This window comes from Cryobacterium sp. TMT4-10, from assembly GCF_004403275.1.
Lineage (GTDB): Bacteria > Actinomycetota > Actinomycetes > Actinomycetales > Microbacteriaceae > Cryobacterium > Cryobacterium shii.
The window spans coordinates 56,064-97,912 of sequence record NZ_SOGU01000096.1 but is presented as its reverse complement, the minus strand read 5'-3'; the positions used below and the strand labels follow the sequence as shown (position 1 = coordinate 97,912).

Here is a 41,849-nt window from a genome sequence, read left to right as displayed (position 1 = left end):
ACTGGGCGGGGTCGCGATCGGTACCCTGGTCGAACGCACCACGAGGTTCACGATGCTGTTGCACCGGTCTCCGATGGACGAGCACAAGATGATCGGCGCACAGGTCAAGAACGGGCCCGCGACGGCCGGACACGGCGCCGACGCCGTCTGTGATGCGATCGCCCGAACCATCACCGGTCTGCCCGAGACCCTGCGCAAGTCATTGACCTGGGACCAGGGCGCCGAGATGGCCCAACACGCCAGACTCCGCATCCAGACCGGGCTGCCGATCTACTTTGCCGATCCCCACTCGCCCTGGCAGCGGCCCAGCAACGAGAACACCAACGGGCTACTGCGCCAGTACTTCCCCAAAGGCACCGACTTCACCCGCTACGCCCTGGACGATCTCGACGGCGTCGCCAAGACCCTGAACGAACGCCCTCGTAAGACACTCGGATTCAAGACGCCAGCCGAAGCGATGAACGAGCTACTGTTGACCGCAAGCACCGGTGTTGCGACGACCGGTTGAATCCGCCCAGTACGCGTCGGAACAGATCACTCTCTTCGCCGCCAAGAACGGCATCACCCGGTCGATGCGATATACCGGGATCTGCTGGGACAACGCGATGGCCGAGAGCTTCTTCGCTACCCTGAAAACCGAGTTCTATTACCGCAGGGTTTGGCCCACCCGGGCCCGCGCGATCCAAGGCGTCGCGGAGTGGATCGAGGACCGCTACAACCGCCGCCGGCGGCACTCCTCGATCGGGCATGTCACGCCAGTGGACTTCGAGATGCAATACTCGTCACAAGCCGCAGAGATCCAACTCGCCGCTTAACCCGTGTCCACCCTCCGGGGTCAAGGCCAGGTTGCTTGAGGCCGCGGCGGCGGGCACGACGCGGATGAACGTGAAGATGGCCGACGCGGTTGCGTTGGCCAAGATCAGCGGCCTGACCGCAGTCGACGAGGCCCTGGGCGAGGCGGCAACCTATGGCCGCTTCGCGACCGGCGACCTCGCCTCGATCCTCGGCTCGAACAGCTCCCGAACCCTGACCCATCGCGCTGACGAGGGGCAGTCGCTCGCGCAGGGCACCGCGGGCTGGGCGGCCATCGGCCGACCCATCGCCCCGATGCTCGACGTCTCCGCCGACGATCTGGAGGAGAGCGCGTGAGCGTCACGGCCACGGCGCCGCCAGCCCTGCCAGCGGAGCTGGAAGCGTTGATGCGGCAGCTGAAAATGCCCTACGCCCGCGCCCTGGCGCCCGAGCTGATCGCGACGGCGCGCGCTCAACGTTGGGAACCGGTCGAGGTCATCAAGGCCCTGTTCGTCGAGGAAGTCACCGGTCGATCCCGGTCCATGCTTGCTACCCGACGGAAGGCCGCGGGCTTCCCGACCGGGAAGACCTTCGACACTTGGGACGAGTCCGCATCCTCGATCCCAGTCCCAACGCAGCACGCCCTCCGGACGCTGGAATGGATCGGCCGGAAGGAGAACGTCGTCGTTTGCGGGCCCTCCGGGACCGGGAAAACCTTCTTCCTCGAGGCCCTCGGCCAGCAGGTCGTGGAAGCCGGGATGCGAGTCGCGTGGTTCCGCCTCGAGGACCTCGGCGCCCTGGTCCGCGCCCACCGTTCCGACGACTCCGTCAACCGTGTCGTCGCCCGGATCCTTCGCGCCGATTTGATCGTGGTCGACGATATCGGGCTGCTCGAAGTCGGAGCCGACGCGGCCGAAGGCCTTTACCGGCTCGTCGATGCCGCCTACGAGAAACGCTCCATCGCGGTCTCCTCGAACCTGCACCCGGCCGGCTTCGACGCCCTCATGCCCAAGACCCTCGCGACCGCGACCGTCGACCGGCTACTGCACCACGCGCACGTTTGCCAGACCTCGGGCGACTCGATCCGCCTCACCCAGGCCCTCGCCGGGAAGGGCGTCACCGCGATGAGTTAGAACGAGCACAACCACGCATGGCCAACGCCACCAAACCCCAGGTGGGCAGATCTGTTGGCCATGAGTGGGCAGTTTTCATGGCCACCAGCGGGCATTCCTACTGGCCGCCAGTGGGCAGTTCGGATTGGCCATTGACACCGGGCGGGGGCGCCGTCGCGGCGCAGGTTCGGTGCGCCGGCGCACGGTGGAACCTGCGCCCGCGCGCACAACCTGCGCCACGACAACGACAACGGGGGAGGGACGGTGCCCGGCCGGCCTCGGCGCGCAAGACCACGACCACCGGGACCAGAATGTCCTCGTGGGGGAGCCTGATAGTGAGTCGCGCCTCCGCCTCCGCCTCCGCCTCCGCCTCCACATCCGTCTGCCAGGTGCACGCAGAGGGCTACCGGCATGCGAACCATCGGGCGAGAGTGCCCATTCCGGTCGAGAGTTGTCAACGACTGGTGAATACTGACCCCGTGGCACCGGCCACTCTCGACCGGAACAGGCACAGTCGAGGCACGAGGCACGAGGCACGAGGCGGGGCCCAGAGGTCTGGGAAGTTAGAGGGCTGGGTGCCTGGGGATCCGGGTGGCTGGCGGTGCCGTGCCCTGGCGGGCGGGCGGGCGGCTACGGGGCCGGGGCCAGGGCGGTGGAGGAGGGGGCGCCGTTGAGCACGTCGAGAGTCCAGCCGGCCTGGTCGTGGGCCACGACCGTGAGGGCCGCGTTGGAGATGGTGCCGATCGGGCGGTCGAGGATGCGCATGAGGCTCAGCCGGATCAGCGTGCCGTGGCTGACGACGATGATGCGGGCACCGGGGTGCTCCTCGGCCAGCGCTAGCAGGGCATCCGCGCCGCGCGCGGCGACCGTCGCTTCCGCCTCGGCGCCATGGAATCCGCCGATGCCGGTGGGGCCGCCCGGGAGACGGAGCGCGTCCAGCTCCGGGCCGGCGCCGAGGCCCTCCGCGGGGCCATAGTCGCGCTCGACGATCTGCCCGATGCGACGGGTGACGGTGAGGCCGAGACCGTCGGCGATCAGATCGGCCGTCTCGGCCGCGCGGCTGAGGGGCGAGGAGACGACGAAGTCCCACTCGTAGTCGGCCAGGTGGCCGACGGCATCCGCTGCCTGGCCCCGTCCGGTGTCGTTGAGCGGGATGTCCGAAAGACCCTGGATGCGGAGCGCGGCATTCCAGTCGGTCTGGCCATGGCGGATAAGGGCGAAGGTAGTTGTGGAACTCACCGCTCCATTGTCCCTCGGCGGCAGGCCGTTCAGGTGACCGGGGCCGACGCGAAGAGCACTCGCGCACTGGAAACGAGATCGGTGGCGGTGAAGATCCGGGTGAGATCCAGGCCGGTGGCGCGTGCTCCGCGTTCCTCGGCGTCGCTCTGCGGGGCCAGCCGTCCCAGCATGACCCCTCCCAGGGCGCGCACGGCGCACGCCGCGATCACGCCCTCCGGCGTGCCGCCGATGCCCATGACCAGGTCGATCTCACCGCCCGGGGTGGCGGCGACGATGGCCGGGGAGACGTCGCCTTCCCGGGCGCGGATCACCCGGGCGCCGGCGAACTCGAGCTCCCGGATGAGTTCGACGTGGCGGGGCTTGTCGAGCACGGCGACGGTGAGTGCGGACTCCGGTACGCCGCGAGCGGCCGCCAGGGCACGCAGGTTCTGCGTCGCGGGGGCACTCAGGTCGAGCACGCCGCGCCCGACGGCGGCGGAGATGAGTTTGTCCATGTAGAAGACCCCGGCCGGGTCGAACATCGTTCCCCGCGGGGCGAGGGCGATCACGCAGACCGCTCCCGGCAATCCGAGGGCGGCGAGGGTGGTGCCGTCGAGCGGGTCGACCGCGATGTCGCACTCCGGTCCGAGGCCCGAGCCGAGGCGCTCCCCATTGGCGAGCATGGGCGCCTGGTCCTTCTCGCCCTCGCCGATGACGACGGTTCCGGTGAACGGCGCGGTCATCAGGACGGCGCGCATGGCCGAAACGGCGGCCTGGTCCGCGGCGTTCTTGTCGCCGCGGCCCACCCACGGCCGGGCCGCGTGCGCGGCCGCCTCGACCGAGGCGCGCACAGCCTCGACCAGCTCGGACGGCCACCCGGCGGCGCCGATGACGGTGGGGTCGGTGCGGGGGCTGGAAGGGGTGTGCTGAGGAATGGGGCACCTCGTTGATCAGGCTGCAGCCAGGTGACTGTTGCTCAAAAGCCTACCGGCGCGGGGCCGTGAGGGGATCAGGCGAGGAGCTCGCGGATGTCGGCGGCGGTGAGCGCCGTGCCGCGGGCCGCCCCATCCGTCATCACGCTCTCGAACAGGCGGGCCTTCGTGGCCTTGAGGGCCATCACCTTCTCCTCGATCGTGTCGCTGGACACCAGCCGGTAGACGAAGACGTTCTTCGTCTGCCCGATGCGGTGCATGCGGTCGACCGCCTGGGCCTCCGTGGCCGGGTTCCACCACGGGTCGAGCAGGATGGCGTAGTCGGCCTCGGTGAGGTTCAGCCCGAAACCGCCGGCCTTGAGGCTGATCAGGAAGACCGAGTCGTCGCCGGTCTTGAAGTCGCTGATGACCTTCGCCCGGTTGCGGGTCTTGCCGTCCAGGTAGGAGTAGCTGATCCCGGCGGCATCCAGTCGGGTGCGCGCCTTGCCCAGGTACTGGGTGAACTGGCTGAAGATGAGGGTGCGGTGCCCGCCGGCCACGATGTCGCCCAGCAGTTCGAGGAGCACGTCGAGCTTGGTCGACGGGGTGTCGGCATACTTCTCGTCGTAGAGACTCGCGTCCAGGCTGAGCTGGCGCAGCATGGTGAGCGAGCGGAAGATCTCGAACCGGTTCGAGTTCAGGTCGTCGATCAGCCCGAGCACCTTCTGCCGTTCCCGCTGCAGGTGGGTGTCGTACACGACCCGGTGCTTCGGGTGCAGGGTCACCTCCAAAACCTGCTCCTGCTTGGCCGGCAGGTCACCGGCCACCTGCTCCTTGGTGCGGCGCAGCATGAACGGGCGGATGCGGCGGCGCAGCTGGTCGAGCTTCTCACCGTCGGCATCCTTCTCGATCGGTTTCTGGTAGTAGTCGACGAACCTCCCGGGGCTCGGGAAGAGCCCCGGCGCGGTGATCGAGAGCAGCGACCAGAACTCCATCAGGTTGTTCTCCAGCGGGGTGCCGGTGATCGCGAGCTTGAACGGGGTCGTCAGGCGGCGGGCGCACTGGTGGGCCCTGGACTTGTGGTTCTTCACGAACTGGGCCTCGTCGAGGAGGAGCCCCGACCAGGCCAGGGCGTCGTAGTCGCCGAAATCCAGGCGGAACAGCGTGTACGAGGTGACGACGACATCGGCGCCGGCGTGCAGGGAGGCCAGGGTGCGGCTGCGCTTCCCGGCGGTCTCCGTGATCGCCTCGACGCGGAGGCCGGGCGCGAACCGGGCGCACTCGGCGGCCCAGTTGGAGACGACGCTGGTGGGTGCCACGACCAGGAACGGCGCCGAGGGCCCCGGCTGCTCCCGCACCCGTTCCATCAGGGCGATCGTCTGCAGGGTCTTGCCGAGCCCCATGTCGTCGGCCAGGATTCCGCCGAGCTGGTGGTCGTAGAGGAAACCCAGCCACTCGAACCCGGACTGCTGGTAGGCGCGGAGGGTGGCCTGAACCTGCTCCGGCACGGCCAGTGGCGGGATCCGGGCGACATCGGTCAGGCCGGACACCGTCTCCCGCCACGCCGCCGCCTGTCCGGCCACGATCCCTAGGGCCTGCAGTTCCTCCCAGAGGTCGGCCTGGAACGGGCTGATTCCCAGGGGTCCGGCGCCGGCGCCGGCATCCTGCAGGCTTCGGGCCTCCTCGATCAGGCGGCGCAGCGCGTGCAGTTCGGGCCGGTCGAGGCTGAAGTAGGTGCCGCTCTCGAGGATCATCAGCTGCTGCCCGGTGGCCAGCGCCCGGAACAGGCCGTCGAACGGGATTTCCTCGCCATCGATGCTGACGCTCACCTGCAGGTCGAACCAGTCGCGGTCGTCGGCGCGGGCGGAGGTGCCGACGCTGATCACCGGCGGAGCGTCGGCCGGGCGGTACTGTGGGGCATCCGCGGAGACGCTCACCTCCACGTCCGGCGACGACTCCAGGACGGGTATCACGGTGTCGAGGAACTCGATCATCGGAGGTCCGGCGAGGGTGGCCTGCTCGATCAGGAGGGGCCGGCCGGCCTGTTCCCCGACCAGGCCGGGGAACTCGACCAGGGGGTCCCGGATGCCGCGAAGGATGCGTTCCTCGCCGGCGGTGTCGCGGTAGCGGGTGTCGTTCGGCGTGGGCCGAAGGGCCTGCCGGTAGCCGGGATAGCGCCAGTCCCAGTGCAGGGTGATCCGGGCATCCGGCTGGTGGGTGAGGGTCAGGGCCAGGACCGGCTGCGGGGACTCCGGCGGCTGGAAGGAGTCGTCCCGGCTGGTCAGGGACACCCGGTTGCGGAGGAACGGGTAGAACTCGGCCAGGAAGGCGGGCTCGTCGGCCGGGGGGATGGCGATCGAGTCGGCCATGGCGAGGTCGCGGAGTTCGCGGTCGATCGGGCCGGTCAGCGGCGCCAGTGTGAGCCGCGGTTCGGCCACGCCGGCCACGTCTTCCCAGCTGTAGACGCCGTGGGCGGGTTCGCCGATGAAGCCGAACCCGCGGCGCGGCAGCGGGCGGTCGCCGAGGACCACCGCCGGGGCCAGGGTGAGCCCGGCCGGCGACCGCCGGATGTCCAGTTGCAGGCCGGCCGCCTCGGCGGACACGAGCACAGGCTCCTGACCGGCCGTGGCGGAGATCAGGGCCAGCCGGGCGGCGCGCGCCTCCTCGAGCAGGTCCCAGAACGACCGGTCGGGGAAGGCGTCGACCCGGATCCACTGGCTGGCGGCCGCGTAGTACGGGCGGCCCGCGGAATGCAGCGCGTACAGGGCCGAGAGCACGCGCAACTGCGCCTGATCGAGTGCCCCGCGGTCGTAGGTCATGTTGTCCCAGGTGATGCTGCCGCGGATCCACTTGCCCTTCTTGCCCATGATCATCGGGCGGGCGACCAGGCGCCGAACGGGGGTCGAGTCGGCGAATGACGTGCGTTCCGGCGCGAGCAGCTGGAACTGCAGGGCCAGGCCCAGACTCGTGCCGGCGGGCTGGACATCCGGCCGGGTCAGGGGCGCCAGGGCGCTCCGCCACGTCGGCGTCGACGAACGGGGCGCCGAACGGGACGACGACGGAAACAATGGCGGAGACGAGTGGACGGCGGGGCCGGTGGGTGGCCCGGTGGGCGGCTCGGACCGGGGGCTCCCGGGTCCGGTCAGGTCCCGGGCCGCTTCGGCGATGGCGATTCCGCTGTCGACGAGCAGGGCCGCGACATGCTTGCAGTTGCGTGTCACCGGGCAGGTGCAGACCCCGGATGCCTTCAGCACGGCCCCGGAGGCGCCCACTGTGAACGACACGCTCACGCTGTACGGACTGGGGCTCGAGCCCTCGACCTCTCCGAAGAGCTGCGTGCCGGTACTGGACCAGGCCGAGGAGGCGACATGTCCAGTGCGGGCATAGCGTTCGCCCCGCGAGAAGGCCTGGCTGCCCACGAGCAGTGCGATCTCGTGAGAGGTCAGGGTGTAAGGCATAGGGGAGACGATTCCATCCGGTGGTCGGTCCTCATTCTCCCATGCGCATGATCACGGTTACTGCATGTGCAGGTGCTCCTTGGAGGACCCCTGCGTGAGCGTCTTGCCCTGGAAGAAGGCCGGGTTGACGCTGCGCTGAATCAGCATGAGCACGATCCCGCCGATGAAGAGCACCATTGCGAGGATGAACACGAGTCCGACCCCACCGATGTTCGAGCCGCTGCCGTACTCAGGGTTCATGCTGTCGTACAGCGTGGTCGCGAAAATGACGAGCAGGATGACGCCGCCGAGCAGCGGCGCCAGGAACTTGAGCAGGAACGCGCGGATGGTGCCGAGGGCCTCGGAACGGAAGTACCAGACACACGCAAACGCGGTGACCCCGTAGTAGAAGCAGATCATCATGCCCAGGGTGAGGATCGTGTCGGTGAGCACGTCGGTGCTGAGCACCCGCATCACGGCGTAGAAACCCCAGGCCACGATGCCGGCCATCAGGGTGGCGAAACCCGGCGACTTGTAGCGGGGGCTGATCGACGCGAACCGCTTGGGGAAGGCCTGGTAGTGCCCCATCGACAGCATTGTGCGCGCCGGCCCGACGAAGGTGGACTGCAGGGACGCGGCTGAACTCGACAGCACCGCCAGCGACATCAGGATGGCGAAGGGGCCCATCACCGGCCCGGCGAGGGCGGCGAACACATTGCCCTGGATCTCCTCGTTGCCGAGACCCAGTGCGCCGGTTCCGACGCCGGAGAACATCAGGGTCGCGACCGCGATCAGGATGTACAGCGCGAAGATGATGCCCACGGTGAGCGTGGCCGCGCGCCCGGGGGTGGTCTTGGGGTTCCTGGTCTCCTCGTTCATGGTGAGGGTGACGTCCCAGCCCCAGAAGATGAAGATCGAGAGCGAGACGCCCGCGGCGAACGCAGTGAACGAGGGGGCGAGGAACGGGTTGAACCAGTCCGCGCTGAAGGCGAGGGCATCGAAGGCGCTGCCTTCGGCGACCTGCACCAGGGCGGCGACGCTGAACCAGACCAGCACGATCAGCTGGAAGGCCACGAGCACGTACTGCACCGCCTTGGTGGTCTCCATGCCGCGGTAGGAGATGTAACAGGCCGCCACCATGAACACCAGACAGGTGAGCACGTTGATCAGCACGTTGCCGGTGAGGTCGGCGAGGTCGGGGTTGCCGAAGAGCTGGGCCAGCATGAGATAGAAGAAGTCGACGGCGACGCCGGCGAGGTTCGATAGGACGACCACGGTCGCCACGATGAGTCCCCAGCCGCCCATCCAGCCCAGCCATGGCCCGAAGGCGCGGGTGGCCCAGGTGAAGGAGGTGCCGGCATCCGGCATGGCGTTGTTGAGTTCACGGTAGCCGAGCGCCACGAGCAGCATCGGGATGAAGCCGACCAGGAAGATGCCCGGCATCTGGGTGCCGACGGCCGCGACGGTCGGGCCGAGGGAGGCCGTGAGGGTGTAGGCCGGCGCGATGCACGAGATCCCGATGACCGTGGCCCCGAGCAGACCGATCGAGCCGGCGCTGAGGCCCTTCGAGGAGATCCCGCCGGTGCCGGAGTCGGATGCCCCCGGCGTTGGGCCGGAGGAGGGGGAGTGGGTAGTCATGTGACTGTCCTTTCGGTCAGTGCGGCTTACGGGCGTCAGTGCCGGTGGGAACCACGATGAGGGGAACGGGGAGTGCGTGCAGCATCCGATGTGCGGTGATGCCGAGGAAGATCGTGGTGGGCTGAGCCAGCCGGCTGGAGCCGACGAAGGCGATCTCGGTCTTCTGCCAGTCGAGGGCCTCGATCGCGGCTTCGACGCTGTGGCCGGACGCGACCTCGGTGGTGATCTCGCCATGGGCGCGCGAGCGGGTCGAGAAGTACTCGAGCACGCTGGCGAGGTGGGCCTGGCTCCCGGCGTGATCGACGGGGTGGCCGCGGCCGGCGTCGACCTCGACGAGGGTGACGAAACGCAGGTCGACCGTGAGGCCTTCCGAGAAGGCCAGCAGGGAGTCGAGCAGCGGGGTCCAGCCCGGCCGGGTGCCGATCGCGCAGGTGATCCGGGTGAGCTGCTCGGGGGCTGTGTAGCCGCGCGGCGCGAGGGCGACGGGCACCGGGGATGAGTGCAGCAGCGCGTTCGCCACGCTTCCGATCGTGAACCGGTTCATCAGGCCGCGGCGCGAAGCCCCGACGACGATGCGGTCGGAGTCGAAGGTGGCGGCCGCCTGGAGCAGGCCTTCCGTGGTCGAGTCGGCATAGAGCAGGTGAGTGGTGGCGACCACGTCCGCTGGGACCCGGGCCCGACCCTGCTCGAGCCACTCGAGGGCCTGCTCCTCGAGGAGCGCCTGGTAATCGGGCGACGAGGCGGCGCCGACCCGCGCCGGCACGGTGGAGGCGTGGTGCGGGAGCACCAGGCACAGGCGGAGCTCTGACCTGGTCAGGCGCGCGAGGGCGACACCCAGCTCGACGGTGTCATTCCCCCGTTCGGTCGCTTCGTAGGCGACGACGTAGTTGGCTACTCGGGTCACGCTGGTCTCCTCAGTGTTCATGGGCGTGGTCGGCGTGCCCGGCGTGCCCGGCGTGGTCGCCCGCCGCGGGAGCGCAGTGCGCGCTGGGACTCGGTTCCACGTCGAGCGACGGGTTGCGGTCGAAGAATCCGACCGGCTTGAGCCAGAAGGAGACGGTGTCGGCCGGCATGATCGGCCACTCTTCGGGCCGGGTGATGTGGTGGATGCCGAAGACGTACCAGAGCACGAGGTCGGTGTTACGCACGGGGCGTTCGGCCTGGATCCATTCGGGCAGCCCGTGGTCCACGGCGCTCTGGTTCACGAACTCGCCGCACGGCCAGCGTTCTGACTCGTCGTTCGGGGTGACCCAGACCGTGTGCCCGATCACCTGGGCGCGCTGGAACGCGGGCGCCGCCGGGTCGAAGAACGACGGGATGGCCGCGCCGGGGACGAGTTTGTACGACACCGGCGTGCCCAGGCCGTTCATCGAGTTCTCGTTCACGACCTTCCAGGCGCGCTGGGTGTCCCAGTTGTAGTCGTCGAACCCTTCGGTCTCCACCGGCGTGTTCTGCTGGGTGAGGGCGAGGCCGAGCGGGTTGGCCTCGTTGATGGGCTCGATCCGGGTTTCGGTGCGGAACACCGTGTTCTCGGGGCCGTCGATGTCGAGATCCATCCGGGCCACGATGAAGTGCTGGTGGAACGGCGCGTAGGTGCGCTTGTCGACGAGGGTGCCGTTGGGGTGGCCCTGCCCCTCCTCGAGGTGCGTGACCACCATGATGCCGGTGGCGCGAACCTCGCACTCCATGTTGCCGTCCTGGTAGAAGCGCCAGTAGACGAGGTACTCGTAGTTCGCGACCGTGACGTGGAAGGACACGACGAGGCGGCGCATCCGTCTCACCTCGGCGCTGCCGTTGTGGTCGACGTGCTTCCAGAGGACCGCGTTGTCTTCCTCGTGGATGCAGAACGCGTTCGGGATCGTGTACGGCTCGCCCTTGCTGTTGTGCAGCACGGCGTCGAGATAGCGGATCTCGCCGAGGCAGTCGCAGCCCAGCTCGAGCGAGGTGGTCATGAAGCCCAGGCCCCATTCGCCGATGTCGAAGGCGGTGCGGCGGAAGTGGTCGATGCTGGGGTCGCGGTAGGGCACGACCATCTCGGCGAACGACAGCCGGTTGGCGATCGGGCGCAGCCGGTCGCCGTCCCGATAGCCCACATTGTGCAGGGTCATGCCCTCGCGGTAGTTGAAGCCGACCCGCAGCGACCAGTTCTGCCACTCGACGAGGTTGCCGTCGAGGGAGAAGCTCGGTCCGTCAGACTGCACGATGTCGAGCGGTTTGATCGGCGGTCGCTTGCTCTTCTCCCGGATGCGCTCCGGAATCAGGTGCGGCACGTACTCGCCCATCACCTCGGGACGCGGGATCGTGAAGGAGTCCTCGATCTCGAGCAACTCCATGGTGTTCACATCGATCACGAAGTGCAGGCCGCTCACCGGCCCGGCGTACGGGTTGCCGGTGGTGGAGGCCCTGACCCAGATGTCAGCCCAGCCCAGCCGACGCCCGCGGTACTGGTCAGGGATGACGGCGTCACCGTAGGTCCAGGTGTCGATGAAGACATTGTCCAGGTCGACGATGCCGCGCTTGGCGAGGGCGGTGATCACGTCGGGGTGCGCGCGCAGGGCGGCATCCGCTTCGTCCCACTCGTCCACGGTGAAGTTCGCCTGCACGCCGGGCACGTTGCCCCACTCGAGCAGGGTGTCGGTGGTGAGCGACACGACGGCCACCCAGGTGGTGTTCTCGGCGCGGTTGAGCACGACGAGGCGGGCCAGGCGCTCGGGCGCGACGCCGGAGGAGGCGAACTCGGCGATGACGCTCTTGGCCGGTTCGACCAGTTCGATCGAGGCGAAGCGCCAGCCCTCCGCCACTCCCCGCTCACGGGCGAGAATGCCGGCGGCGGCGGTGAACTCGGCTGCGGCCAGCGGGTCTAACGGATGAAAGGTCAACGGGAGTCCTCTGTTCTTGTCGGAGCGGGATCGTGATTGGGACGGTGTCTTCTGGTGCGGCCTGCTATTCGAGGGAGCTCATGACGTGTTTGATGCGCGTGTAGTCCTCCACACCGTACATCGACAGGTCCTTGCCATAGCCGGAGTACTTGAACCCGCCGTGGGGCATCTCCGCGGTCAGCAGGATGTGCGTATTGATCCACACCGCCCCGAAATCCAGGTCCCGGGAGACCCGCATGGCGGTGCCGTGGTCGAGGGTCCAGACGCTCGACGCGAGGGCGTAGTTCACGTCGTTGGCGAGCGTGACCGCGTCTTCCTCGGACCCGAAGGACTGCACGGTGATCACCGGACCGAACGTCTCCTCCTGCACGATGGCATCGCTCTGCCGCACGTGGGTGACGACCGTCGGCTCGAAGAAGAAACCGTCGGTGCCGATCTGGTGGCCGCCGGTGGCGATGACGGCGTGGTCGGGGAGGGCCGCGACCTTTCGTACGACGTCCCCGAAGTGGTTGACGTTGTTCAGCGGGCCGAAGTAGTTGTCCGCGTCGTCGGCTGAGCCGGTGCTGCGGGTGCGGGCCTCGGCGACGAAGGCCTCGACGAATTCGTCGTGAATGGACTCGTGCACGAGCACGCGGGTGATGGCCGTGCAGTCCTGGCCGGCGTTGTAGAAGGAGAAGTCGGCGATCTCGGCAGCGGTCTTCGCGACATCCACGTCGGCGAAGACGATGGCCGGGGCCTTGCCGCCCAACTCGAGGTGGGCCCGCTTGAGGGTCTTTGCGGCGCCGCTGGCAACCGCCATGCCGGCCCGCACGCTGCCGGTGATGGAGACGAGGCCGGGCACCGGGTGCTCGACGATGGCCGCACCCGTGCCCCCGTCGCCGAGGACGATGTTCATCACGCCGTCGGGCAGGATGCCCTGGCTGATCCGAGCGAGTTCGAGGGTGGATTCGGGGGTGGTGTCGCTGGGCTTGAGCACGAGGGTGTTGCCGGCAGCCAGTGCCGGGCCGATCTTCCAGACGGCCATCAGGAACGGGAAGTTCCAGGGCGTGACCTGGCCGACGACCCCGATCGGCTCGCGCCGCACCCAGGAGGTCATGCCCGGCAGGTACTCGCCCGCCGACTTGCCCTCCAGCAGCCGGGCCGCGCCGGCGAAGAAACGCAGCTGGTCGGCTCCGGCCGCGACCTCGTCGCTCGCGATCGTGGCGCGCGGCTGGCCGGTGTTGCGGTGCTGGGCTTCAACGATGGCGTAGCTGTTCGCGTCGATCGCGTCGGCCAGGCGCAGCAGCGCCCGCTGCCGCTCGGACGGGGTCGTGCGGCGCCAGCTGCGGAATGCGGTCTGCGCGGCCGTCATGGCGTCGTCGACATCGCCGGGAGTGGAAACGGGGGCCCGGGCGACGAGCCGGCCGGTCGTGGGATCGACGATGTCGAGCAGTGCGGTGCCGTTCGGTTCGACGAACCGGCCATTGATGAAGTTTTTGAGGGTGGGGGTTGCCACGGGTCTCATCCTCTGCGCTGAGTGAAGAAACAGATCATTTCTTCGGTAAGTATGGCAGTTGACAGACGAGACCGGATACCAGGGGCGTTTCGAGGCCCGCCTTGCTGCCCTGGAGCGTGCCGCCGGAACGCCGACGGACGTGCCGCCGGAATGAGCTGGAGGACGGGCCTCGCGCCGCTAGTGCGATGTCGGATTCTCACCTAATCTTGAGTCCAACAGGCTCAGCTTTCGCCGCGAGGCGGCGTGAGCGGCCGGCCCCGAGAGAGGATCCTCTGATGCAAGCAGGTCAGCAACCGCCCCAGGAAGAAGCCAAGACGGCGCTCGAGCAGTACGGCGTCAATCTCACCGAGATCGCCAAGAGCGGCAAGCTCGACCCGGTGATCGGGCGCGACGCGGAGATTCGCCGGGTCAGCCAGGTGCTCACCCGTCGCACCAAGAACAACCCGGTGCTGATCGGGGAACCCGGTGTCGGCAAGACCGCGGTGGTGGAGGGGCTGGCCCAGCGCATCGTCGCCGGCGACGTGGCCGACTCGCTCAAGGGCAAGCAGCTGGTCTCCCTCGACCTGGCGGCCCTCGTGGCAGGGGCGAAGTACCGCGGCGAGTTCGAGGAACGGCTCAAGGCGGTGCTCAAGGAGATCAACGACGCCGAGGGCCAGATCATCACCTTCGTCGACGAACTGCACACCCTGATGGGTGCCGGCGGCGGGGAGGGATCCGTGGCCGCCTCCAACATGCTCAAGCCCATGCTCGCCCGCGGCGAGCTGCGCCTGATCGGCGCCACGACGCTGAACGAGTACCGCGAATTCATCGAGAAGGATGCGGCGCTCGAGCGCCGCTTCCAACCGGTGCTGGTCGACGAGCCCAGCGTCGAGGACACCGTTGCCATCCTGCGCGGGCTCAAGGAGCGTTACGAGGCCCACCACAAGGTGTCGATCGCGGACGCGGCGCTGGTGGCCGCGGCATCCCTCTCGAACCGGTACATCACCGCACGCCAGCTGCCGGACAAGGCCATCGACCTCATCGACGAGGCCGCCAGCCGGCTGCGGATGGAGATCGACTCCGCCCCGGTCGAGATCGACGAGCTGCGGCGCAGCGTGGACAGGTTGAAACTCGAGGAACTCGCCCTCAAGAAGGAGAAGGACGACGCCTCGAAGGCGCGGCTCGAGAAGCTGCGGACGGACCTCGCGGAACGAGAGGTGAACCTGAAAGAGCTGCAGGCGCGCTGGGACAAGGAGCGCGCGTCGCTGAACCGGGTCGGCGAGCTCAAAGAGCGGCTCGACACCGCGCGGATCGCGGCGGATCGCGCCCAGCGCGAGGGCAACCTGGAGAAGGCGTCGAGGCTGCTGTACGGGGACATCCCGGTGATGGAGAAGGAGCTGGCCGCAGCGGAGAAGTCGGAGTCTGAGGGCCCCCGGATGGTCAACGAGCAGGTCACCGCGGAGGACATCGCCGCGGTGGTGGCCATGTGGACCGGCATCCCGGTCGGCCGTCTGCTGCAGGGCGAGACGGAGAAGCTGCTCAACCTCGAGGGTGAGCTGGGGCACCGCCTGATCGGGCAGAAGCAGGCCGTGCGGGCCGTCGCCGATGCGGTGCGCCGCAGCCGGGCCGGAATCTCCGACCCGGACCGGCCCACCGGCTCGTTCCTGTTCCTCGGACCGACCGGCGTGGGCAAGACGGAGCTCGCCAAGGCGCTCGCCGAATTCCTCTTCGACGACGAGAAGGCCATGGTGCGCATCGACATGAGCGAGTACGGGGAGAAGTTCTCCGTGTCCCGACTGGTCGGGGCGCCCCCCGGCTACGTCGGCTACGAGCAGGGCGGGCAACTGACGGAGGCCGTTCGCCGCCGCCCGTATTCGGTGATCCTGTTCGACGAGGTGGAGAAGGCGCATCCGGAGGTCTTCGACGTCTTGCTGCAGGTGCTCGACGACGGCCGGTTGACGGATGGCCAGGGCCGCACCGTGGACTTCCGCAACACGATCCTCGTGCTGACCTCGAACCTCGGGTCGGCGTTCCTGATCGACCCGGTGCTCAGCCGGGACGAGAAGGAGGCGGCCGTGCAGGCGCTCGTGCGCCAGACGTTCAAGCCCGAGTTCGTCAACCGTCTCGACGACATCGTCGTGTTCGAGTCGCTGTCGATGGAGGACCTCGGCCAGATCGTCGGGCTGCTCGTGGACCGGCTGGAGAAGCGACTGGTCGAGCGCCGGCTCGAGTTGGGGGTGACCCCGGATGCCCGCACCTGGCTGGCCGAGCGCGGCTACGACCCGATCTACGGGGCCCGCCCGTTGCGGCGCCTAATGCAGACCGAGATCGACGACCGCCTGGCGACCGCGATTCTGTCCGGCACCGTGCGCGACGGGGACACGGTTCGCGTGGACCTGGCGTCGGACGGGGACTCGCTGGTCGTCGCATCCGTGCCCCTGCTAGTGGTGGACCCGGCCGACCTCGACGACGACGCGCTGCTGTAACCAATTCGACGGAGATTTTGCCGAAAACGGCCCCGAACCCGGCGCGAACGGGCTTTTAACGCAAAATCTCCGTCGAATTGGTGAGCGTGGCCGCCGATCGGCGTGGTGCGCACCGGTTGCGCGAGCAGCGGAATTCGGCGGGAATACGGGCGGAGGGGGGGCCGGAACCGATGAGGTTCAGGGGGCTGGCCTAGGCTCGAACCATGCGTGCAACAGTGATTTACGGGGAACGGGACATCCGCCTCGAAGAAGTACCCGATCCGATTCTCTCCACCGGCGGTGACGCCATCGTGCGTGTCGTCGCAGCCTGCGTCTGCGGCTCAGACCTGTGGCCCTACCGGGGCATCCAGCCCACCGACGAGCCGAAACGAATCGGCCACGAGTTCGTCGGCATCGTCGAGGAAATCGGCGCCGACGTCACGAAGATCAAGGTCGGCGACTTCGTCATCGCGCCGTTCTATGACTGCGACAACACCTGCCTCAACTGCCAGAACGGCACCAGCACCTCCTGCCTGCACGGCGGCTGGTGGGGCGCGGACGACCAGCTCGGCGGCTTCGCCGACGGCGCCCAGGGCGAGAAGGTGCGCGTGCCGCACGCCGACGGTTCCCTCGTGGCGACGCCGACGCTGCCCACCGAGGACCAGGTCCCCGGCCTGCTGACCCTCGCCGACGTGATGGGCACCGGGCACCACGCCGCGGTCTCCGCCGGCGTGACGACCGGCAGCACCGTTGTCGTCGTCGGCGACGGTGCGGTCGGCCTCTGCGCCATCATCGCGGCCAAGCGACTCGGGGCCTCCCGGATCGTCGCCATGTCCCGCCACCCCGAACGGCGGCTCGTGGCCCGCGAATTCGGTGCGACCGACGTGGTCGAGGAGCGCGGCGAGGCCGGCGTGGCCCGGATCCGTGAGCTCTTCGACGGCATCGGCGCGGATTGCGTGCTCGAGTGCGTCGGCACCAAGGAGTCGATGGAGCAGGCCATCGCGTCGGCTCGGCCCGGCGGAATGGTCGGCTACGTGGGCGTTCCCACCGGCGGCCCGATCGAGGTTCGGCCGCTGTTCGGCCGCAATGTGGGACTGAACGGCGGCGTCGCATCCGTGCGCGGATACGTTGAGGAACTGCTGCCGGAGGTGCTCTCGGGCGCCATCAACCCGGGGCGCGTGTTCGACCTGCAGCTGCCGCTGACCGAGGTGGCCGAGGCCTACGCCGCCATGGACGAGCGCCGCGCCATCAAGGTGCTGCTGCGCCCGTAGCCGGCGCGCCTTCGGCACAGGTGAAGGGCCCCCTCACGAGTCGTGAGGGGGCCCTTCGCGCGAGCGGATGCGGCGAGAGTGCCCGTTCCGGTCGAGAGTTGCCGGCGTAGCGGGCACTCTCGACCGGAACGGGCACTTTGGTGCAGCCAGCAGGGGTCAGTCGTTGACGAGGAGCAGCTCGGCGAGGGGTTTGCGGGTGCGGGGGGCGGATTCGCGCTCCTGCAGCTCGGGGGAGAGCAGGCCGACGTCGCCGAGCATGCCCAGCGCGGTCACGGACACGACGGCCTGGTTCTCGGCCAGGCCGAAGGAGAGGGCCAGCGCCGGCCCGTCGAATCCGCCGAGCTGGTGGGTGTGCAAGCCCTCGTGCTGCGCCTGGATCGTCAGGTGCGCGACCGCCTGGCCGAGGTCGTAGCGGGCCCACGGGTTGGCGCGCTCCTCGCCGACCGGCAGGGTGGCGACGTTCACGATCAGCACGGATGCGGCATCCGCCCAGGCCTTGTTGAATCCCATCAGGGTGGCGTGGATCCTGGCGAAGCTGTCGGACCCGCGCCGGGCGACGATGAAGCGGGCCGGCTGGATGTTGCTGGCCGACGGAGCCCACCGGGCGGCCTCGAACACGGTGGTCAGGGTGTCTTCGTCGACCAGGGCGGCCGGGTCGAAGCCGCGCGGGCTCCAGCGGGCCGAGAGGACGGGCAGGATGGGCGACGCCGTGTCGGCGGCGCGGCTGATGGTGTCGGTGATGAGGGTCATGGAGCCGTCTTTCGGTGGAGAGTGGAGGGGCAACGCTGACCCATCCACTTCAACGCGGGGCGCCGGGATCTATTCCGCGGCATCGCTCAGGACCGCGTGCTCGCCGAACCTCTCCCAGGAGGGGCGCGGTGCGGGCGGGGCTACTGCTCGGTGAGTCCGTTGCGCACCTCGCGGCGGAGCACCTTGCCGATCAGGGAGCGGGGGAGCTCGTCGACCTGCACGATCCGGCGGGGCACCTTGTAGGCCGAGAGCCGGGTGCGGCAATGGGTGCGCAGGGCCTCGACATCGAGGCTGGTCCCCTCCGCCAGGACGACGACGGCGACGACATCCTCGCCCCCGTTCGCGCTGGGCAGCCCGACGGCGGCGGCGTCGGCGACGTCCGGGTGCGACAGAAGGGCCGCCTCCACCTCCGACGGCGACACGTTGAAGCCTCCGGTGATGATGAGCTCCTTGATGCGGTCGACGACCGTGATGAACCCATCGGCCGAGACGCGCACGATGTCGCCGGTGCGCAGCCAGCCGCCCTCGAGCAGCACCTTGGCCGTTTCGCTCGGCTGGTCCCAGTAGCCGGAGAAGACCTGCGGGCCGCGGATGAGCAGCTCGCCCTCCTCCTCGATGCCGCGGTCGACGGTCGGGTCCGCCGGGTCGATCACCCGGATCTCCGTGCTCGGGAACGGCACGCCCACCGTGCCGGGACGCCTTGTCGGGCCCATCGGGTTGCCGACGGCGATCGGGGAGGCCTCGGTCACGCCGTAGCCCTCGACCAGCAGTCCGCCGGTCGCCTTCTCCCAGCGCTCCACGATCGACACCGGCAGGCTCATCGCGCCCGAAATGGCGAAACGGATGCTGCGCAGGCTCACGTTCTTCTTCTCCGCGGCGCGCATCAGCCGGTCGTAGATCGGCGGGACCGCCGGCATGAACGTGGGCGGGGTGCGGCGGGCCGCATCGAGCAGCAGCTTCTCGTCGAACTTGGGGAACAGCACCAGCCGGGCGCCGGTGGCCATCGCGTAGGTGAGGCACAGAGTCAGGCCGTAGGCGTGGAACATGGGCAGCACGGCGTAGAAGACCTCTTCGCCCCGGTGCAGCCCGGGCACCCACGCCTCGCCCTGCAGCGCGTTCGCGCGCAGGTTGAAGTGGCTGAGAATGGCGCCCTTCGGGGTGCCGGTGGTGCCGCTGGTGTACTGCAGAACGGCCGTGTCGGTGATCTGCGGGCGCGGGTGGTTGTGGCGGAGCTTCCGTGAATCCACCAGCGAACGCCAGGTCAGCGCGCCCTTGCGCAGCGGGCCGGCGGTGAGCGCGTCGCGGGACTCGCGGGCCTTGGCCACGGGCAGGCGCAGGAGGAAACGCTTGGAGAGGGGCATCGCATCCGTCAGGTCGACGGCGACCACGGTGCGCAGGCCCATGTCGGCGGGGAAGTCGGACACGGTCTGGTAGACCTTGTCCCAGACGATGGCCAGGGTGGCGCCGTGGTCCTCGAACTGGTGCCGCAGCTCGCGTTCGGTGTAGAGCGGGTTGTGCTCGACGACGACCGCGCCCAGGCGCAGCGCGGCGTAGAACGCGACGACGTGCTGCGGGCAGTTCGGCAGCACGAGCGCCACCCGGTCGCCGGGCTTGACGCCGAGCCGGAGCAGCCCGTTGGCCACCCGCGAAATCTGCTCGCCGAGCTGCGCATACGTGGTCGTGGCGCCGAAGAAATCGAGGGCCACGTTCTCGCGGAAGTGGTGCGCGGACATCTCGATCATGTCGGAGAGCGTCTCGGTCGGCTCGGTGATGGTGCTCGGTACGCCCGAGGCGTAGGAGCCGAGCCAGGGCTTGTTCTCGAAAACGTTCATCAGACGGCCAGCTCTCTGATCAGGGCCACGACGAAGGCGTCGATGTCGGCTTCCTCGGTGTCGTAGCCGCACATCCAGCGCACCTCATTGGTGGCCGGGTCCCAGTCGTAGAAACGGAACGAACCGCGCAGGCGGTCGGCCACCCCCGGCGGCAGCACCGCGAAGATGGCGTTGGCCTGGGTGGCCTGGGTGAACGTCACTCCGGTGACGGACCTGTCGGCGATCCCGGCCTCGAGGGCGGTGCGCAGCCGCTTGGCCATGGCGTTGGCGTGGCCGGCGTTGCGCAGCCAGAGGTCGCCGCCGAGCAGCGCGATCAGCTGGGCCGAGATGAAACGCATCTTCGAGGCGAGCTGCATGTTCAGTTTTCGCAGGTAGATCAGGCCGGCGGATGCCTCGGGGTTCAGCACCACGACGCACTCGCCGTACATCATGCCGTTCTTCGTGCCGCCGAAGCTGAGCACGTCGACGCCGGCGTCGCGGGTGAAGGCGCGGAACGGCAGTCCCAGCGAGGCTGCGGCGTTGGAGAGGCGGGCGCCGTCCATGTGCAGTTTCATCCCGTTGGCGTGCGCGTGGTCGGCGATGGCCCGCACCTCCTCCACGGTGTAGGCGGTGCCGAGCTCGGTGGTCTGGGTGATCGACACGACCAGCGGCTGCGCCCGGTGCTCGTCGCCCCAGCCCCAGGCCTGCTGGTCGATCAGCGCGGGGGTGAGCTTGCCGTCCGGGGTGTCGACGGTGAGGAGCTTGATGCCGGCCACCTTTTCGGGGGCGCCCGCTTCATCCGTGTTGATGTGGGCGGTCGACGCGCAGATCACGGCGCCCCAGCGCGGCAGCATCGACTGCAGGCCGATCACGTTCGCGCCGGTACCGTTGAAGACCGGGAATGCTTCGACGCCCGCGCCGAAGTGTTCGGCAAACACCTGCTGCAGCCGGGCGGTATAGACGTCCTCGCCGTAGGCGATCTGGTGCGCACCGTTGGCGGACACGATCGCATCGAGAATCTCGGGGTGGACCCCGGAGTAGTTGTCGGAGGCGAACCCGCGCGAAGAAAGGTCATGGAGTTGAGTCACCCCTCCATCTTCGCGCATCGGGCTGTTCCGCTTCTGTGCGGGCGTCGTGCGAATTCGACGGAGATTTTGCGTCAAACGGCCGATTTCGGGCCGAAACCGGCTTGGGGGAGCAAAATTTCCGTCGAATTGGTTAGGGCTAGCCGCGGAGGGCCTGGCGGAAGGTGACCCGGGCGCCCATCCGGAGCAGGGAGTTCGCGTAGATGCGGGAGCCGAGCAGGATGACCATTAGCGTCGCGGCGAGCAGGATGGCCAGGGAGGCCAGCGGCTCCCACCACGCGGCCGTGCCCAGGAAGAGGCGCATCGGCATGCCGACCGGAGCCGAGAACGGGATGTACGACATGATCGCGAGCACCGTGGGGTTGTCGTTGAAGAAGATGACCAGGAAGTAGGGGATCATCACGAGCACCAGCACGGGGGAGGTGGCCGACCCGACGTCCTCCTGACGGGACACCATCGACGCGGTGGCGGCGAAGAGTGCGGCGAGCATCACGAAGCCGAACGCGAAGAACACCGCGAACAGGGCGATCGACGGACCGATCGCGCCCAGCAGCCCGCTCTGGCCGGTCGCGGCCATGCCGATCGCCACCAGGGCCCCGATCATGACGATCTGCCCGAACGCCATCACGCTATTGCCGACGATCTTGCCGCCGAGCAGCGCCCGCACCGGGATGGTCGTCATCAGGATCTCCACCACGCGGGTCTGCTTCTCCTCCACCACGCTCTGCGCGATGGTCGAGCCGAACGTGATCGCCGACATGAAGAAGACCAGCCCGAATCCGATGGCCACCAGGTAGGCCAGGCCGCCGCTCTGCGGGGACGGCTCGAGCAGGCTCACCGGCGGGCTCACGCTCAGGGCGCCCAGCAGCACCAGCGGGGCGGAGTCGAGGGCGATGACGCGGACGTCGAGCGGTGAGGTGTCCCCGGTGGCGGGGACGACGGCAGCGGAGACCGTTCCGGCGCGCACCAGCGCCTCGGCCGCGGCGACGTCGTCGGCCTTCACGGCCGTGAAGGCTTCGGTTAGCTCCACCAGCCGGCCGGCCGCCCCCACCACCGCCACCTTCGGATGGGCCTGGTTCTGGCTCGCGATGCCCCCGGCGACGACGGAGCCGATCGAGATGAGCAGCAGGATGCCGGTCGAGATCAGGAACGCCTTGCTGCGCAGCCGGGCGACGATCTCGCGGGTGGCGACCAGCCAGACGCTCCGGCCGAAGCCGGGCGCCGGATGCCGGGGGCGGGCGCGCACCCCGTCGGTGGTGCGGGCGGGTCTCACTGCGCGACCTCCTTGAAGATCGCGGCGAGGCTGGGTCGCTGTCGGCTGAAGGAGACCACCGGTCCGCGCTCGACGGCCAGCCGCAGCACGGCCTGGCTGGCGGCATCCGTGTCGGCTTCGAACACGGCGAGGCCGCCGTCGAGGTCGATCACCGTGATGCCGGGCACGTTCCGGACCCAGCCGGCATCCCCGGCGCAGCGCAGCTCGAAGCGGAGGCTGCTGTGACGCTCGCGCAGCTCATCCCGGGAGCCGTTCGCGCGGATCTCCCCGTCGGCGATGATCACGAGGTCGTCGCAGAGGCGTTCGACGATGTCGAGCTGGTGCGAGGAGAACAGCACCGGCGCGCCCTGCGCGGCGAAGCCTGCGAGCACCTCCATGACCGCCTCCACCGCGATCGGGTCGAGGCCGGAGAACGGCTCGTCGAGCACCAGGAACTCGGGGTCGTGCACGAGGGCGGCCGCGATCTGGGCGCGCTGCTGGTTGCCCAGCGACAGGGACTGCACGAGGTCGCCGGCGCGCTCGCCGAGGCCGAGGCGCTCGAGCAGTTCGGCGGTGTTGCGGCGGGCGGATGCCGGGCTCAGCCCGTGCAGGCGGGCCAGGTAGACGAGTTGCTCACCGACCTTCATCTTCGGGTAGAGGCCTCGCTCCTCGGGCATGTAGCCGAAGCGGCGGCGGTCGTCGACGCTGAGCGGGACGCCGTCCCGGAGGACGGTGCCGGAGTCGGCGGAGAGCACGCCCACGATGATGCGCATGGTGGTGGTCTTGCCGGCTCCGTTGGCGCCGACGAAGCCGGTCAGCCGGCCGCCTCCGACGCCGAAACTCAGGTCGGTCAGCACCATTCGGGTGCCGTACCGCTTGTTCACACCCCTGATCTCGAGCATGCCCGCCCCTCCGTCGCCTGTGCGCACCACGTTAGCGCGCCGCGGACTGCCGGCGACCGGTCAGGCGGCGGGCGGGGCCAGGAGAACCCGGGTGTTGTTGACGGATGCCGCCGGCACGTCCCAGAGGCCCGCGACCGCGGCCGCGAGCCGGCCTTCGAGCCCGTCGAGGGCCCGCACGACGAAGATGACCGCCGCGGCATCCGTGCCCGCCTTCGCGAAGCCCTGGCCGACCGCGCGGGTCCAGGTCTCGGCCGCGGCCTTCGCTGCGGCATAGTTCGCGCCGCCGGGGGCCGGTTTGTCGACCGACACCGACGAGACGATCGCCAGCCGGCCGGCCGGGGAGGCGAGCAGGTCGTCGTTGAAGGCGCGGGTGGTGTTGCGCAGGGTGGTGACGACGTGGGCGTGCAGGAAGTCCCAGTCCGCGTCGGTCTGGCCGACCAGGCCGCCGCCGCCGCGCCAGCCGCCGACGAGGTGGATCAGGCCGTCGATCGGGCCGGCGTCGGCCCGAACGGCGTCGGCCAGGGCGGTGACGGCCGCGAAATCGGCGAGATCACAGCGGTACGTGAGCAGGCCGGGCAGGTCACTTTGCATCGTCTGCAGGCGCTCGGCGTTGGAGCCGACCGCGATCACGCGCGCGCCGGCATCCGTCAGTGCGGACGCCACCGCGCGACCGGCCGCGCTGGTCGCACCGGCGATGAGCACGGTGCGGCCAGCAGCGGCGCGGCTTGCGGCGTCAACCGAGCGGCCGGCGTCGGGCGCCGGCCGCTCGGTTGCGCCCATGCTGTCAGTCACGCCCGGTGAGCCCGGCCGTCGACTCGATCACGGACTTCATCTTCTTGTCGAGCGCCTCGAAGAACATCGACAGCGGGAACTCGTCGTCCAGGACCAGGTCGGTGTACCCCTTCGGCGAGCCGGCGAGCACCTCCAGCGGCAGACCGCGGGACCACTGCGACGCCGGGTTGGGCGTGAGGGTCTTCGCGATCATGTCGTAGGCGGCCAGCCAGTGCGACTTCTTCGGCCGGTCGATCGACGCCCAGTAGAGGTCGTCGATCTGCTTGCCGAGCGCGATCACCACGTCGGGGACACCGTCCCAGTCGAAGGTGAGGGCCGTGTCGGTCCAGTGCAGCACGTGGTGCTGATGCATCCACGCGAACAACAGTTGACCTCCGAGGCCGTCGTAGTTGCGCACCCGGCTGCCGGTGATCGAGAACCGGAAGATCCGGTCGAAGATCACGCCGTACTGCACCAGTTTCGCGTGCCGGCGCGCCTCCGGGCTGGCGCTCTCGTCCCGTTCGATCGTGACCGATTCGCGGAACGCGGTCAGGTCGCAGCGCAGCTCCTCGAGGGAGTAGAGAAAGAACGGCATCCGCTGCTTGATCATGAACGGGTCGAACGGCAGGTCGCCGCGCATGTGCGTGCGGTCGTGGATGAGGTCCCACATGACGAACATTTCCTCGGTCAGGTGCTGGTCGTCGAGCAGCGCGGCGGCGTCCTCCGGCAGTTCGAGTCGCGTGATCTCGGCGGCCGCGCGCACGACCCGGCGGAACCGGGCAGCCTCGCGGTCGGCGAAAATCGCACCCCAGGTGAAGGTGGGAATCTCGCGCATCGCGACCGTCTCGGGGAACAGGACGGCCGAGTTGGTGTCGTAGCCGGGCGTGAAATCGAGGAACCGAATCGGCACGAACAGTTTGTTGGTGTATTCCTGCTCCAGCTCGTCGATGAATTCCGGCCAGATGACCTCGATCAGCACGGCCTCGACCAGCCGGTTCGAGCTGCCGTTCTGCGTGTACATCGGGAACACGACCAGGTGACGGATGCCGTCGGCCCGGTGCTGCTGCGGCTGGAACGCCATCAGGGAGTCGTAGAAGTCCGGCAGGCCGAAGCCCTCGCTGCGCCAGCGCTCGAAGTCCCGGACCGAGGCCGCGAGGTAGGCGGCGTCGTGCGGGAACAGCGGCGTGAGTTCGTCGATGGCCGCGATGATCACGTCGACGTGGGCCTCGGCATCCGTGTGGGCGTCGGCGTTCGGGATCGAGCCGTCCTGAACCTGGCCGGCCTGGAGCGCCGTGGCGGCGGACTTGAGGCGGAGCCAGGCCGGGTGGGTGGCGACATCCTCGAGAACCTCGGGCTCTCCGACCAGTGCGTCTTGCGCAACATAATTCGACATGGGAACCTCCCGTCCTTCGTGAGTGCCGCGGTCGCGGCTTTGGTGATGGTGCGGCGGCGCCAGCATCGGCGCCATCGTCCAGAGTATCGGGAGCTGGCCGGTGTTTTCTTGCGACTTCTCGCAACGAATCGCCGCTTTGCCGGCATCACCGCGACGAAAATCACCGTTCGGTGCGGACGTCCCGTGGCGAGTGTCGCCGATTGCGCCGAATGACGCCGTCCCGACGGCGACGCTGGGTGGCGACGGCGACTCTCGGGCCCGGTTGCGGCGTTTGAGTTCGGGCATGACGGATGCGGCGGCGCTGCGCCGTCGCTGCCGGGCGATGGATCGGCAGCCGCCGATGTCGACAGGCCCGACCGGCGCGCGGTATCGTCACAACAACCACACAGCGAGGAGCGCGGCCGATGGACTTTGAGCAGGTGATCGCCGTGGTCATCCGGGTCGTCGAGGCTGCCGGTGCGGCCATCATGGTGCTCGGTGGTGCGGCCGCGGTCATCGCCGCGGTGCCGGCGGTGCTGCGGGCCGACACCCGGCCGGGCGCCTACACCGGGCTGCGCCGCAACCTCGGCCGGGCCATCCTGCTCGGCCTCGAGGTGCTGATCATCGCCGACATCATCCGCACGATCCTCGTCGATCCGACCCCGCAGAGCGTGCTGGTGCTGGGCGCCATCGTGGTGATCCGGGTGCTGCTCAGCTTCTCGCTCGAGGTGGAGATGGACGGCGTCTGGCCCTGGTCCCGCTGGCGTCTGGCCGCGGGCAAGGGAACGGCAACGGCAACGAGCGCAGGCACGGGCACGGATGCGGGCGGCGCTGCCGCGCATCCGCTCAGCTGACTCAAGCAGATCAAGCAGCTGAGTCGGGTCAGGAATCCGTCGGGGAGGCCGCCGTCAGCCGCCAGAGCGAGGTCGTTTCCTTCGACCGGGCCGCGTGCAGGGGGTCGGCCGTGTCGGCGGCGCGGCGGTGCACCGGCTTGGTGTCCAGCCGGGCCACGACCGCCAGGCCGGCGTCCTCGATCAGGTCGAGCAGGGCGCCGCGGGAGCGGAGGCCCAGGTGCTCGGCGATGTCGGAGAGGACGAGCCAGCCCTCGCCGGCGGGCGCGAGGTGGTCTGCCAGTCCGGCCAGGAAACCCCGCAGCATCCGGCTGTCCGGGTCGTAGACGGCGAAGTCGGTGGCGGTGACGGCCGAGGCGGGGATCCACGGCGGGTTGCAGACCACCAGGTCGGCGCGCCCGGCGGGGAACAGGTCGGCTTCGACGATGTCGACCGAACCGGCCAGCCCGAGCCGGGTTATGTTCTCACGCGCGCAGGCCAGGGCCCTCGGCTCCTGGTCGGTGCCGACCACGTGAGCGATGCCGCGGCGCGCGAGCACGGCCGCGAGCACGCCGGTACCGGTGCCGATGTCGAACGCGGTGCCGGTGGGGCCGGCGGCGGCGTCCGGGAGCGGGGCCGTGTTCACCAGGTCGAGGTATTCGCCGCGCACGGGGGAGAAGACGCCGTAGTGGGGGTGGATGCGCGCACCGAGCGCGGGGACGTCGACGCCGGTCGTGCGCCACTCATGCGCCCCGATCACGCCGAGCAGCTCGCGCAGGGGGGTCACCGAGGCATCCGTGGCCGGACCGTAGGTCTCGGTGCAGGCCTGCCGCACATCGGGGGCGCGGCGCAGCGGCACCGTGTAGTCGGCGTCCAACGGGACCAGGACCAGGGCCAGCAACTGCGCGCGGCGCAGGGCCTCCGACCGGTAGCGTCGGAACGCGGAGGCCAGGTCGGTCGCGGGCGTCTGCCGGCCGCGGTCGACCCGGCGGCCGAGGGCGCTGAGCAACTGGCGGGCGCCCAGGAAGTCGCCGCGCCAGAGCATGCCGGTGCCGTTCTGCGCGAGGCGGTAGGCGGCATCCGCGGTCATCGTGTCGTCGGCGATCACGACGCGTTTCAACGGGGCCCAGCCGCTCTCCGAGCGCCACAGGGCCGACCGGGGATGCCCGGACTCCTGCCAGGCGATGCGGGCGGTGGCGCTTGCGGTGGCGCTTGCCGGTGCGCCGATCGTCGGCGACGGATGCCCGGCGTCGCCGGTGTTGTTGGAGTTGCCGGTGTTGCCGGTGTTGCTGTTCCTGATGGTGCTCATGGGTTCCATCCTCGCGCTCTGATGCGCCGAGTTCGACAGTTGCGGTCGAGTTCGAGTGGTGTGCCGGTCGAACTCGACCGGAAGCGGCGAATTCGTTGGGCGGACGGGCGGACGCGCGGGCGCCGTGGGAAGAACGGCTAGCGCAGCGCGGGCATGACCTCGCGCTCGAACAGCTCGATGCCGGAGCGGTCGTAGGCCGCCTCGGGGAAGTAGTGGATGGCGTAGCCGAGGCCACGCTCCTTCATGCCCTGCAGGCGCCGGGCGACCTGCTCGGGCGTGCCGACGCCCTGGGCGGTGCCGCTGCGGTACTCGGCCATGAACTCCTCCGCGCGGGACTCGCCGAGGTAGGGCGTGACCCGGGCCTGGATGGCGTCGAGACGCTCGGCGACCTCGGCCTCGGTGGCCCCGATCACGGTGTTGTAGTTCGCGGAGCGGGTGATCGCGTCGAAGTCGGTGCCGACGGCGGCGCAGTGCGCCTGGAGCAGGTCGCTCTTGTGCGTGAAACCCTCGGGCGAGCCGTCGAAGTTGGTGTAGTCCGCGTACTTCGCCGCGATCTTCAGGGTGACCTTCTCGCCGCCGCCGGCGATCCAGATCGGGATGCCGCCGTCCTGCAGCGGGAGCGGCCGCACGATGGCGCCGTCCACCTGATAGTGCTGCCCGTCGAGGGTGGCCTTCCCGGTCGTCCAGGCCTGGCGCATGATCTGCACACCCTCGTCGAGGCGGGCCAGGCGCTCGCCGGCGCGCGGGAAGCCGTAGCCATAGGCGCGCCACTCGTGCTCGTACCAGCCGGCGCCGATGCCCATCTCGACCCGTCCGCCGGAGATGATGTCGATGGTCGAGGCCACCTTCGCCAGGTAGGCGGGATTGCGGTAGCTGATGCAGGTGCACATCTGGCCGAGTCGAACCCGGGAGGTGGTCGCGGCGAACGCGCTCATCAGGGTCCAGGCTTCGTGGGTGGCCTCTTCGCTGGGCACCGGCACGGTGTGGAAGTGGTCGTACACCCAGATCGACTCCCAGTCGCCAGCGTCGGCGTGCGCCGCGAGGCCGCTCATGGCGGCCCACTGCTCGGCCGGGTCGATGCCGACCAGATCGTGACGCCAGCCCTGGGGTATGAAGAGTCCGAATCGCATGGATTCGAGCCTACGCGCCGCGCCGCCGCCCGGTCCGGTTTGCGGCGGGCATCCGTGACCGGGAGGATCGTTTCATGAAGTTCGTTCTGGCCCCCGACTCGTTCAAGGAGTCCATGTCCGCGGCCGAGGCCGTCGCCGCCATGGAACGGGGCATCCGGACCGTGTTCCCCGACGCCGAGTGTGTGGGTCTGCCGATGGCGGACGGCGGCGAGGGGACCGTTGACGCGCTCGTCGCCGCCCGTGGCGGCGCCCTGATCGTGGCGAAGGCCCTGGATGCGCTCGGCCGGCCGAGGGTCGCCCGGTACGGCTACGTCGCCGACGAACGGCTGGCGATCATCGAGATCGCGGCGGCCGCGGGCATCCAGCTCATCGACCCGGCCGACCGCGACCCGCGGAACGCCAGTACCTTCGGCGTGGGGCAGCTGATCACCGATGCGCTGGACCGGGGCGCCCGCCGGTTCGTGATCGGGCTGGGCGGATCGGCGACCACCGACGGCGGCGCCGGGATGCTGCACGCCCTCGGCGCGCGTCTGCTCGACGCAAACGGCCGGGACCTTCCCGGCGGGGGCGCCGCCCTGGCACGGCTGGCCCGGATCGACCTGGCCGGATTCGACCCGCGCCTGTTCGACGCGACGTTCGAGATCGCGAGCGACGTGACCAACCCGCTGCTCGGCGCGGAGGGGGCCGCCGCCGTCTTCGGCCCGCAGAAGGGCGCGGACGAGGTGATGGTGCGCGAACTCGACGCGGCCCTCACCGTCTACGCCCGGGTGCTGGCCGAGACCACCGGATACGACGTCGCCGGGGAGTCCGGGGCCGGCGCGGCGGGCGGTCTCGGCGCGGCCTTCCTGGGCTGCTTCGACTGCCGGATGCGGCGCGGCATCGAGGTGGTGATGCAGGCGGCCGGCCTCGCCGTGCGTCTGGACGGGGCGGACTACGTCTTCACCGGCGAGGGCAGCGTCGATGCCCAGACCCTCCGCGGCAAGGCCCCGCTCGGGGTGGCCGAGGTCGCCGCACGTGCGGATGTGCCGGTGATCGCGTTCGCCGGCCGGATCGGCGACGGCGCCGAGGCGCTGTACGACCACGGGTTCAGCGTTCTGGTGCCGATCGTGGCGGGGATCAGCGACCTGTCGCAGGCGCTTCGGGACGGCCCGAGGAACCTCGAGCGGGCGGTCGCGACGGTCTGCCGCCTCCTGGCGCTCCGCGCCTCAGGCAGCGCGCGCCCGGGAGGCGGCGCGAGCGGGGATCCCCTCGGGACGGACGAGCCTGCAGCGCGCTAGGTTCCGCCCTCGCTCGCGAGCCTGACCGCCGCCGCCAGCGCGGTCACGGCGTCGAGATACCGGCCGCCGGCCGGGTTGGGCCGGTCGGCGGAGTCGAACCGGTAGACCAGCGGATGCCCGGTGGGCAGGTTCAGGTCGCGGATCTGCTGGTCGTCCAGGCCGTCGAGAACCGCGCACAGGGCGCGCAGCGAGTTGCCGTGCGCGATCACGAGCACCGTCTGGCCGCGGGCCAGCAGCGGGTCGACTCGCTCTTCGAGGACGGCGCCGACCCGCTCGATCACCTCGCTCAACGCCTCGGTGCGGGTCAGGGCCGCCGGCGGCAGGCCGCGGAACAGGGCCGAGCGGGCGAATTCGTCGTGGAGAGCGTCACTCATCGGCGGCGGGGCCGCGTCGACGGAGCGGCGCCAGGCCACGAACTGTTCCTCACCGAACTCCGCCCGCACGTCGTTTTTGGAACGGCCGGTCAGGGCGCCGTAGTTGCGCTCGTTCAGCCGCCAGTCGGCGTCGCAGTGGGCCGGCGGGATGGCCAGCCCGGCGGCCACGATCGCCGCGGTCTGGCGGGCGCGCGCCAGCGTCGAGGTGAAGAGGGTGACCGGGGGCGGGTCGGCGCCGGCGCCGGGACCGGGCAAGAGCTCGCCCGCCAGCGCGAGGTTGAGCAGAGCGGTGGCGGCCTGCGCCTCGCGGATGCCCTGCTCCGACAGCGGCGCATCCAGCACGCCCGTGAACAGCCCGGCGGCATTCGCGGTGCTCTCGCCGTGCCGCAGCAGGATCAACACCCCGGCTTCGCGCACGATGACCAGCCCTGTTCCAGTCTCAGCCGACGGATGCCGCGGCACACGCCGTCGCGACGCCATTCCACCGCGAATCCTCAGGTTACAGCCCCGCCACTGTCCCGGCACGGCAGTCGTCCCGCCGGGTCCGCCGTCCGGCCACGAGTGCGGGTGAATCGTCGGTATGGGGCGTCCAAACCGACGATTCACCCGCACTCGCGGCAGGGGGCAGGGGGAAGTCGCGTGGGCGGGTGGAGGGGCGGGTGGCTCAGAAGCCGAAGTCACCGCCGAAGTCTCCGTCGCCGCCGAAGTCACCGCCGAAATCTCCGCCGCCCGAGGCACCGCCGCTCGCGTCGCCGTCGCCGCCGCCGGAGTCTCCACCGGAGTCGCCTCCGCCGGAATCGCCCGAGTCGCCGGAGGCATCCGTCGAACCGGAATCCATGGGCAGGAAGGCGCTCACCAGCGCGGAACCGATCACGTAGCCGGCGACGGTGCCGAGCAGGGAGCTGCCGACCATGCTGCCGAAGCTCGGGCCGCCCTGGCCCGAGCCGCCCTGGTTGCCGAAGCTGCGGGCGAGGGTGCCGGGCTGCCGCAGTTCCGCCCGGGTGGCCGCCTGAGCCAGCGCGGCCGGCTCGGCGTTCGCCGGGCGTTCGCTCGCGCCGACGCTCTCGCTGAGCTGGCGGAAGAGGAGGTCCCGCTGCTCATCGGTGAGTTTGCTGAACGCCTCCGTGTGCACCTGCTCGATCGTCTCGGGCGGCGCCGTGCGCAGCAGGTACTGGTAACGCTCCACGGCGATCTCGTCGTCGGTGCGCTGGGGTGGGCGGGGCCGCTGCTCGCGTTGCGCCTGCGGTTCGGTTCCGAAGAGTCGGTCGAAGAATCCCATGGTGTGCTCCTTGGCTCGGGTGCTGAGTCGGGGATCTCTACGATCCCATCCGTCGCTGAGTAGCCGCTGGAATGCGGATCAGCGCCGAGCCGGCGCCCGGCGTAAGACGCGGGTCCGCCCTTCTTGGGATGATTGGTCCATGACTCGAACCGTTTCCGGAGCCCGCGTGCTGATCACCGGCGCAGCCATGGGCATGGGCCGCCTCTACGCGGAGCGGGCCGTGGCCGAGGGCGCCGAGGCCGTGATCCTCTGGGACCGTGATGCCGCGGCGCTCGCCGTGACCGCCGCCATCCTGACCGAGCGATCGGCCGGCCGCACCCTCGTGGCCCCCTTCGTCGTGGACATCGCCGACCTGGGGGCGATTGCGCAGACCGCCCAGCGGGTGCGCACCGAGGTGGGACACCCGGACATCGTGATCAACAACGCCGGCATCGTGCGCGGATCCTTCTTCTGGGAGCACGACAACGGTGACGACACCCGGCCGACCATGCAGGTGAACGCGCTCGCGCCCATGTACATCACCCGGGAATTCCTGCCGATGATGATGAACAACCCGGGCCGGGAGTCCCGGATCGTGAACGTCGCCTCGGCGGCGGGGCTGCTGTCCAACCCGCGGATGAGCGTGTACGCGGCGTCCAAGGCGGCCCTGATCGGCTGGAGCGACTCGCTGCGCCTCGAACTGGTGCAGCAGAGGTACGGCCACGTGAAGGTCACCACCGTGAGCCCGAGCTACATCTCCACCGGCATGTTCGCGGGGGCCCGCGGGCCGCTGCTGACTCCGCTGATGACCCCGGATCACGTGGTCGACCGGGTGTGGCGGGCGATGCTCGCCGGCCGTCCGATGCTCACGATGCCGTGGACGGTCGGGCTCTCCACCGTGGTGCGCGGAGTGCTGCCGTTGCCGCTCTGGGACGCCGTTGCGGGCCGGGTATTCGGCGTCTACCGGTCGATGGACGCGTTCACCGGACGTCCCCGGCCCTAGCCACAGGCCCGCCGAGTGTGACCGTTCCGGTCGAGTGTGACCGGCGCAACGGGCACTCTCGACCGGAATGGACGCACTGGCGGTGCGAGAGGGATGGCGGGCGACCGGCACCCGGCGCCCGCCTGCCCCCGAACTGGGGTCCTCGTTTAGGGGGACACGGCGGCGGCCGTCGCCTACGTTGAAAGCATGGACGCAGCGGCGCACGGCCTCGTGCTCGATCGGGCCCGCCCGATTGCCGCGGCGCGGCCCCGGGGCGTCGCGGACGGCGTCCGTTGGCTCTTCCTCTGGCTGGCCGTGGTCTCGGCGGCGCTCACCGTTCCCGGCGTGCTCCTCGGCGCCCGCGGCGGCCTGATGATCCTGGGCCCGGCCGCTGCGCTGATGCTCACTGCCTCCTGGATCTTCGGCTATCGCCGCGGGAGTGCCCCCGTCGGGCTGGACATCGTCGATGCGGCGGCGCTCATCGGCATCGCGCTCGCCTCACCCCAGCCCGGGGCCGTGGTGATTGTCGTGTTCGGGGCCCTGTGGTTTCGCAGCCTGTACGGCTCCGCCTGGCAGGCGCTGCTCCGGGTCTGCCTCTATGCGGCCGCTCTGGGGTTGCCCTTCGGGCTGTGGCCGCTGCTGTTCGGGACCGAGTTCGGAATCGATCCCGGCATCTACTCGGCGGTGCTTCCCGCCCTCTTCGTCACCGTGGCCATCGCCCGGCAGCTGGGCAAATCCCTCGTGGCCCGGGACCAGAGCATCGGCCGCGACCGGGTTCTGGCCGAGACCGGTGCCCAGTTGCTCGGCGCGGTAGACCCTGACGCGATCATCGCCCTGGCCTGGGATGCCTCGACCGATTTATGCGCCGCCGCTCCCGGGCTGCGCCTGCTCAGAGTGGTTGCGGAAGGCTCTGACCTCAGAGTGGACGGAACCGCCGGCACCTTCCGCACGGCGCCGACCCGGCTGGCGGCCGACGTGCTGTTCACCCGGCCGGGGTCCGCCTACGCGCGCATCCTCGACCCGGCACCCCTCAACGCCGCCGTCGGAACGCCCGTGATGTGGGAGTGCCTGGCTTTCGAGGGCCGCGATCACCGCGGCTGGCTGCTGGTCGGCGCCCCCAGACGGATGCCCGCCGAGGTTCTCTTGTCGGTGCGGGGCCTCGTCGCCCAGGTGGCCCTGGCGATCCGCACCAGCGACGCCCACCGGGACCTGACGATGCTGGCCCGCACCGACTCGCTGACCCTGCTCGACAACCGATCGTCGTTCCTGGCCGGGTTGGCCGAGACGATCGCCGAGGCCGGTTCGCATGAAACGCAGGTGCTGTTCCTCGACCTGGACGACTTCAAGGACGTCAACGACGCCTTAGGTCACGGCGCCGGCGATGCCCTGCTGGTGGATGTGGCAGCCCGGCTGCTGCGCTGCACCCGTCCGACGGACCTCTGCGCCCGACTCGGCGGCGACGAGTTCGCGGTGCTGCTGCGGGACACGACCCCGGAGGCCGCGGCCGCGGTGGCCGAGCGGATGGTGGCGGCCATCCACGCACCCTTCCCGATCGGCGGCGGTGCAGGCGGGCGCTCCGTGCGGGTCGGCGCCAGCATCGGCGTCGCGACGGCGATCCCCGGGGTCGGCGTCGAGGGTTTGGTGCACCGGGCCGACGTGGCGATGTACGCCGCCAAGGCGCAGGGCAAGAACCGGGTCGAGTACTTCGCCCTCGGGCTGCTTAACGCGGACCGGGGCCTCGCGCCCCAGGCCTGATCGGCCGGGTCGGTTCTCCGCCCGGCAGGGGTCGGCCCGTTGCGGCTCGCAGGGCGGCACGCATTGACATTCGCTCACCTCGCGATCTAGTATGGAATCGATTCCATGGAAACGATTCCATGAACACAAAGGGGTGACACGATGGCGGAGATCACGATCAAGGATGTGGCGTCGCTGGCCGGCGTCTCGGCGGCCACCGCGTCCCGTGTGCTTTCCGGCAACCCGGCCACCTCGCCCGGGGCGCGGGCCAGGGTGGCCGCGGCCATCACCGAGCTGGACTACCGGCCCAACGCCCAGGCGCGGGCACTGCGCTCCACCCGCAGCGATTCCATCGGCCTGCTGGTGTCGGATGTTCGCAACCCGTTCTTCGCCGACCTCGCCCACACCGTCGAGCAGGCCGCGCTCTCCGAGGGGTACGTCACCCTGCTCGGCAACGCCAATGAGCGCAAGGAACAGCAGGACCGCTACCTGGACACCCTGATCTCTCGCCGGGTGGACGGCATCATCGTGGCGCCGCTCGGCGACGGCAGCGGCAGCATCGCCTCCCTGATCGAGCGGGAGATCCCCACGGTGTTCGTCGACCGCACGGTGGACGGCATCGATGTGCCGAGCGTGACGACCGACAGTGAGGCCGGCATCCGCCAGGCCGTCGAGCACCTCTCATCCGTCGGTCATACCCGGATCGGGTACATCTCGGGCCCGCAAGCCACCTCGACCGGTCGGGAGCGGTTCGCGGCCTTCACCTCTGCCGTGGCGGACACCGGGCTCAGCCAGGACCCCGAACTCGTCTACTTCGGTGACTTCCAGGCGGCGAGCGGCTCGGCGGGCGTGCATGCGCTGCTCGACCTCGACGAGCCGCCCACCGCCCTGCTGGCCGCGGACAGCCTGATGGCCGTGGGCGCCCTCGCCATCCTGCACAAGCGGGGCTTGCGTATCGGCACGGACATCGCGATGATCGCCTTCGACGACGTCGAGTGGTTCGCCCTGCTCAACCCCGCACTCAGCGTCATCTCCCACAGCGTCGAAGACATGGGCCGATTGGCCGTCGAGATGCTCCTGCAGGTCATCGCCGGCGGTACCCCGGAATCGGTGGTGCTGCCCAGCGAACTCATCATCCGGGCCTCATCGTCGTCGCCCATCTCCCCCTCAGCCGGGCTCCGCCCGAGGAAGAACTGAAATGAGTCAAGAACCACTGGTCACCCTGCAGAACGTGGGCAAAACCTTCGGCCCGGTGACGGTCATCAAAGACGTCACCGTCAGCGTCTACGCCGGCCAGGTGCAGGTGCTGCTCGGCGAGAACGGCGCCGGCAAGTCCACCCTGATCAAGATGATGGCGGGCGTGTACCAACCCGACGCCGGTCACATCGTCGTCGACGGGAAGACGGTCGTCCTGCCCACGACCCGGGCCGCCGAGGAGCTCGGAATCGCCACCATCCACCAGGAACTCAACCTGGTGTCCACGATGAGCATCGCCGAGAACGTCATGCTCGGACGCACGCCCACCAAACACGGCATGGTCGACCGCAGCGCCCTGCGCAACCGGGCGCGCGCCGCCCTCGCCCTGATCGGGCTCGACGTCGACGTCGACACCCTGGTCGGCGAGCTGGGCATCGCCCAGCAGCAACTGGTCGAAATCGCCAAGGCCCTGAGCATCAATGCCCGCATCCTGATTCTGGACGAGCCCACCGCCGCCCTGACCCGCCACGAGACCGAAAGCCTGTTCGCCGTGATGGCGGACCTGCGCCGCCGCGGAGTGGGGATGCTGTTCATCAGCCACCACCTCGACGAGATCGCCGAGGTCGGTGACACCGTCACCGTGCTGCGCGACGGCGAATTCATCGCCGAAGTGCCCGCGTCCACGCCCGAAGACGACCTCGTCAAACTCATGGTCGGCCGCAGCATCGAGGACCAGTTCCCGCGCGTTGCCGGACATTCGGGCGAGGCCGCCGAGATCCTCCGGGTCGAGAAGCTCACCTCGGCCGGAAAGTTCGACGACATCAGCTTCACCGTCAAGGCCGGCGAGGTGCTCAGCATCGCCGGGCTGGTCGGAGCCGGCCGCACCGAACTGATCCGGGCCATCGCCGGGGTCGACAACTACTCCTCCGGCTCCGTCGCGGTGCGCGGACAGGTCCTGCCCCACGGCAGCATCCCGGCGGCCATCGCCGCGGGCATCGGGCACGTGCCCGAGGACCGCAAGGGAGAGGGGCTGGTGCTCGACGCATCCGTCAACGACAACCTCGGCTACGCCACCCTCGCGTCCACCGCCAGGATGGGGCTGGTCGACTTCACCGGCCAGCGCCGCCGGGCCTCGGAAGTGGCCAAGAAGCTGCGCATCCGGATGCACACCATCGACCAGCCGATCCGCGCTCTCTCCGGCGGTAACCAGCAGAAGGCCGTGTTCGGCCGCTGGATCATCGCCGCTTCCACGGTGCTGCTGCTTGACGAGCCCACCCGCGGCGTCGACGTGGGCGCCAAGGTCGAGATCTACGAACTGATGAACGCCATCACGGCGGCCGGGGGAGCCATCCTGATGGTCTCCAGCGAGTTGCCCGAGATTCTCGGCATGAGCGACCGCATCCTCGTGATGCGCGACGGCCGGATCGCGGGCGAGCTCACCGCGGCCGAAGCCACCCAAGACGCAGTCATGACACTCGCCGCCCGCGATGTCGACGAGCAGAACGATTAGAGATAGGGAAGCACACCATGTCCACCACAATCCTGCCGGCGAAGCGCCGAAGCTTCAACTACAAGAAGTTCCTCGCCAACAACGGCGCCCTCGTCGGCCTCGTCGTTCTCTGCATCGCCCTGTTCATCGCGACCCCCGACTTCCTGACCGCGCAGAACCTGCTCAACATCGGCATCCAGGTGTCGACCGTGGCCGTGCTGGCCTTCGGTATGACTTTCGTCATCGTCGCGGGCGGGATCGACCTGTCGGTGGGCGCCGTGGCGGCCCTGTCGGCCATGTCGTCCGGCTGGCTCTTCGCCAGCGGCGGCCTCCCCGGCTGGCTCGCCCTCCTGGGCGGCCTGGCGGTCGGTCTCCTGGCCGGGACCATCAACGGACTGGCCAACGCCTACGGCAAGCTGCCCTCCTTCATCGCCACCCTCGCCATGCTCAGCGTCGCCCGCGGCCTGACCCTCGTCATCTCGGACGGCCGCCCGATCAAGACCGCCGCGGAGGTCTCCTTCCTCGGCGGCAACATCGGACCCGTGCCGATGCCGATCGTGATCCTCGTGCTCGCGGCCCTGGTTGCCTCGTTCCTGCTCAACCGCACCGTGATCGGCCGCTCCATGTACGCCGTCGGCGGCAACGCCGAGGCGGCGCGGCTGTCCGGACTGCCCGTCAAGCGCATCCTCGTCACCGTGTTCGCCCTGGCCGGCCTCTTCGCAGCCCTCGCCGGATTGCTGCTGGCCGGCCGCCTCGACTCCGCCCAGCCCCAGGCGGCGGCCGGCTACGAGCTCGACGCCATCGCCGCGGTCGTCATCGGCGGTGCGTCCCTCTCGGGTGGCCTCGGCAAGATCTCCGGCACCTTCGTCGGCGCCCTGGTGCTCGTCGTCATCCGCAACGGCCTCAACTTGCTCAACGTCACCTCGTTCTGGCAGCAGGTCGTGATCGGCCTCGTCATCGCCCTCGCCGTCGGAGTCGACGTGTTGCGCCGCAAGACCCGCAACAGCTGACCCTCTCACCCCGCACCACCCAACTACACCAACTACACCAACTACACCAACTACACCAACTACACCAACTACACCAACTACACCAACTACACCAACTACACCAACTACACCAACTACACCCAAAGGAAAAACAATGAAGTCGTCCTCGTTTTTGAAAATTGCAGCACTGACTGCCACCGCGGCACTGATCCTGGCCGGAACCACCGCCTGCGGCCGTGGCGGCGGGGGCGAGGCCTCCGGCGACAAGATCGTGATGGCCATCTCCACCCTGAACAACCCGTTCTTCGTTGAACTGCGCGACGGCGCCCAGGCCGCCGCCAAGGACGCCGGAGTGCAGTTGAACATCGTCGACGCCCAGAACGACTCGGCCACCCAGGCCAACCAGCTCGCGACCGCCGCCTCGGGCAGCACCAAGGCCGTGATCGTGAACCCGGTTGACTCGGATGCCGCCGCCTCGTCCGTGAACGCCCTGCTCAAGGCCGGTATCCCGGTCATCGGTGTTGACCGCACGGTCAACGGTGCCGACCTCGACTCCCTTGTCGCCAGCGACAACGTGGCGGGCGGTCGTCAGGCTGCCGACGAACTCGCCAAGGCCATGGGCGAGAAGGGCAGCGTGATCCAACTGCAGGGCGTCTCCGGAACGTCGGCGAGCCGCGACCGCGGCGCCGGTTTCGAAGAGGGAATGAAGGCCTACCCCGGGATCACCGTGGTCGCCAAGCAGACCGCGAACTTCGACCGAGCCGCCGCGCTCGACGTCACCACCAACCTGATGCAGTCCAACCCGGGAGTGACCGGACTCTTCGCCGAGAACGATGAGATGGCGCTCGGCGCCATCCAGGCCCTCGGCGCCAAGGCCGGCACCGAGGTCTCCGTCGTCGGCTTCGACGGCACCTCCGACGGACTCGCCGCCATCAAGGCCGGCACCCTCGTCGCCACCATCGCGCAGCAGCCGGCCGAACTCGGCAAGCTCGCCGTCGAACTGGCCGTCAAGGCCATCAAGGGCGAGAAGATCGAGAAGAACGTTCCCGTCGAGGTCGTCTCCGTCACCAAGACGAATGTGGGCGACTTCGCCAAGTGAGTGACTTCACCGGCAGCACTCTCCCTGCACCGTCCGGCGACACCGGGCCCGGGTCGGTGGTCGTCGTCGGATCCATCAACGTAGACCAGCTGATCCGGATCGACCGGCACCCGCAGCCGGGCGAGACCCTCATCGGAACGTCGATGGAGTTCCTGCCCGGCGGCAAGGGCGCCAACCAGGCCGTGGCCGCGGCCCAGCTCGGCGCCTCCGTGCGCATGGTCGGCGCCGTCGGCCGGGACTCGCAGGCCCAGGTGGCTACGGCGATCCTGACCCGCGCGGGCGTCGACCAGTCGGCCGTGCGAACTGTCGACGGTCCCACCGGGCTCGCCCTGGTCGCGGTGGCCGACGACGGGGAGAATACGATCGTGGTCATCCCCGGTGCCAACGCGATGATGGGGGCCGAGGCCGTCGAGGCCAACGCGGCCGTCATCGCGTCGGCCGCCGTGGTGGTGCTCCAGGGCGAGATCCCCGCCGCGGGCATCGTCGCCGCAACGCGGCTGGCGACGGGGCGCGTCGTGCTGAACCTGGCGCCCGTGATCCCACTGGATGCCGCGGCGATCCGCCGCGCGGACCCGCTGGTCGTGAACGAGCACGAGGCCGCCCTCGTGCTCGCGCAACTGGAGCCGGACCGCCCGATCCCGACGGAGGACGCCGAGCTTGTCGCCCGGCTGCTGGAGTGGGGCGTCGCATCCGTCGTGCTGACCCGCGGCGCGAAGGGAGCCATCTGCGCCGACCGGGACGGCACCCACACCGTGGCCTCGCCCACGGTCGTCGCCGTGGACAGTTCCGGAGCCGGCGACGCCTTCGTCGGCGCCCTGAGCGCACAGCTGGCCGCGGGGGTGACCCTGTCGGAGGCCGTTCGGCTGGCCGTGCGAGTCGGGGCCTTCGCGGTGCAGAGCCGCGGAACCCAGACCTCGTATCCGACCCTCGCCGACGCGCTGCCGACTCTGGACGGGACGGTGCCCGCATGAAGCGGCGGGGCATCCTGAACGCCGAACTGTCGGGCGCGCTGGCCCGGCTCGGGCACACGGATATCGTTCTCCTCGCGGACTGCGGCATGCCGATCCCTCGGGGGGTCCCCGTGATCGACCTGGCGCTGGTGCACGGCATTCCGCGGTTCGAGCAGGTGCTCGACGCCCTGCGCGACGAGCTCGTATTCCAGGGCTGCGTCGCGGCGGAGGAAGCCAGGACCGCGCCCGCCGGGGCGTGGCTGTCCGAGCGCTTCGATGAGATCGAGTACATCAGTCACGAGGACCTGAAGAGCCTCTCCGCCTCGGCGAAGCTCTTTATCCGCACGGGCGAGGCCACGCCGTTCGCGAACGCGGCGCTGGTCTGCGGAGTCTCGTTCTGACGCTCTCCGCCTGAATCCAGGCTGCAGGGCGAACCACCGGTCAGGATCCGGCAGGGAACGCGCACTAGGCTCGCGGCGTGAGCGAATCATTCCGCAGCATGCTGCGTTCCCTGCCGGATTTTCCCGTTGATCTTCCGGTCTTCGACCCGGCCACGGCGCCGTCCGACCCGGCCGACCTGTTCCGGGAATGGCTGGGCGACGCACTCGACGCGGGCCTGCCCCAGCCGCACGCGTTCACCCTCTCCACCTCCGACGCTGCCGGTGCGGTGTCGTCGAGAATGATGATCCTGAAGAACCTCGACGCCGAGGGCTGGCACTTCGCCACCTCGAGGGCGTCGCGCAAGGGCCGGGAGCTGGCGGAGCATCCGTGGGTCGCCATGAATTTCTTCTGGTCTGGCCTCGGCCGCCAGGTACGCGTGGTCGGCACCATCGTCGAACTGTCAGCCGAGGAGTCCGCCGCAGACTGGGACGAGCGGCCAGGCGCCGACGGTTCACCGAACCCGACCTGGCAGCTGTACGCCGTGCGGCCGGTGGAGGTGGAGTTCTGGCAGGCCAGCACTGACCGCCGGCACGTGCGCCACCGCTACCTGGTTGCCGCCGACGACTGAGCCGGCCCCGGCCGAACCGTTCGTCGACCCAGGTCCGATTCAGGCGGGTATGTCGCCCATCATGGCGTCGAGGTGTCTCGCTGTTGCCTGCGCGTCGTCGTTTAAATCCATCGCCTGATTCTGTGACGAACGCCCCCCGAGATGCGACTACATCTTGAGAGATTCTCGCGGGGACCGTTTTCCGTCTCGGCGGGACCTCAGGTCCATATTCGTATCAGTAGAGGAGCTATTGCCATGGCAACATACGACTCATCCGGTTCAAACATCAATCGAAACATTGACGATCCCGGCTCCGTCGCTGGGGTCCCCGCGGGCAATGGGGCGACCATCCGCGACGAGGGCGTCCGCGGCGACGACGGCGTCCGCCGCGACCCGGTCGTCGGACGCGACGCGGCCCGCTTCGGCGGAATCCAGTGGGGATCGGCTTTCTTCGGCTGGCTTACCGCCACCGGCACCGCAGTGATCCTTACCGCCCTGTTCGCTGCCGCCGGAGCCGCAGTCGGCCTGGGCGAGTCCGATTCCGCCGATCAGGCTGCCGGAACTGCTGCCGACAACGCCGGCACCATCGCACTGATCGGAGCCATCGTGCTCGCAGTCGTGGTGTTCGTGTCCTATTTGTGCGGCGGCTACGTGGCCGGTCGCATGGCCCGCTTCGACGGCATCAAGCAGGGAATCGCCGTGTGGGTGTGGGCGATCGTGATCGCCGCCGTCGCCGGGACCATCGGTGTCATCGCCGGCGGCCAGCTGAATATCCTGGGGAACCTGAACAGCCTTCCCAGCATCCCGCTCAATTCGGGAGACCTCACGGCAGGCAGCATCATCACCGCGATCGTCATCGTTCTGGTCAGCCTTGCCGGCGCAATCGTCGGCGGACTCGCCGGGATGCGGTTCCACCGTCGCGTGGACCGCGAAGTACTCGGCCGCTGACTCTGGCACGGATTACCAGCACAGGGCGGCTGGGCGGCCCGTTCCGCCCGGCCGCTTCCGCACTCTCGCACCCAAAGAACTTCAGACGAAAAGAGATCGCCATGCCTCGCCTGCTCAAGTACGTCCCCGTGGTCGTGACCCTGGTCACCAAGTAC

General features: G+C 69.5%; 36 protein-coding genes. 18 read left to right on the top strand and 18 right to left on the bottom strand.

What is annotated here, in order from left to right; all coding sequences use genetic code 11:
* The 4 genes from E3T42_RS15000 to istB form a co-directional block, all read left to right on the top strand.
* Positions 1–508: IS30 family transposase (locus E3T42_RS15000; protein ID WP_134403258.1), on the top strand; the 508-nt coding region annotated here is incomplete at its 5' end.
* The gene (locus tag E3T42_RS14995; RefSeq protein ID WP_160141115.1) at positions 492–815 is read left to right on the top strand and encodes an integrase core domain-containing protein; all 324 of its coding nucleotides are present in this window, start codon (positions 492–494) and stop codon (positions 813–815) included. The genes E3T42_RS15000 and E3T42_RS14995, both read left to right, overlap by 17 nt.
* Before the next feature lie 31 nt (positions 816–846).
* Entirely contained in the window at positions 847–1,149 is a 303-nt protein-coding gene (locus E3T42_RS14990) for a hypothetical protein (RefSeq protein ID WP_134403257.1), read from the top strand.
* Positions 1,146–1,925: an IS21-like element helper ATPase IstB gene (istB, locus tag E3T42_RS14985; protein WP_277871418.1), complete on the top strand. Its 780-nt coding sequence runs from the start codon at positions 1,146–1,148 to the stop codon at positions 1,923–1,925. Before E3T42_RS14990 ends, istB begins: the two co-directional genes overlap by 4 nt.
* Before the next feature lie 609 nt (positions 1,926–2,534).
* Here istB and E3T42_RS14980 read toward each other — a convergent pair.
* From E3T42_RS14980 to E3T42_RS14950, 7 genes are all read right to left on the bottom strand, one after another.
* Positions 2,535–3,143 (bottom strand): histidine phosphatase family protein, encoded by a 609-nt coding sequence (locus E3T42_RS14980; protein WP_134403256.1) that lies wholly within the window; start codon positions 3,141–3,143, stop codon positions 2,535–2,537.
* A gap of 29 nt (positions 3,144–3,172) precedes the next feature.
* The gene (gene glpX, locus E3T42_RS14975) at positions 3,173–3,973 is read right to left on the bottom strand and encodes a class II fructose-bisphosphatase (RefSeq protein ID WP_166805341.1); all 801 of its coding nucleotides are present in this window, start codon (positions 3,971–3,973) and stop codon (positions 3,173–3,175) included.
* A 158-nt stretch (positions 3,974–4,131) separates the two neighbouring features.
* Complete coding sequence (locus E3T42_RS14970) at positions 4,132–7,491, bottom strand: SNF2-related protein (protein WP_134403254.1); 3,360 nt, start codon at positions 7,489–7,491, stop codon at positions 4,132–4,134.
* Between the two features lie 57 nt (positions 7,492–7,548).
* Complete coding sequence (locus E3T42_RS14965; protein WP_134367818.1) at positions 7,549–9,108, bottom strand: APC family permease; 1,560 nt, start codon at positions 9,106–9,108, stop codon at positions 7,549–7,551.
* A 16-nt stretch (positions 9,109–9,124) separates the two neighbouring features.
* Positions 9,125–10,012, bottom strand: coding sequence for a universal stress protein (locus E3T42_RS16830; RefSeq protein ID WP_166787200.1), 888 nt, complete (start codon positions 10,010–10,012; stop codon positions 9,125–9,127).
* Between the two features lie 10 nt (positions 10,013–10,022).
* Positions 10,023–11,987: a primary-amine oxidase gene (locus E3T42_RS14955; RefSeq protein WP_134403253.1), complete on the bottom strand. Its 1,965-nt coding sequence runs from the start codon at positions 11,985–11,987 to the stop codon at positions 10,023–10,025.
* A 64-nt stretch (positions 11,988–12,051) separates the two neighbouring features.
* Entirely contained in the window at positions 12,052–13,491 is a 1,440-nt protein-coding gene (locus E3T42_RS14950) for a gamma-aminobutyraldehyde dehydrogenase (RefSeq protein WP_134367813.1), read from the bottom strand.
* Between the two features lie 266 nt (positions 13,492–13,757).
* Here E3T42_RS14950 and E3T42_RS14945 point away from each other — a divergent pair, with 266 nt between their 5' ends.
* Together E3T42_RS14945 and E3T42_RS14940 are read left to right on the top strand one after the other, a co-directional pair.
* Positions 13,758–15,947: an ATP-dependent Clp protease ATP-binding subunit gene (locus tag E3T42_RS14945; RefSeq protein ID WP_134367811.1), complete on the top strand. Its 2,190-nt coding sequence runs from the start codon at positions 13,758–13,760 to the stop codon at positions 15,945–15,947.
* Positions 15,948–16,150: 203 nt separating this feature from the next.
* Entirely contained in the window at positions 16,151–17,197 is a 1,047-nt protein-coding gene (locus E3T42_RS14940; RefSeq protein WP_134367809.1) for a zinc-dependent alcohol dehydrogenase family protein, read from the top strand.
* A 156-nt stretch (positions 17,198–17,353) separates the two neighbouring features.
* Here the strand turns inward: E3T42_RS14940 and E3T42_RS14935 are convergent, their stop codons facing one another.
* The 7 genes from E3T42_RS14935 to E3T42_RS14905 all read right to left on the bottom strand — a co-directional run bounded on the left by E3T42_RS14935 (position 17,354) and on the right by E3T42_RS14905 (position 25,161).
* Positions 17,354–17,947, bottom strand: coding sequence for a nitroreductase family protein (locus E3T42_RS14935; protein WP_134403252.1), 594 nt, complete (start codon positions 17,945–17,947; stop codon positions 17,354–17,356).
* Between the two features lie 140 nt (positions 17,948–18,087).
* Positions 18,088–19,779: a long-chain-fatty-acid--CoA ligase gene (locus E3T42_RS14930; protein ID WP_134403251.1), complete on the bottom strand. Its 1,692-nt coding sequence runs from the start codon at positions 19,777–19,779 to the stop codon at positions 18,088–18,090.
* Entirely contained in the window at positions 19,779–20,864 is a 1,086-nt protein-coding gene (locus E3T42_RS14925) for a low specificity L-threonine aldolase (protein WP_134403250.1), read from the bottom strand. The genes E3T42_RS14930 and E3T42_RS14925 overlap by 1 nt, the downstream gene beginning before the upstream one ends.
* A 118-nt stretch (positions 20,865–20,982) precedes the next feature.
* On the bottom strand, positions 20,983–22,116 hold the full coding sequence (locus E3T42_RS14920; RefSeq protein ID WP_241976202.1) for an ABC transporter permease: 1,134 nt from the start codon (positions 22,114–22,116) through the stop codon (positions 20,983–20,985).
* A complete protein-coding gene (locus E3T42_RS14915; protein WP_134367801.1) occupies positions 22,113–22,997 on the bottom strand; it encodes an ABC transporter ATP-binding protein in 885 nt (294 codons plus the stop codon). The genes E3T42_RS14920 and E3T42_RS14915 overlap by 4 nt, the downstream gene beginning before the upstream one ends.
* Before the next feature lie 60 nt (positions 22,998–23,057).
* Positions 23,058–23,777 carry an SDR family oxidoreductase gene (locus E3T42_RS14910; RefSeq protein ID WP_134367799.1) on the bottom strand — a complete coding sequence of 240 codons (720 nt, stop codon included), beginning with the start codon at positions 23,775–23,777 and terminating at the stop codon, positions 23,058–23,060.
* A 4-nt stretch (positions 23,778–23,781) separates the two neighbouring features.
* Entirely contained in the window at positions 23,782–25,161 is a 1,380-nt protein-coding gene (locus E3T42_RS14905; protein WP_134367797.1) for a DUF6421 family protein, read from the bottom strand.
* A 404-nt stretch (positions 25,162–25,565) separates the two neighbouring features.
* On the opposite strand from E3T42_RS14905, the gene E3T42_RS14900 reads away from it, so the two are divergent.
* Positions 25,566–25,994, top strand: a complete 429-nt coding sequence (locus tag E3T42_RS14900) for a DUF1622 domain-containing protein (RefSeq protein WP_134367795.1) — start codon at positions 25,566–25,568, stop codon at positions 25,992–25,994.
* A 28-nt stretch (positions 25,995–26,022) separates the two neighbouring features.
* On the opposite strand, the gene E3T42_RS14895 is transcribed toward E3T42_RS14900, so the two are convergent.
* The gene (locus E3T42_RS14895; protein WP_134403249.1) at positions 26,023–27,279 is read right to left on the bottom strand and encodes a class I SAM-dependent methyltransferase; all 1,257 of its coding nucleotides are present in this window, start codon (positions 27,277–27,279) and stop codon (positions 26,023–26,025) included.
* Between the two features lie 137 nt (positions 27,280–27,416).
* On the bottom strand, positions 27,417–28,409 hold the full coding sequence (locus E3T42_RS14890) for an LLM class F420-dependent oxidoreductase (protein ID WP_134367792.1): 993 nt from the start codon (positions 28,407–28,409) through the stop codon (positions 27,417–27,419).
* Positions 28,410–28,483: 74 nt separating this feature from the next.
* Between E3T42_RS14890 and E3T42_RS14885 the strand changes: the two genes are divergently transcribed.
* A complete protein-coding gene (locus E3T42_RS14885; protein WP_134367790.1) occupies positions 28,484–29,686 on the top strand; it encodes a glycerate kinase in 1,203 nt (400 codons plus the stop codon).
* Here E3T42_RS14885 and E3T42_RS14880 read toward each other — a convergent pair.
* Complete coding sequence (locus tag E3T42_RS14880) at positions 29,683–30,540, bottom strand: 2,3-diphosphoglycerate-dependent phosphoglycerate mutase (protein WP_134403248.1); 858 nt, start codon at positions 30,538–30,540, stop codon at positions 29,683–29,685. The genes E3T42_RS14885 and E3T42_RS14880 overlap by 4 nt on opposite strands.
* A gap of 184 nt (positions 30,541–30,724) precedes the next feature.
* Entirely contained in the window at positions 30,725–31,339 is a 615-nt protein-coding gene (locus E3T42_RS14875) for a hypothetical protein (RefSeq protein WP_134403247.1), read from the bottom strand.
* A gap of 139 nt (positions 31,340–31,478) precedes the next feature.
* Between E3T42_RS14875 and E3T42_RS14870 the strand changes: the two genes are divergently transcribed.
* From E3T42_RS14870 to E3T42_RS14825, 10 genes are all read left to right on the top strand, one after another.
* Complete coding sequence (locus E3T42_RS14870) at positions 31,479–32,321, top strand: SDR family NAD(P)-dependent oxidoreductase (RefSeq protein ID WP_134403246.1); 843 nt, start codon at positions 31,479–31,481, stop codon at positions 32,319–32,321.
* A 186-nt stretch (positions 32,322–32,507) separates the two neighbouring features.
* Positions 32,508–34,055 (top strand): GGDEF domain-containing protein, encoded by a 1,548-nt coding sequence (locus E3T42_RS14865; RefSeq protein WP_134367784.1) that lies wholly within the window; start codon positions 32,508–32,510, stop codon positions 34,053–34,055.
* A 141-nt stretch (positions 34,056–34,196) separates the two neighbouring features.
* A complete protein-coding gene (locus E3T42_RS14860) occupies positions 34,197–35,231 on the top strand; it encodes a LacI family DNA-binding transcriptional regulator (protein WP_134367782.1) in 1,035 nt (344 codons plus the stop codon).
* 1 nt (position 35,232) lies between these two features.
* On the top strand, positions 35,233–36,741 hold the full coding sequence (locus E3T42_RS14855) for a sugar ABC transporter ATP-binding protein (protein ID WP_134403245.1): 1,509 nt from the start codon (positions 35,233–35,235) through the stop codon (positions 36,739–36,741).
* 17 nt (positions 36,742–36,758) lie between these two features.
* The gene (locus E3T42_RS14850) at positions 36,759–37,730 is read left to right on the top strand and encodes an ABC transporter permease (RefSeq protein ID WP_134367778.1); all 972 of its coding nucleotides are present in this window, start codon (positions 36,759–36,761) and stop codon (positions 37,728–37,730) included.
* 133 nt (positions 37,731–37,863) lie between these two features.
* On the top strand, positions 37,864–38,808 hold the full coding sequence (locus tag E3T42_RS14845) for a substrate-binding domain-containing protein (protein ID WP_134367826.1): 945 nt from the start codon (positions 37,864–37,866) through the stop codon (positions 38,806–38,808).
* Positions 38,805–39,779: a ribokinase gene (locus E3T42_RS14840; RefSeq protein WP_134367776.1), complete on the top strand. Its 975-nt coding sequence runs from the start codon at positions 38,805–38,807 to the stop codon at positions 39,777–39,779. Before E3T42_RS14845 ends, E3T42_RS14840 begins: the two co-directional genes overlap by 4 nt.
* The gene (gene rbsD, locus E3T42_RS14835) at positions 39,776–40,159 is read left to right on the top strand and encodes a D-ribose pyranase (RefSeq protein ID WP_134367774.1); all 384 of its coding nucleotides are present in this window, start codon (positions 39,776–39,778) and stop codon (positions 40,157–40,159) included. The genes E3T42_RS14840 and rbsD overlap by 4 nt, the downstream gene beginning before the upstream one ends.
* Before the next feature lie 77 nt (positions 40,160–40,236).
* Positions 40,237–40,767, top strand: coding sequence for a pyridoxal 5'-phosphate synthase (locus E3T42_RS14830; RefSeq protein WP_134403244.1), 531 nt, complete (start codon positions 40,237–40,239; stop codon positions 40,765–40,767).
* 234 nt (positions 40,768–41,001) lie between these two features.
* Positions 41,002–41,694: a hypothetical protein gene (locus E3T42_RS14825; RefSeq protein WP_134403243.1), complete on the top strand. Its 693-nt coding sequence runs from the start codon at positions 41,002–41,004 to the stop codon at positions 41,692–41,694.
* Positions 41,695–41,849: the final 155 nt, after the last annotated feature.

Bases quoted from the DNA above. Each gene is read 5' to 3' on its own strand.
- E3T42_RS14965 (WP_134367818.1), bottom strand. From the start codon at position 9,108: ATGACTACCCACTCCCCCTCCTCCGGCCCAACGCCGGGGGCATCCGAC.
- E3T42_RS14895 (WP_134403249.1), bottom strand. From the start codon at position 27,279: ATGAGCACCATCAGGAACAGCAACACCGGCAACACCGGCAACTCCAAC.
- E3T42_RS14825 (WP_134403243.1), top strand. From the start codon at position 41,002: ATGGCAACATACGACTCATCCGGTTCAAACATCAATCGAAACATTGAC.
- E3T42_RS14935 (WP_134403252.1), bottom strand. From the start codon at position 17,947: ATGACCCTCATCACCGACACCATCAGCCGCGCCGCCGACACGGCGTCG.
- E3T42_RS14855 (WP_134403245.1), top strand. From the start codon at position 35,233: ATGAGTCAAGAACCACTGGTCACCCTGCAGAACGTGGGCAAAACCTTC.
- E3T42_RS14850 (WP_134367778.1), top strand. From the start codon at position 36,759: ATGTCCACCACAATCCTGCCGGCGAAGCGCCGAAGCTTCAACTACAAG.
- E3T42_RS14925 (WP_134403250.1), bottom strand. From the start codon at position 20,864: ATGCGCGAAGATGGAGGGGTGACTCAACTCCATGACCTTTCTTCGCGC.
- rbsD (WP_134367774.1), top strand. From the start codon at position 39,776: ATGAAGCGGCGGGGCATCCTGAACGCCGAACTGTCGGGCGCGCTGGCC.
- E3T42_RS14880 (WP_134403248.1), bottom strand. From the start codon at position 30,540: ATGGCGTCGCGACGGCGTGTGCCGCGGCATCCGTCGGCTGAGACTGGA.
- E3T42_RS14905 (WP_134367797.1), bottom strand. From the start codon at position 25,161: ATGTCGAATTATGTTGCGCAAGACGCACTGGTCGGAGAGCCCGAGGTT.
- E3T42_RS14885 (WP_134367790.1), top strand. From the start codon at position 28,484: ATGAAGTTCGTTCTGGCCCCCGACTCGTTCAAGGAGTCCATGTCCGCG.
- E3T42_RS14970 (WP_134403254.1), bottom strand. From the start codon at position 7,491: ATGCCTTACACCCTGACCTCTCACGAGATCGCACTGCTCGTGGGCAGC.
- E3T42_RS14890 (WP_134367792.1), bottom strand. From the start codon at position 28,409: ATGCGATTCGGACTCTTCATACCCCAGGGCTGGCGTCACGATCTGGTC.
- E3T42_RS14940 (WP_134367809.1), top strand. From the start codon at position 16,151: ATGCGTGCAACAGTGATTTACGGGGAACGGGACATCCGCCTCGAAGAA.
- E3T42_RS14845 (WP_134367826.1), top strand. From the start codon at position 37,864: ATGAAGTCGTCCTCGTTTTTGAAAATTGCAGCACTGACTGCCACCGCG.
- E3T42_RS14945 (WP_134367811.1), top strand. From the start codon at position 13,758: ATGCAAGCAGGTCAGCAACCGCCCCAGGAAGAAGCCAAGACGGCGCTC.
- E3T42_RS14930 (WP_134403251.1), bottom strand. From the start codon at position 19,779: ATGAACGTTTTCGAGAACAAGCCCTGGCTCGGCTCCTACGCCTCGGGC.
- E3T42_RS14875 (WP_134403247.1), bottom strand. From the start codon at position 31,339: ATGGGATTCTTCGACCGACTCTTCGGAACCGAACCGCAGGCGCAACGC.
- E3T42_RS14870 (WP_134403246.1), top strand. From the start codon at position 31,479: ATGACTCGAACCGTTTCCGGAGCCCGCGTGCTGATCACCGGCGCAGCC.
- E3T42_RS14950 (WP_134367813.1), bottom strand. From the start codon at position 13,491: ATGAGACCCGTGGCAACCCCCACCCTCAAAAACTTCATCAATGGCCGG.
- E3T42_RS14860 (WP_134367782.1), top strand. From the start codon at position 34,197: ATGGCGGAGATCACGATCAAGGATGTGGCGTCGCTGGCCGGCGTCTCG.
- E3T42_RS14910 (WP_134367799.1), bottom strand. From the start codon at position 23,777: ATGGGCGCAACCGAGCGGCCGGCGCCCGACGCCGGCCGCTCGGTTGAC.
- E3T42_RS14915 (WP_134367801.1), bottom strand. From the start codon at position 22,997: ATGCTCGAGATCAGGGGTGTGAACAAGCGGTACGGCACCCGAATGGTG.
- E3T42_RS14865 (WP_134367784.1), top strand. From the start codon at position 32,508: ATGGACGCAGCGGCGCACGGCCTCGTGCTCGATCGGGCCCGCCCGATT.
- E3T42_RS14900 (WP_134367795.1), top strand. From the start codon at position 25,566: ATGGACTTTGAGCAGGTGATCGCCGTGGTCATCCGGGTCGTCGAGGCT.